General features: G+C 66.1%; 58 protein-coding genes (1 of these 58 cut by a window edge). 28 read left to right on the top strand and 30 right to left on the bottom strand.

Features of this window, described 5'->3' with window-relative positions; genetic code table 11:
- Positions 1 to 150: 150 nt before the first annotated feature.
- The 3 genes from MXB90_RS02905 to MXB90_RS02915 form a co-directional block, all read right to left on the bottom strand.
- A complete protein-coding gene (locus tag MXB90_RS02905) occupies positions 151 to 477 on the bottom strand; it encodes a hypothetical protein (protein ID WP_250040833.1) in 327 nt (108 codons plus the stop codon).
- 116 nt (positions 478 to 593) lie between these two features.
- Entirely contained in the window at positions 594 to 707 is a 114-nt protein-coding gene (locus MXB90_RS02910) for an entericidin EcnA/B family protein (protein ID WP_250040835.1), read from the bottom strand.
- Positions 704 to 2,536, bottom strand: a complete 1,833-nt coding sequence (locus MXB90_RS02915; protein ID WP_250040837.1) for an extracellular solute-binding protein — start codon at positions 2,534 to 2,536, stop codon at positions 704 to 706. The genes MXB90_RS02910 and MXB90_RS02915 overlap by 4 nt, the downstream gene beginning before the upstream one ends.
- Before the next feature lie 305 nt (positions 2,537 to 2,841).
- On the opposite strand from MXB90_RS02915, the gene MXB90_RS02920 reads away from it, so the two are divergent.
- Entirely contained in the window at positions 2,842 to 3,615 is a 774-nt protein-coding gene (locus tag MXB90_RS02920) for a 3-hydroxybutyrate dehydrogenase (protein ID WP_250040838.1), read from the top strand.
- Positions 3,616 to 3,751: 136 nt separating this feature from the next.
- Here the strand turns inward: MXB90_RS02920 and MXB90_RS02925 are convergent, their stop codons facing one another.
- The 3 genes from MXB90_RS02925 to MXB90_RS02935 form a co-directional block, all read right to left on the bottom strand.
- On the bottom strand, positions 3,752 to 4,477 hold the full coding sequence (locus MXB90_RS02925) for a DUF502 domain-containing protein (RefSeq protein ID WP_250040839.1): 726 nt from the start codon (positions 4,475 to 4,477) through the stop codon (positions 3,752 to 3,754).
- A gap of 112 nt (positions 4,478 to 4,589) precedes the next feature.
- Complete coding sequence (locus tag MXB90_RS02930) at positions 4,590 to 5,546, bottom strand: pseudouridine-5'-phosphate glycosidase (protein WP_250040840.1); 957 nt, start codon at positions 5,544 to 5,546, stop codon at positions 4,590 to 4,592.
- Positions 5,543 to 6,457 (bottom strand): PfkB family carbohydrate kinase, encoded by a 915-nt coding sequence (locus MXB90_RS02935; protein WP_250040841.1) that lies wholly within the window; start codon positions 6,455 to 6,457, stop codon positions 5,543 to 5,545. The genes MXB90_RS02930 and MXB90_RS02935 overlap by 4 nt, the downstream gene beginning before the upstream one ends.
- Before the next feature lie 254 nt (positions 6,458 to 6,711).
- On the opposite strand from MXB90_RS02935, the gene rpsB reads away from it, so the two are divergent.
- Together rpsB and tsf are read left to right on the top strand one after the other, a co-directional pair.
- Positions 6,712 to 7,482 carry a 30S ribosomal protein S2 gene (rpsB, locus tag MXB90_RS02940; RefSeq protein ID WP_250040842.1) on the top strand — a complete coding sequence of 257 codons (771 nt, stop codon included), beginning with the start codon at positions 6,712 to 6,714 and terminating at the stop codon, positions 7,480 to 7,482.
- A gap of 73 nt (positions 7,483 to 7,555) precedes the next feature.
- Positions 7,556 to 8,455, top strand: coding sequence for a translation elongation factor Ts (tsf, locus tag MXB90_RS02945; protein WP_250040843.1), 900 nt, complete (start codon positions 7,556 to 7,558; stop codon positions 8,453 to 8,455).
- A gap of 331 nt (positions 8,456 to 8,786) precedes the next feature.
- On the opposite strand, the gene MXB90_RS02950 is transcribed toward tsf, so the two are convergent.
- The 8 genes from MXB90_RS02950 to rpe form a co-directional block, all read right to left on the bottom strand.
- Positions 8,787 to 9,560 (bottom strand): helix-turn-helix transcriptional regulator, encoded by a 774-nt coding sequence (locus MXB90_RS02950; protein WP_250040845.1) that lies wholly within the window; start codon positions 9,558 to 9,560, stop codon positions 8,787 to 8,789.
- A gap of 251 nt (positions 9,561 to 9,811) precedes the next feature.
- Positions 9,812 to 11,563, bottom strand: a complete 1,752-nt coding sequence (locus tag MXB90_RS02955; protein WP_250040847.1) for a SulP family inorganic anion transporter — start codon at positions 11,561 to 11,563, stop codon at positions 9,812 to 9,814.
- A 19-nt stretch (positions 11,564 to 11,582) separates the two neighbouring features.
- Entirely contained in the window at positions 11,583 to 12,011 is a 429-nt protein-coding gene (locus tag MXB90_RS02960; RefSeq protein WP_250040849.1) for a TIGR01244 family sulfur transferase, read from the bottom strand.
- 26 nt (positions 12,012 to 12,037) lie between these two features.
- On the bottom strand, positions 12,038 to 12,901 hold the full coding sequence (locus MXB90_RS02965) for an MBL fold metallo-hydrolase (protein ID WP_250041115.1): 864 nt from the start codon (positions 12,899 to 12,901) through the stop codon (positions 12,038 to 12,040).
- Positions 12,902 to 13,001: 100 nt separating this feature from the next.
- Positions 13,002 to 13,556: a thioredoxin family protein gene (locus tag MXB90_RS02970; protein WP_250040851.1), complete on the bottom strand. Its 555-nt coding sequence runs from the start codon at positions 13,554 to 13,556 to the stop codon at positions 13,002 to 13,004.
- Positions 13,557 to 13,566: 10 nt separating this feature from the next.
- The gene (locus MXB90_RS02975) at positions 13,567 to 14,511 is read right to left on the bottom strand and encodes an MBL fold metallo-hydrolase (RefSeq protein ID WP_250040853.1); all 945 of its coding nucleotides are present in this window, start codon (positions 14,509 to 14,511) and stop codon (positions 13,567 to 13,569) included.
- Positions 14,511 to 15,434, bottom strand: a complete 924-nt coding sequence (locus MXB90_RS02980) for an MBL fold metallo-hydrolase (RefSeq protein ID WP_250040855.1) — start codon at positions 15,432 to 15,434, stop codon at positions 14,511 to 14,513. Before MXB90_RS02980 ends, MXB90_RS02975 begins: the two co-directional genes overlap by 1 nt.
- 95 nt (positions 15,435 to 15,529) lie before the next feature.
- The gene (gene rpe / locus MXB90_RS02985) at positions 15,530 to 16,219 is read right to left on the bottom strand and encodes a ribulose-phosphate 3-epimerase (protein WP_250041125.1); all 690 of its coding nucleotides are present in this window, start codon (positions 16,217 to 16,219) and stop codon (positions 15,530 to 15,532) included.
- A gap of 239 nt (positions 16,220 to 16,458) precedes the next feature.
- Between rpe and MXB90_RS02990 the strand changes: the two genes are divergently transcribed.
- Together MXB90_RS02990 and MXB90_RS02995 are read left to right on the top strand one after the other, a co-directional pair.
- A complete protein-coding gene (locus tag MXB90_RS02990) occupies positions 16,459 to 17,430 on the top strand; it encodes a quinone oxidoreductase family protein (RefSeq protein ID WP_250040857.1) in 972 nt (323 codons plus the stop codon).
- A 151-nt stretch (positions 17,431 to 17,581) separates the two neighbouring features.
- Positions 17,582 to 18,235: a phosphoribosyltransferase gene (locus tag MXB90_RS02995; RefSeq protein ID WP_250040860.1), complete on the top strand. Its 654-nt coding sequence runs from the start codon at positions 17,582 to 17,584 to the stop codon at positions 18,233 to 18,235.
- On the opposite strand, the gene MXB90_RS03000 is transcribed toward MXB90_RS02995, so the two are convergent.
- The 3 genes from MXB90_RS03000 to MXB90_RS03010 all read right to left on the bottom strand — a co-directional run bounded on the left by MXB90_RS03000 (position 18,232) and on the right by MXB90_RS03010 (position 21,758).
- Complete coding sequence (locus MXB90_RS03000) at positions 18,232 to 18,678, bottom strand: Hsp20/alpha crystallin family protein (protein ID WP_250040862.1); 447 nt, start codon at positions 18,676 to 18,678, stop codon at positions 18,232 to 18,234. The two genes, MXB90_RS02995 and MXB90_RS03000, sit on opposite strands and share 4 nt — an antisense overlap.
- 177 nt (positions 18,679 to 18,855) lie before the next feature.
- The gene (locus MXB90_RS03005) at positions 18,856 to 20,481 is read right to left on the bottom strand and encodes an alpha-D-glucose phosphate-specific phosphoglucomutase (RefSeq protein ID WP_250040865.1); all 1,626 of its coding nucleotides are present in this window, start codon (positions 20,479 to 20,481) and stop codon (positions 18,856 to 18,858) included.
- 236 nt (positions 20,482 to 20,717) lie between these two features.
- Positions 20,718 to 21,758: a sensor histidine kinase gene (locus tag MXB90_RS03010; protein ID WP_250040868.1), complete on the bottom strand. Its 1,041-nt coding sequence runs from the start codon at positions 21,756 to 21,758 to the stop codon at positions 20,718 to 20,720.
- Between the two features lie 159 nt (positions 21,759 to 21,917).
- Between MXB90_RS03010 and MXB90_RS03015 the strand changes: the two genes are divergently transcribed.
- The gene (locus tag MXB90_RS03015; protein ID WP_250040871.1) at positions 21,918 to 22,307 is read left to right on the top strand and encodes a hypothetical protein; all 390 of its coding nucleotides are present in this window, start codon (positions 21,918 to 21,920) and stop codon (positions 22,305 to 22,307) included.
- A 7-nt stretch (positions 22,308 to 22,314) separates the two neighbouring features.
- On the opposite strand, the gene MXB90_RS03020 is transcribed toward MXB90_RS03015, so the two are convergent.
- From MXB90_RS03020 to MXB90_RS03035, 4 genes are read right to left on the bottom strand one after another with little or no spacing between them, the layout of a single operon-like run.
- A complete protein-coding gene (locus tag MXB90_RS03020; RefSeq protein WP_250040873.1) occupies positions 22,315 to 22,482 on the bottom strand; it encodes a hypothetical protein in 168 nt (55 codons plus the stop codon).
- A gap of 53 nt (positions 22,483 to 22,535) precedes the next feature.
- On the bottom strand, positions 22,536 to 23,057 hold the full coding sequence (locus MXB90_RS03025; RefSeq protein WP_250040875.1) for a gamma carbonic anhydrase family protein: 522 nt from the start codon (positions 23,055 to 23,057) through the stop codon (positions 22,536 to 22,538).
- Positions 23,054 to 23,689 (bottom strand): guanylate kinase, encoded by a 636-nt coding sequence (gene gmk, locus MXB90_RS03030; protein WP_250040877.1) that lies wholly within the window; start codon positions 23,687 to 23,689, stop codon positions 23,054 to 23,056. Before gmk ends, MXB90_RS03025 begins: the two co-directional genes overlap by 4 nt.
- 4 nt (positions 23,690 to 23,693) lie before the next feature.
- Positions 23,694 to 24,575, bottom strand: coding sequence for a YicC/YloC family endoribonuclease (locus MXB90_RS03035; RefSeq protein WP_250041128.1), 882 nt, complete (start codon positions 24,573 to 24,575; stop codon positions 23,694 to 23,696).
- Positions 24,576 to 24,866: 291 nt separating this feature from the next.
- On the opposite strand from MXB90_RS03035, the gene MXB90_RS03040 reads away from it, so the two are divergent.
- Positions 24,867 to 25,544 (top strand): PAS domain-containing protein, encoded by a 678-nt coding sequence (locus tag MXB90_RS03040; protein WP_250040879.1) that lies wholly within the window; start codon positions 24,867 to 24,869, stop codon positions 25,542 to 25,544.
- A gap of 79 nt (positions 25,545 to 25,623) precedes the next feature.
- On the opposite strand, the gene MXB90_RS03045 is transcribed toward MXB90_RS03040, so the two are convergent.
- Positions 25,624 to 26,994, bottom strand: a complete 1,371-nt coding sequence (locus tag MXB90_RS03045) for a class II 3-deoxy-7-phosphoheptulonate synthase (protein WP_250040881.1) — start codon at positions 26,992 to 26,994, stop codon at positions 25,624 to 25,626.
- Positions 26,995 to 27,163: 169 nt separating this feature from the next.
- Here MXB90_RS03045 and MXB90_RS03050 point away from each other — a divergent pair, with 169 nt between their 5' ends.
- From MXB90_RS03050 to guaA, 7 genes are all read left to right on the top strand, one after another.
- Positions 27,164 to 28,234 (top strand): GlxA family transcriptional regulator, encoded by a 1,071-nt coding sequence (locus MXB90_RS03050; RefSeq protein WP_250040883.1) that lies wholly within the window; start codon positions 27,164 to 27,166, stop codon positions 28,232 to 28,234.
- A 130-nt stretch (positions 28,235 to 28,364) separates the two neighbouring features.
- Positions 28,365 to 29,549 (top strand): ABC transporter substrate-binding protein, encoded by a 1,185-nt coding sequence (locus tag MXB90_RS03055; protein WP_250040886.1) that lies wholly within the window; start codon positions 28,365 to 28,367, stop codon positions 29,547 to 29,549.
- A gap of 108 nt (positions 29,550 to 29,657) precedes the next feature.
- Positions 29,658 to 30,518, top strand: a complete 861-nt coding sequence (locus MXB90_RS03060; protein WP_250040888.1) for an ABC transporter ATP-binding protein — start codon at positions 29,658 to 29,660, stop codon at positions 30,516 to 30,518.
- 88 nt (positions 30,519 to 30,606) lie between these two features.
- Entirely contained in the window at positions 30,607 to 31,311 is a 705-nt protein-coding gene (locus tag MXB90_RS03065) for an ABC transporter ATP-binding protein (RefSeq protein ID WP_250040890.1), read from the top strand.
- 1 nt (position 31,312) lies between these two features.
- A complete protein-coding gene (locus tag MXB90_RS03070) occupies positions 31,313 to 32,320 on the top strand; it encodes a branched-chain amino acid ABC transporter permease (protein ID WP_250040892.1) in 1,008 nt (335 codons plus the stop codon).
- Entirely contained in the window at positions 32,317 to 33,648 is a 1,332-nt protein-coding gene (locus MXB90_RS03075; RefSeq protein ID WP_250040901.1) for a branched-chain amino acid ABC transporter permease, read from the top strand. The genes MXB90_RS03070 and MXB90_RS03075 overlap by 4 nt, the downstream gene beginning before the upstream one ends.
- Positions 33,649 to 33,747: 99 nt before the next feature.
- Positions 33,748 to 35,307 carry a glutamine-hydrolyzing GMP synthase gene (gene guaA / locus MXB90_RS03080; RefSeq protein WP_250040910.1) on the top strand — a complete coding sequence of 520 codons (1,560 nt, stop codon included), beginning with the start codon at positions 33,748 to 33,750 and terminating at the stop codon, positions 35,305 to 35,307.
- Positions 35,308 to 35,510: 203 nt separating this feature from the next.
- Here the strand turns inward: guaA and aroB are convergent, their stop codons facing one another.
- Positions 35,511 to 36,620, bottom strand: a complete 1,110-nt coding sequence (aroB, locus tag MXB90_RS03085) for a 3-dehydroquinate synthase (protein WP_462982205.1) — start codon at positions 36,618 to 36,620, stop codon at positions 35,511 to 35,513.
- On the bottom strand, positions 36,620 to 37,303 hold the full coding sequence (locus MXB90_RS03090) for a shikimate kinase (RefSeq protein WP_349665894.1): 684 nt from the start codon (positions 37,301 to 37,303) through the stop codon (positions 36,620 to 36,622). Before MXB90_RS03090 ends, aroB begins: the two co-directional genes overlap by 1 nt.
- 98 nt (positions 37,304 to 37,401) lie before the next feature.
- On the opposite strand from MXB90_RS03090, the gene MXB90_RS03095 reads away from it, so the two are divergent.
- Genes MXB90_RS03095 through MXB90_RS03110 form a run of 4 tightly spaced genes read left to right on the top strand, consistent with a single transcriptional unit; the run spans position 37,402 to position 41,534 of the window.
- The gene (locus tag MXB90_RS03095; RefSeq protein WP_250040914.1) at positions 37,402 to 37,539 is read left to right on the top strand and encodes a hypothetical protein; all 138 of its coding nucleotides are present in this window, start codon (positions 37,402 to 37,404) and stop codon (positions 37,537 to 37,539) included.
- A gap of 58 nt (positions 37,540 to 37,597) precedes the next feature.
- The gene (locus tag MXB90_RS03100; RefSeq protein WP_250040917.1) at positions 37,598 to 39,148 is read left to right on the top strand and encodes a hypothetical protein; all 1,551 of its coding nucleotides are present in this window, start codon (positions 37,598 to 37,600) and stop codon (positions 39,146 to 39,148) included.
- Entirely contained in the window at positions 39,145 to 40,149 is a 1,005-nt protein-coding gene (locus MXB90_RS03105) for a site-specific tyrosine recombinase XerD (RefSeq protein WP_250040920.1), read from the top strand. Before MXB90_RS03100 ends, MXB90_RS03105 begins: the two co-directional genes overlap by 4 nt.
- A 59-nt stretch (positions 40,150 to 40,208) precedes the next feature.
- Positions 40,209 to 41,534 carry an HlyC/CorC family transporter gene (locus MXB90_RS03110; protein WP_250040923.1) on the top strand — a complete coding sequence of 442 codons (1,326 nt, stop codon included), beginning with the start codon at positions 40,209 to 40,211 and terminating at the stop codon, positions 41,532 to 41,534.
- Positions 41,535 to 41,624: 90 nt separating this feature from the next.
- On the opposite strand, the gene MXB90_RS03115 is transcribed toward MXB90_RS03110, so the two are convergent.
- From MXB90_RS03115 to MXB90_RS03130, 4 genes are all read right to left on the bottom strand, one after another.
- Positions 41,625 to 43,184 carry a trimethylamine methyltransferase family protein gene (locus MXB90_RS03115; RefSeq protein WP_250040926.1) on the bottom strand — a complete coding sequence of 520 codons (1,560 nt, stop codon included), beginning with the start codon at positions 43,182 to 43,184 and terminating at the stop codon, positions 41,625 to 41,627.
- Positions 43,185 to 43,295: 111 nt separating this feature from the next.
- Entirely contained in the window at positions 43,296 to 44,420 is a 1,125-nt protein-coding gene (locus tag MXB90_RS03120; protein WP_250040928.1) for a carbohydrate ABC transporter permease, read from the bottom strand.
- On the bottom strand, positions 44,417 to 45,289 hold the full coding sequence (locus MXB90_RS03125) for a carbohydrate ABC transporter permease (RefSeq protein ID WP_250040930.1): 873 nt from the start codon (positions 45,287 to 45,289) through the stop codon (positions 44,417 to 44,419). The genes MXB90_RS03120 and MXB90_RS03125 overlap by 4 nt, the downstream gene beginning before the upstream one ends.
- A gap of 10 nt (positions 45,290 to 45,299) precedes the next feature.
- Complete coding sequence (locus tag MXB90_RS03130) at positions 45,300 to 46,649, bottom strand: ABC transporter substrate-binding protein (RefSeq protein ID WP_250040932.1); 1,350 nt, start codon at positions 46,647 to 46,649, stop codon at positions 45,300 to 45,302.
- Between the two features lie 236 nt (positions 46,650 to 46,885).
- On the opposite strand from MXB90_RS03130, the gene MXB90_RS03135 reads away from it, so the two are divergent.
- The 10 genes from MXB90_RS03135 to MXB90_RS03175 all read left to right on the top strand — a co-directional run bounded on the left by MXB90_RS03135 (position 46,886) and on the right by MXB90_RS03175 (position 52,625).
- Positions 46,886 to 47,161, top strand: a complete 276-nt coding sequence (locus MXB90_RS03135; RefSeq protein ID WP_250040934.1) for an STAS domain-containing protein — start codon at positions 46,886 to 46,888, stop codon at positions 47,159 to 47,161.
- On the top strand, positions 47,158 to 47,523 hold the full coding sequence (locus MXB90_RS03140; protein ID WP_250040940.1) for a response regulator: 366 nt from the start codon (positions 47,158 to 47,160) through the stop codon (positions 47,521 to 47,523). Before MXB90_RS03135 ends, MXB90_RS03140 begins: the two co-directional genes overlap by 4 nt.
- A gap of 10 nt (positions 47,524 to 47,533) precedes the next feature.
- The gene (locus tag MXB90_RS17785) at positions 47,534 to 48,442 is read left to right on the top strand and encodes an Hpt domain-containing protein (protein WP_349665895.1); all 909 of its coding nucleotides are present in this window, start codon (positions 47,534 to 47,536) and stop codon (positions 48,440 to 48,442) included.
- 109 nt (positions 48,443 to 48,551) lie between these two features.
- A complete protein-coding gene (locus MXB90_RS17790; protein WP_349665896.1) occupies positions 48,552 to 49,700 on the top strand; it encodes a chemotaxis protein CheA in 1,149 nt (382 codons plus the stop codon).
- Positions 49,701 to 49,705: 5 nt separating this feature from the next.
- The gene (locus MXB90_RS03150; protein ID WP_250040942.1) at positions 49,706 to 50,173 is read left to right on the top strand and encodes a chemotaxis protein CheW; all 468 of its coding nucleotides are present in this window, start codon (positions 49,706 to 49,708) and stop codon (positions 50,171 to 50,173) included.
- Positions 50,170 to 50,469, top strand: coding sequence for a hypothetical protein (locus tag MXB90_RS03155; protein WP_250040944.1), 300 nt, complete (start codon positions 50,170 to 50,172; stop codon positions 50,467 to 50,469). The genes MXB90_RS03150 and MXB90_RS03155 overlap by 4 nt, the downstream gene beginning before the upstream one ends.
- A 1-nt stretch (position 50,470) precedes the next feature.
- Positions 50,471 to 51,046, top strand: coding sequence for a CheR family methyltransferase (locus MXB90_RS03160; RefSeq protein WP_250040946.1), 576 nt, complete (start codon positions 50,471 to 50,473; stop codon positions 51,044 to 51,046).
- The gene (locus MXB90_RS03165) at positions 51,037 to 51,423 is read left to right on the top strand and encodes a response regulator (protein WP_250040949.1); all 387 of its coding nucleotides are present in this window, start codon (positions 51,037 to 51,039) and stop codon (positions 51,421 to 51,423) included. Before MXB90_RS03160 ends, MXB90_RS03165 begins: the two co-directional genes overlap by 10 nt.
- Positions 51,420 to 51,806, top strand: a complete 387-nt coding sequence (locus MXB90_RS03170) for a hypothetical protein (protein ID WP_250040951.1) — start codon at positions 51,420 to 51,422, stop codon at positions 51,804 to 51,806. The genes MXB90_RS03165 and MXB90_RS03170 overlap by 4 nt, the downstream gene beginning before the upstream one ends.
- Positions 51,807 to 52,007: 201 nt before the next feature.
- The gene (locus tag MXB90_RS03175; protein WP_250041132.1) at positions 52,008 to 52,625 is read left to right on the top strand and encodes a class I SAM-dependent methyltransferase; all 618 of its coding nucleotides are present in this window, start codon (positions 52,008 to 52,010) and stop codon (positions 52,623 to 52,625) included.
- Positions 52,626 to 52,663: 38 nt separating this feature from the next.
- On the opposite strand, the gene MXB90_RS03180 is transcribed toward MXB90_RS03175, so the two are convergent.
- Together MXB90_RS03180 and MXB90_RS03185 are read right to left on the bottom strand one after the other, a co-directional pair.
- A complete protein-coding gene (locus tag MXB90_RS03180; RefSeq protein ID WP_250040953.1) occupies positions 52,664 to 54,274 on the bottom strand; it encodes an FMN-binding glutamate synthase family protein in 1,611 nt (536 codons plus the stop codon).
- A gap of 75 nt (positions 54,275 to 54,349) precedes the next feature.
- Positions 54,350 to 54,895 carry the 3' portion of a beta-keto acid cleavage family enzyme gene (locus tag MXB90_RS03185; protein WP_250040955.1) on the bottom strand. Its footprint extends 228 nt past the window's final position, so the window shows 546 of its 774 coding nt (coding positions 229-774); the start codon falls outside the window, past its right edge; it ends in the stop codon at positions 54,350 to 54,352.

Genomic DNA, 54,895 nt, shown 5'->3' on the forward strand with positions numbered 1-54,895 from the left:
GTGCGGTTGCAAGCCTCGCCCGATCATCCCGCGGCACGGGGCCTGCGCCCCCATGCCCCTTCGGCTTTGCGAAAATATCCCGGGGGGTGAGGGCGCAAGCCCGAGGGGGGCAGCGCCCCCCTGGCCCCGCCTCTGGGCTAGACCGCGGCCTCAGCCCCGGTCGCGATCGTCGCCAAAGCGCGAATCGTCGTCATATTCATCTTCACCCTCGCCGACGAATTTCGCCGACAGCCGGATCGAATGGTCATCATGGCGCGGGTCCATCACCACATCCGAAGGCAGCTCGCCCGCCAGCCATTCGCGGATCTCTTCGCGCGCATCGGCGGGCTCCTGGCCGTTCAGCTCGGCGATATAGGCGATGAAGGCGCGCTGGTCGCCGTCGATCCCGTCCAGATCGTTTTCATCGGCTTCGGGCCAGCGATCCATGATCGCCTCGTAGAAGGCAGGCCAGTTTTCCTGGACGTGATGCCATTTCATCGGGGTCCTCCGCTTGCGGGCCGTGATGGCCTGGGGGCGGTCAGATGTCGCCGCCCCCAGGCCCTTGATTGCCATTCAGTTTGCGCCCCTGTGGCGCGCGTGCAAGCAAAATCGGATCAGAACCAGCTCTGGACCGACCGCGCCCCCGACGAGACGTCTTCCGCCACGCCCGCAACCGTGTTGCAGCCCGCAAGAACGGCGATCATCGCGACAAGAAACAGTTTCTTCATTGCTCGGCCTCATACCACCAGACATCGGGCTGAAAGCCCGGCCAATCCCCGTATAGCGGAAGCGTTTGCGGGAAGTGAAGTTCACGAATATGTGCGATGCGCGACACGCGCGAATACCAGCCCGGGATGACATAGCGCCCCGCGGTCAGGATCCGGTCCAGCGCGCGTGTGGCGGCGGTGAATTCCGCCGGATCGTCGGTTTCCAGCATGATCCGGATCATCGCCTCGGCGGCCGGCACGTTCATGCCCATCCAGTTGCGGCTGCCCGGTTCGGTCACGCCGCGCGCCCCCCAATAGAGCATCTGTTCATTGCCCGGCGACAGCGACAGCGCGCGGGTATACCAGGCCATGTCGAAATCATAGCTGCCGGTGCGCGCCTGATACTGGGCGTCGTCCACCGTGGTCACGGTCGGGAAGATGCCCAGCCGTTTCAGCGCCTCGACATAGATGTCGACGACCGATTGCACCTCGGCCGCGCCCTGCATCAGCAGAATGTCAAAGCGAAAGGGCCGGCCCGCCGCATCGGCCAGCACGCCATCGGCCCCGACCGACCATCCCGCCTCTTCCAGCAGCCGCATCGCCTTGCGCGCATTGGCGCGGTTCAGTTCCGACCCGTCGGACAGGGGCAACGAATAGCCCTCGATCACGCCGGGGATCAGCTCGGCCGCATAGGGTTCCAGCAGCTGCGCCACGCGGCCCTCGGCGGGGCCGGGGCGCATCCCCAGCGCAGAATTTGAAAAATAGGACGTGATGCGCGGGTCCGATCCGTCGTTCAGCGTGGCGTTGATGAATTCGAAGTTGAAGGCCAGCGTCAGCGCCTCACGTACGCGCCAATCGGCAAAGACCGCGCGGCGGGTGTTGAACACCAGCCCCGCGATCCCCGAGGGGCGCTGATGCGGGATTTCCGATTTCAGCACGCGTCCTTGCGTCACCGCCGGAAAGCCATAATCGCGCGCCCATTTCGCGGCGTTGGTTTCGCGCCAGGTGTCGATTTCACCGCCCTTGAAGGCCTCGAACACGACGCCGCCATCGCCGAAATAATCCCAGCGCAGTTCGTCGAAATTGTGCTGGCCGCGGTTGAAGGGCAGATCACGGCCCCACCAGTCAGGGTTGCGGCGCAGGCTGATGTATTTGCCCATCTCGACCCGGTCGATGATGTAGGGGCCAGACCCCACCGGAACCTCTTGCGTCGCATTGGCGAAATCCTTGCCCTGCCATTGCGCCTTTTTCAGCACCGGGCGCATGCCCATCAGCAGGGCCAGTTCGCGGTCGGGTTCGGCAAAGGTGAAACGCACCGAGCGTGGCCCGGTCTGTTCGACCGAGGCGATCTTGCCCCAGGCGTTCTGATAGCGGGGGTGACCTTGGGTGCCCAGGGTCTGATAGCTCCAGATCACATCCTCGACGGTGACGGGGCTGCCATCGGAAAAGCGCGCGCCCTCGCGCAGGGTGAATTCCACCCAGGACCGCGCCGGGTCGGTGGCCACGCTTTCTGCCAGCAGGCCGTAAAGGGTGAAGGGTTCGTCCTGGCTGCGACCCATCAGCGATTCGGTGACATAGGCGGAAATGCCCGTCGCGGCGCGCCCGGTCAGCACCCAGGGGTTGAGCGAATCGAAGCTGCCCGATTCGCCCATCCGGATTCGCCCGCCCTTGGGCGCCTCGGGGTTGACATAGGGCAGATGCGCGAAATCAGGGGGCAGTGCCGGCGCGCCATACATCGCAATGCCATGCGCGGGGGCGGCGGTGGGCTCGGCGGTCGCGGGCAGGCCAAGAAACACAGGGCCAAATGCCAGCGCCGCCAGCCTGAGGCCGCGGAAAAACACCCTTCGCATCATCGCAACAATCCCCGGTTTGTCTGTATTTTCAGGCGTCAAGCTAACGGGACCGGGGGGGATGCGCAAACTTTTCCCTTGGAGCGGCGCGAACATGGGCGTATACAGGACGCACTGCTCGATAGGTTTCTTGCCTGTATGAAACCTGCCTCATGACTTAACGCCCGCCTTGCGCGGGCGTTTTTTTATGCCCCTATTTTGGCGCCCCATTTTCCGGCGCCCCATTTTCTGGCGCAGGGGGGCGGGGCATGGACGCGGGCGCGCGAACGGCTATTGTCGGGCCATTCCGTCACGAGGAGGATGACATGACGCTGAAGGGCAAGACCGCCATCATCACCGGGTCCAATTCCGGGATCGGGCTGGGCATCGCGCGCGAACTGGCGCGCGCAGGTGCGGATGTGGTGCTGAATTCCTTCACCGACCGCCCCGAGGATCACGCCCTGGCGCAGGCGCTGGGGGCCGAATTCGGCGTGGCCGCGCGCTACATCCGGGCCGACATGTCCAAGGGGGCGGACTGCCGCGCGCTGATCGAGGCGGCGGGGGGCTGCGACATTCTGGTGAACAATGCCGGCATCCAGCATGTCGCGCCGCTGGACCAGTTCCCGGTGGACAAATGGGATGCGGTGATCGCGATCAACCTGACCTCGGCCTTCCACACGACGGCGGCGGCGCTGCCGGGGATGCGCGCGCGCGGCTGGGGGCGGATCATCAATGTCGCCTCGGCCCATGGGCTGACGGCCTCGCCCTACAAGGCGGCCTATGTCGCGGCCAAGCACGGCATCGTGGGGCTGACCAAGACCGTGGCGCTGGAAACCGCGCGCGAGCCGATCACCGCCAATGCGATCTGCCCGGGCTATGTGCTGACGCCGCTGGTCGAGGCGCAGATCCCCGACCAGATGAAGACCCACGGCATGGGCCGCGATGAGGTGATCGAAAAGGTGATGCTGGATCGCCAGCCGTCCAAGCAATTCGCGACCGTGGAACAGCTGGGCGGGACAGCGGTGTTTCTGTGTTCGCCCGCCGCCGATCAGATCACCGGCACGACGATTTCGGTCGACGGGGGCTGGACCGCGCTGTGACGCGCTCGCGCGGCTGACACCGGGTGACACCGGGCAGGTCAGGGGTGGCCGATGGGGCAAGGGGGGCGCTGCCCCCCTTGGCGCGTGCCGCGCCTTACCCCCCGGGATATTTTCGCAAAGCCGAAGGGGGCGGGGGTCAGCCCCGGGGTTCAGGCCGCGGGACTGTGGTCTTGGGCGTGGGGGGCTTGGCAGTCGGGTAGACCAGACCGGCCGAGATGATCAGCTTGGCGGCGTCCTCGATGCTCATGTCCAGATAGGTGACCTGTGAGCGCGGCACGAACAGCAAAAAGCCCGAGGTCGGGTTTGGCGTGGTCGGCAGAAAGACCGAGATCAGCGGATCATCCTCTGGGGCTTGGCGCGCGATTTCGCCCTTGGCGGTGGACGAGACGAAGGCGATTGCCTTCAACCCGGGGCGGGGATAGTCGATGACGCAGGCGCGGTCGAATTTCGATTCCGACTGGCTGAGGACGGTTTCCGCGATCTGCTTGAGGCCGTTGTAGATCGAGCGCACCACTGGCATCCGGTCGACGATGCTTTCGCCCCAGCGGATCAACGAGCGGCCGATCAGCCCCTTGGCCGTCCAGCCGATGAAGATGGTGAAGATCAGGAAGATGATCACGCCGATGCCGCGCAGGTCGATGCCGATATATTGCCCGGGCTGCCAGCGTTCGGGGATCAGCGGTAGAACCCAGCCGTCGATCCAGCCCGTCACCGTCCAGATCAGCCAGAGCGTCAGGCCGATGGGCGCGATCACCACCAGCCCGGTCAGGAATGAGCTGCGCAGCCCGTGAAACAGCCCGCGCCGGCGCGGGCGGTGGCCGGGTGGCGGGGGGGCAGATGCGTGGGGGTCGTCTTCGGTCATCTGGCGGCACTCCGGCACGGGCCCGCGGGACGGGGCCCGTTCAATCTAGGGGGCCGGGGTCTGTTCTGCAACGGATCGCGGGGCCGGGCGGGGCAGGATTTTCCGCCCCCGATCAGGGCTTTGGCGCGTTTGCCTGCGCGGCCGCCAATTCCCGCGCGATGCCGGCGGCCAGGCGGGCATTGTTCAGAACCAGTGCGATATTGGCCTGAAGCGAGCGACCGGCGGTCAGTTCGAAGATGCGTTGCAGCAGGAAGGGGGTGACCGCCTTGGCGGCGATGCCCTGGGCCTCGGCCTCGGCCAGGGCGGTTTCAATCACCGGGGTGATTTCGGCGCGCGCGATCTCGGCCTCGGGGGGGATCGGGTTGGCGACCAGCTGGCCGCCGGGCAGGCCAAGGGCCGCGCGCATGCGGTGGGCGGCGGCGATTTCGGCGGGGGTGTCGGCGCGCAGCGGCGCGCGCAGGCCCGACTCGCGCGACCAGAAGGCGGGAAAGTCGTTCTGGCCATAGGCGATGACCGGCACACCGTTGGTTTCCAGCACCTCGAGCGTCTTGGGCAGATCCAGGATCGCCTTGGCGCCCGCGGCGACCACCGTCACCGCAGTCTGCGCCAGTTCCGACAGGTCGGCCGAGATGTCGAAGCTGGTGTCCGCGCCGCGATGCACGCCGCCGATGCCCCCGGTGGCAAAGACCTCGATCCCCGCCAGTTGCGCGCAGATCATCGTCGCGGCCACCGTCGTCGCCCCCGTGCTGCCCGCGGCAAGGCAGACCGCCAGATCGGCGCGCGACAGTTTCATCACATCGGTGGCGCGGGCCAGGCGGTCCAGTTCCGCATCCGTCAGGCCGATGTGGATGCGACCGCCCATCACCGCGATGGTGGCCGGCACGGCACCGGCCGCGCGCAATTCAGCCTCGACCCGGCGGGCGGTTTCAAGGTTCTGCGGATAGGGCATGCCGTGGGTGATGATGGTGGATTCCAGCGCCACGACCGGGGCGCCGGCGTCTAGGGCGGCGCGCACCTCGGGCGAGAAGGTCAGCGGGGCCGTGTGGGCGCGGGGGGCGGTCTGGGTCATGGGGCGATCTCTCCGGATACATAGCGGGTTGCGGCGTGAACCGCGCGTTCAAGGGCCTCGGCGCGCGCGGCGCCCTGACGTTCGGCCACAAGATGGGCGGCCATGAAGGTGTCGCCCGCGCCGGTGACGCGGGCCACGGGAACGGGGGGCGGGGCATGGGTCAGCACGGGTGCGGCACCGTCATGGGCGGCGCCATCGGCCACAAGGCGCGCCCCGTCGGTCACCAGAACACGCCGCGCGCCCTGCGCCAGAAGGCCCTGGGCGGCCTCGGCCGCCGAGGTAAAGGGGCGCTGGGCCAAAATGCGCGCCTCGGCCAGGTTGATGTAGAAGGTGGCATTGGGCTGGGCCAGCAGCGGCAAAAGCCGCGCCACCTTGCCGGGGCTGGCCGGAACGATGCGCAGATCGGCCGCGCTGAACAGCGGCGATTGCGCAATCTGCGCCAGAAGCGGGCCGGTCAGGTTGCCATCCAGCGCCACCGGCCCGGTCCAGGGCGCGCTCGCGCGGCCCAGCGGGCCATCGGACATGGGCGCCAGGATGCGCGCGCCGGCCTGTTCCAACGAATGGGCATCGGCCACGGCGGCGATCAGGCCGTTCGTGCCCTCGATCGCCATGTAGCGGTCGGTCGGCAGATCGGCGGTGCGGCAGACATGGCGGCAATCGATCCCCAGCCCGACCGCGGCGCGGATCAGCTCATCGCCCTCGGCATCATGGCCGATCGCGGTCAGCAGGGCAGGGCGCAGGCCAAAGCGCGCCAGCGTCATCGCGATGTTCAGCGCAACGCCCCCCGGCAGGCGGGTGATCCGCCCGCCCACATCCTCGCCACATTGCATGGGCACCGGCGCGCGGCCGATGATGTCCCACAGGGCCGATCCGATGCACAGGATGTCAGGTTGCGATATCTGCGATGTCATGGGCTTTTGGTGCCCGCTTCGCGCGCGCCGCGCAAGCCCGCAAATCGTCACGGGGCAAAACCGCCGCGCCGCATGGGACCGGGGCTTGCGGCAGGGGGGCTTGCGGCAGGAGGGGCTTGCGTCGGGGGGCAAAGCGGGCTAAAGGGCGCGCACTTCACAGGCGGGGCCGGGCCTATCGGGGGAGACATCCCCGACAGGTCCACCGGTTGGGCGCAAGCCCTGAAAGCCCCGCTCAGGCGCAAACCGGAAAGGAAATGGATATGGCGCTTCCCGAATTCTCCATGCGTCAGCTGCTGGAAGCTGGCGTTCACTACGGTCACCAGACCCAGCGCTGGAACCCGCGGATGGCCGAATACATCTATGGCGACCGCAACGGCATCCACATCGTCGACCTGACCCAGACCGTCCCGATGCTGGACCAGGCGCTGAAGGTCGTGCGCGACACCGTGGCCAAGGGCGGGCGCGTGCTGTTCGTCGGCACCAAGCGTCAGGCGCAGAAGGCCGTGGCCGAAGCCGCCGAAAAATCGGCGCAATATTACATGAACCACCGCTGGCTGGGTGGCACGCTGACCAACTGGAAAACCGTGTCGCAGTCGATCTCGCGTCTGAAGCAGATCGACGAGGCGATGGCCTCGGGCGCGGAAGGCCTGACCAAGAAAGAGCGTCTGGGCATGGAACGCGAACAGGCCAAGCTGCAGGCCAGCCTGGGCGGCATCCGCGACATGGGCGGCCTGCCGGACCTGCTGTTCGTGATCGACGTGAACAAGGAAGACCTGGCGATCAACGAAGCCAACAAGCTGGGCATCCCGGTTGTGGCCGTGGTTGACACCAACTGCTCGCCCAAGGGCATTGACTATGTGATCCCGGGCAACGATGACGCCTCGCGCGCGATCGCGCTGTATTGCGATCTGGTGTCGCGCGCTGCGCTGGACGGCATGACCGCACAGATGGGCGCCGCCGGCGTCGACCTGGGCGCGCTGACCGAAGCGCCGGTCGAGGCAGCCGTGGAAGACGCCGAGGCCTGAGCCCGCGTCATCGAAACGATACCGGGCGGGGTTATCCCCGCCCGAAACCCTTTCAAATTCGAGGAGAGCCGACATGGCGATCACCGCCCAGATGGTGAAGGAACTGCGCGAATCCACCGGCGCAGGCATGATGGACGCGAAGAAAGCACTGACCGAAACCAATGGCGACATGGAAGCCGCCGTTGACTGGCTGCGCACCAAGGGTCTGGCCAAGGCCGCCAAGAAGGCTGACCGCGTTGCGGCCGAGGGCCTGGTGGGCGTGGCCGTGGCCGGCGGCAAGGGCGTCGCGGTCGAGGTGAACTCGGAAACCGACTTCGTCGGCAAGAACGCCGATTTCCAGGGCCTGGTCCGTGGCATCACCGAAGCCGCCCTGGGCGTTTCCGACCTGGAAGGCCTGAAGGCCGCGCCGCTGGCGGGCAAGACGGTGGAAACCGCGCTGACCGACGCCATCGCCACGATCGGCGAAAACATGACGCTGCGCCGCATGGCCGCCGTGGAAGGCGATACCGTTGCCTCCTACATCCACACCGCTGCGGCGGATGGCTTGGGCCGCATCGGCGTGCTGGTCGCGCTGAAGGGCGCCGACAATGGCATCGGCAAGCAGATCGCGATGCACATCGCCGCGACCTCGCCGCTGGCGCTGTCGGAAGCGTCGCTTGACCCGGCCGTGGTGGAACGCGAACTGCAGGTCCAGACCCAGAAGGCGCTGGAAGAAAACGCGGCCTCGGCCAAGCCGAAGCCCGAAGCGGTGATCCAGAACAACATCATCCCGGGCCGGATGAAGAAGTTCCTGGAAGAAGTGACGCTGCTGAACCAGAAATTCGTGCTGAACCCCGACGTCACCGTGGCCGAGGCCGCCAAGGATGCGGGCGTCGAGGTTGTCGCCTATGTGCGCATGGCCGTGGGCGAAGGCATCGAGAAGAAGGAAGAGGATTTCGCCGCCGAAGTGGCGAAGACCCTCCAGGGCGCCTGATCACCTCTGGTCCCCTGCGATCTTCAGCGCCGCCCCCTTGGGGCGGCGCTTTGCATTTCGTGCGCCGGCACTGTGGCCTGAACCGGGTGGTGGCAGATGTGCAAAGCCCCGAAAAACAAGGTCCTGCCAGCCGAAAATGCGACTGACAGGACCAGATCCGGTTTCCCGGAAGAACCATTCGTCTGCCCCTACAATACTGGGGCATCGCAAACGGCCCAGCGTTCCTGGCAAACGCCACCACTCACGGAACATGATTTAAAAAACCATTAATATCGCGCCAAAGAAAGTCGGGAATTCCCGACTTTTTCATGAAGATATGGCAACAATACGGTCACTGCGGCAGGGATAGGGTGGTCCCGTTGGACGACAGGAATATCTGATTCTGCATCGAGGCCTTCAGCACAGCCTGCGCCGTGGTGTCGACATCCAGCGCCTCACGCGCCAGGCGCAGGTGCTTTTCGACCGTGGCGGCGGTCAGGCCCATGATCGTGGCGATATCGGCTGTGGTCTTGCCCTCGGCCACCCATTCCAGAACCTCGCGCTGGCGCGGGGTCAGGGCACGGCGCGCGGTAGCATAGGGCATCGAACAGATGCGCAGATGGGCGATATTGTTCAACACCATGATTTCGCGGCCATGGCGGTCCCAGATCCGGTCAACCTCGGCCTGGGTGATCCCGCGGGCGGCGCAAAGCCCGATTGCGCCCTTGGCGCGCACCGTGACATCGGGGAAGGAAATCGAATAGCCGGCGCGGACATCGAAGCGCAGGTTGAATTCCAGCACCCGGCGTTCGGTCTGGGTCAGCTGGCCGGACAGAACCTGCGCCTCGACCCTGCTCCAGGAACAGGCGCCTTCGTTCTGCGCGGCCCATTTGACCATGGGTGCGTGGTTGTAAAGGCCGTCGCCAACGAACCCTTCCAGATAGGCATGGTCGTGGTTTGACAGGATCAGCGTGTCTTCCAGATTGCCCAAGCCTTGCGACGTGCGAAAGCGGGTGAAGCCATAAAGCAGGCGGTCAAAGCCGAATTCGGCCATCCGGTCGCAATGCAGCGACCAAATTTCCTGAATGGTCCGGGCCGACAGCAGCTTTTCCAGATAATCGATCATCACCACCCCTGTCATCCAATGCGGGCCAGCCTAGTCCGATCGGATTACCCATCCTTTAATTTTGGCGGGGGAACCCGGCTTTTTCAAGGTCAGGGGGCGGCTTTCGTCCGAAAGGAATGGCGATTATGTGACAACACCCGCCGGGGGCGTGGCGCCTGGCTGCGGCGTCGTTGAGTATTTCAGCCAAGAAGAAACGCCAAGCTGGTGTTCTTCTTGGCTGAAATACTCAAATCCCCCGGCCGGCCAAAAGGTTAGCGCGTGGTGTCCTGGCGCGACGCTGACAGGGTCTGATGGGTGATTTCGGGGGCGAGGGCGGCCAGCGCGTCGAATTGTGTCAGGAAGATGCGGCCCGTCAGATGGGTGATCAGGTCGGACCGAGTCAGGCGGTCCATCACGGGGCCCTTCACCTCGGACAGGTGCAGCGCGACGCCGGCATCCTTCAGGTGCTGGTTCATCGCCTCCAGCGCCTCAAGGGCCGAGGAATCGATGAAGTTGATCGCCGGGCAGTTCAGCACGACATGGCGGATCGCGGGCTCGGCGGCGACGCGGCCATAGAGCATGTCTTCCAGAAAGCGCGCATTGGGGAAATACAGGCTTTCGTCCACCCGGATCGACAGCACCTGCGGCACGGTGACGACGCGGTGGCGACGGATGTTGCGGAAATGCTCGGTCCCCGGGACCTGGCCAAGGATCGCGTAATGTGGGCGTGAGGTGCGCCACAGATGCATGGCGATCGACAGGATGACGCCGGCGCCGATGCCGCTTTCGACGCCGGCGCCCAGCGTCACCAGGATCGTGGCCAGCATCGCCATCCCATCCCCGCGCGAATAGGCCAGCGTGCGCCGGATCGCGGGCAGATCGACCAGCGTCAGCACGGCGACGATGATGGTCGCGGCCAGCGTGGCCTGCGGCAGATGGAAAAGCGCGGGCGTCAGCGTCAGCGTGGCCAGCGCCATGCCGATCGCGGTGAAGGCGCCTGCTGCGGGCGTCTCGGCCCCGGCGTCGAAGTTGACGACTGAGCGCGCAAAGCCCCCCGTGACCGGAAATCCGCCCGACAGGGCCGAGCCGATATTGGCGCCGCCAAGCGCGATCAGTTCCTGATCGGGGTCGATGCGCTGGCGCCGCTTGGCGGCCAACGTCTGCGCGACCGAGATCGATTCCACATAGCCCACCACGCTGAGCAAGAGCGCCGGCATCGCCAGATCGGCCCAAAGCCCAAGGTCCAGCGGCGGCAGCGCAGGCACCGGCAGGCCAGCGGGCACCTGGCCCACGATGCGCACGCCGTAATCGGACAGGCCCAGCCCCCAGCTGAGCAGGATCGTGACCGCCACCGCCAAAACGGGTGCGGTGCGCGCGCCCAGCCGTGCCAGGCCCGGGCGCAGGCCGCGCGCCAGAAGAAGCGGCTGCAAGCCCTTGCGCGACCAGAACAAAAAGGCCGCGGCCAGGGTGCCGATCACCAGCGTTGGCAGGTTCAGCGTTGCGATGTTTTCGACCAGGCCCGACACGATTTCGGGCAGCGTCTTGCCGTTCGCCTCGATCCCGGTCAGGTGCTTGATCTGGCTGGCGGCAATCAGGATGCCCGAGGCGGTGATGAAGCCCGAGATCACCGGGTGGCTGAGGAACGCCGAGATGAAGCCCAGCCGCAGAACCCCCATCGCCAGCAGCATCAGCCCCGACAGGAAGGCCAGTGCGATCGCCGCGCCCAGGTATTCGGGCGTGCCGCGGGCCGCGATCTCGCCCACGGCGGCGGCGGTCATCAAGCTGGCGACGGCGACCGGCCCCACCGCCAATGTGCGCGATGTGCCAAGAAGCGTGTAGGCGATCAGCGGCGCGATCGAGGCGTAAAGCCCGACCTCGGCCGGCAGACCCGCCAGCAGCGCATAGGCCAGCGACTGCGGGATCAGCATGATCGTGACGATCACGGCGGCGACCAGATCGGCCTCCAGCGCGGTGCGGGAATAGCTGCGCCCCCAGGTGAGAATCGGGAAATATCGTTTGATCATGGGGGCTTGATGGGTGTTTTTAACGGGTCTCTGCACGCGATTCCAGCAGCGGCACCAGTGCCGTGTGGTCATAGCCCGCCGCCTGTGCCGCGCGCAGGATATCGGGCAGCGCCATGCGCCCGGCCTGCATCAGGGCCCACAGATGCGAGGACCGCGTTCCCGACCGGCAATAGGCCAGAACCGGGCCATCGACATCCTGCATCACGGATTCAAAGGCCTCGACCAGATCGGGGGTCAGTTGGCCGGGGTAATAGGGCAGGTGGTGATAGGCCAGCCCGGCGGCCTCGGCGGCGACCGCCATGGCATCGCTGTCCAACGCATCCTCGATTTCCTCATCGGGGCGGTTGTTGATGATCGTGCGAAATCCCAGCGCCGCCAGCGTCGGCACGTCTTCGGGGGTGATCTGCGGCGCCACCGCAAATTCCGGCGTAATCTGCCGCAAATCCATGTCTTTCTCCCTGCCTGGGCAGTCTGTCACAGCCCGTTGACGGGCACCTTGAGGTAGGTCTTGCCGTCATCCTCGGGCGGCGGCATCTGACCTGCGCGCATGTTGACCTGCAGCGAGGGGATGATCAAGCGGGGCATCGCAAGGGTGGCGTCGCGTTCGGTGCGCATGCGGACGAAATCGTCCTTGGTCTTGCCGCCACCGATGTGGATGTTGTGGGCCTTTTCCTCGGCCACGGTGGTTTCCCAGGCGTATTCGTCGCGCCCGGGCGCCTTGTAGTCATGGGCGACGAAGATGCGGGTGTCATCGGGCAAGGCCAGGATCTTCTGGATCGAGTTATACAGCGCCTCGGCCGACCCGCCGGGGAAATCGCACCGCGCGGTGCCGAAATCGGGCATGAACAGCGTGTCGCCGACAAAGGCCGCATCCCCGATGACATAGGTTAGGCAGGCGGGCGTGTGGCCCGGCGTGTGCAGCACATGGCCCTGCAGCGCGCCGATGCGGAAGGTATCGCCTTCCTGGAACAGTTTGTCGAACTGTGACCCGTCGCGCTGAAATTCGGTGCCTTCGTTGAAGATCTTGCCGAAGGTGTCCTGCACAACCTTGATCCGGTCGCCGATGCCGATCTTGCCGCCAAGCCGTTCCTGAATATAGGGCGCGGCGGACAGGTGGTCGGCATGGACATGGGTTTCCAGGATCCAGTCCACTGTCAGACCCTGATCGCGCACCCAGGCGATCACCGCATCGGCCGATTTCGTGTCGGTCCGGCCCGAGGCATAGTCGAAATCCAGCACCGAATCCACGATGGCACAGGCGGTGCTTTCGGGGTCCTTCACCACGAAGGTGACGGTGAAGGTGGCTTCGTCGAAAAAGGCTTTGACCTCGGGTTTCAGCATCCGGTCCTCCTGACGGGCGGCGGGCCGCCACACATTTAAACTTGTGAATATGATAGGGGCTCAGCAGCCCCGCGACAAGGGGGGCGGTCAGCCAGGATCATGCCGCCTTCCACTTGATCGAACAGCCCATCGAGGGGATCTGATCGGCCGGTCCCCGGCCGGTTTCGGCGATCTGGCGCATCGCCTGATAGAGATCGCGGCGGGCATCAAGGGGCCCGGGCTGCCGGCCCGAGGCATCCAGCCGCCCGCGATATTGCAGCGCAAGATCGGCGTTGAAGCCAAAGAAATCCGGCGTGCAGATCGCCCCGTAAGCCTTTGCTACGGCTTGACTTTCATCATGCAGATAGGGAAAGGGCAGGGCGCGGTCACGGGCCAGATCCACCATCCGGTCAAAGCTGTCCTCGGGGTAGGCGGTGGCATCGTTGGAACAGATCGCTGCCACGCCGATGCCCAAGTCGGCCAGATCGCGCGCATCGCGGATGATCCGGTCCAGCACCGATTGCACATAGGGGCAATGGTTGCAGATGAAGATGATCAGCGTGCCGCGCGGACCGGCGATCTGATCCAGCGACCAGTCGCGCCCGTCGGTGCCGGGCAGGGTGAAGCCCGGCGCCTTCCAGCCGAAATCGCATACCGGGGGGCTGACGGCCATGAACGCTCCTTTATTCGAATTCCATCTCGGCAAAGACGACACCGGCGTTCTTGGTCGCCAATTCCTCGAACGTGTCAAGATGGGCATAGGGCGTCTGGTCGACGTAATAGGCGCCTGCCAGATCGCCGCCCTCATCCATATGCTGGGCGATCTTTTCGCGCAGATAGACCAGATAGTCGCGGGTGTAGCGCGTCACCTGGGCCAGGTTGGTGGGGTGGCCGTGACCGGGGATCACATAGGTCGGGGCCAGTGGCGCGAAGGCGTTTTCCCAGGTGTCGATCCAGCAGGAGGTGCAGGTGCCCTCAAAGATTGGCGGCATGCGTTCTTGAAAGGCGATGTCGCCGGCAATCATCATCGACTGTCTGGGCAGCCAGACCTGGGTGTCGCCGGGGCTGTGAGCGGGGCCCAGGTGCAGCACCTCGATGGTGAAATCGCCCATCTCGACCACATGGCGATCGGTGAAGGTTTCGGTCGGGCCCATCGGATCGGTGCCTTCGGCATTTTCACGCGCATAGTTTTTCAGCGACGCCAGATCGGTGCCGTTTTCATGGGCGAATTCGGCCGCTGCGTCGACATGGGCCAGCACCGGCACGCCCTGCGCGATCCAGTAGTTGTTGCCCAGCATCGCATGGCCCTGACCGTTTTCATTGATCACCAGCTTCACCGGCTGGTCGGTCACGGCGCGAATCTCGGCATGCAGCGCCTCGGCCAGCTTGTAGGAGGCGCCGGAATTCACCACCACCACGCCATCGCCCGTCACGATGAAGGACAGGTTGTTGTTATGGCCCGCGTTTTCATAGGTCGGCGGGGCGGTGGCCCCGATCGCGGAAAACACGCCGGGGATCACCTCATAGGGTTTGGAATACAGGACCGATTGCGGGTATTGATCCGGGATGTCTTCGGACGCCATCGCAGGAACGGCCAGCAACAGGCTGGCAAGAATGGAATATTTCATCACGCCCCCTCGGCCACGAAGCGATAGGCATCGCCTGCGCGTTCAACCCGGCCCAAGCCGCCGTCCGGCAGGTGGAACCCCACGATCCGCATCTGTTCGGCCGCCAGCTGGTCCAGCAGCTTGACCCGGGTGGCAATGCCCATATCCGGGTCCTGGTCCGAGCCGGACATCCAGTCGGGCCGCGCAAAGGCCAGGTGGTGGTTGCCGATACAGTCGCCCAGCACCATGCAGGCATCCGACCCGTTGCGGATTTCATAGGCCATGTGTCCGGGGGTGTGGCCAAAGGTGGCGCGCGCGGCAACACCGGGGATGATTTCTTCGCCATCGCCGAAGGTTACGATGCGATCTTCCAGCACCGACAAGCGCCGCTGCGCGCCCACGGCAAAGCTTTGACGTTCCGTGCCGATCGTGTCCACGGTGGCCGGATCCATCCAGTAATCCCATTCCGCCTTGCCGATCATGAAGGTGGCATCGGCAAAGATCGGTTCGTCGAATTCGTCCAGCAGCCCCCAAAGATGATCGGGATGGGCATGGGTGAAGACGACATGGGTGATCTCTTGGGCGGTGACGCCAAGCGCGTCCATAGCCTCGGCCAGCTTGCCGGCGGTGGGCATGAAATCATGGCCCGAACCCACGTCGAACAGCACCGTATTGGTGCCATCGCGCAGCAGCGTGACGTTGCAGGGCGGCTCGACCGCATCCCCCGAAAGGCCGAATTCGGCCATCACCGCGCCCGCGCCTTCGTGATCGGTGACAAAGCTCATCGGCAGGACCAAATTGCCGTCTGACAGCGTGTCGATGCGCGCAGACCCCAGCGACAGCGTGGTCGCCGCCCAGCTGCGCCGCGGCATCAGCGGCGCGAACAGCCCCGCTGCCAGCCCGGCGGTGCCCGCGCGCAAGATGGTGCGTCTGGAAATTGTCATGGCCTGTCCTCCCGTCAGGTATTCACGGATGCGAATATGACGGACAGATTGTCGCAGGGCAAGGCCTGTTCGGTCGGCGCCTCAGCCGTGGCCGGTCAGCGCGCGGCCTCGGCCGCGGCGCGGATCGCGCGGATGTTGGCGCCGTAGGGGGCCGGATCGCTGACCGAGCCGCCCTTGAACACCGCCGATCCCGCGACCAGAACATCGGCGCCCGCCGCCGCCACCAGTGGCGCGGTTTCGGGCGTGACGCCGCCGTCGATTTCAATATGGATCGGGCGCTCGCCGATCAGCGCGCGCAGGCGGCGCACCTTGTCGACCTGGCTTTCGATGAATTTCTGCCCGCCGAAGCCGGGGTTGACCGTCATCACACAGACCAGATCCAGCATGTCGAGCAGGTTTTCTACCCCATCCAGCCCGGTGCCGGGGTTGATCGCCAGCCCCGCCTTGGCACCGGCGCCGCGGATCGCCTGCAGCGTGCGGTGGATATGGGGGCCGGCCTCGATATGCGCGGTGATCACATCGGCACCCGCCTTGGCGAAAGCCTCGATATAGGGGTCGACGGGGGCGATCATCAGATGCACGTCCATCACGCCCTTGATATGCGGCCGGATCGCGGCGCAGGTGGCGGGACCGAAGGTGATGTTCGGCACGAAATGACCATCCATCACATCGACATGGACCCAATCGGCGCCCTGCGCCTCGATCGCCTGGCATTCGGCGCCGAAATTGGCGAAATCGGCCGACAGGATCGACGGGGCGATCTTGATGCGGCGATCAAAGGTCATCGGGGCGCGGGTCATGGCGGGCTCCTGTAGCGGGGGGGCGGGATGGGGTTGCGCCCCCTTAGCGCAGAACGGACCGTGCCGTCCAGCGCGGCAATGCTTGACCGGCGCGGGTTGGCTTGTCATCCTTGGCCCGAAGGCGGCCGGTCTGTTCCGCGCGGGGCAGGGGGCAACGCCATGAAGTCGTCGTCTTTTCAAGGTGTTGCAAAACCTTCCTGACCCCCTGCACAAGGTTGCCCCAGATGCCCTATGCCATTGCCATCGAGACACCCGGCCCCGCGACTGGCTTTCGCCGCGTCGCGATCGACATGCCCGCGCCCGGCCCGGGCGAAATCCTGATCCGCCAGACGGCGGTGGGGCTGAACTTCATCGACGTCTATTTCCGCACCGGGGCCTATCCCTGGCCGGTGGCGCGCGATCTGATCACCGGGTCCGAGGGGGCCGGCGTGATCGAGGCGGTGGGCGACGGCGTCAGCCTGCGCCCAGGAATGCGCGTGGCCTATACGACCCCGAATGGCGCCTATGCCAGCCACCGGGTGCTGGCTGCCGCCCAGGCGGTCGTCTTGCCCGACACGATCAGTGATGAAACGGCCGCGGCGGTAATGCTGAAGGGCCTGACGGCACATTACCTTTTGCATCATTCCTATCCCGTAAAGCCCGGTGATTGCGTGCTTTTTCATGCAGCGGCCGGCGGTGTCGGGCTGATTGCGGGCCAATGGCTGCGGGCGCTTGGGGCGCGTGCGATCGGAACTGCGGGCGGGCCCGCGAAATGCGCGCTGGCCGCGGCGCATGGCTATGATGCGGTGATCGACTATCGCAGCGCCGATTTCGTGGCCGAGGTGCAGCGGCTGACCGATGGCGCGGGTGTCGCGGCGGTCTATGACTCGGTCGGTGCGGATACGGTGATGCGTTCGCTGGATGTGCTGGAACGGTTCGGGACGCTGGTCTGCTTTGGCCAATCGTCAGGCCCGGCGCAGGATTTCCGCATCGGTGATCTGGCACGCGGATCGCTGCGGCTGACGCGGCCGACCTTGTTCCATCACACGGTGCGCCCGGGCTGGCTTCAGCAGGCGGCCGACGATCTGTTTGGCATGATCGCATCCGGCAAGATCCGGGTTGAGATTGGGCAGCGCTTCGCGCTGGATGATGTCGCAAAGGCCCATGAGGCGCTGGAGGGACGGCAGACCACCGGAAGCACGGTTCTGGTGCCGTAATGGCGCCGTTGGATCGAGTTTGCTTACATAACGCAGATTACAAGATTAGTGGATAGCCGCAACCGACGGACCCATGCGGTCCCTCATTTGCTGGATGACATCCAGACCCAGACCGCAAGACGTGCCTTGCCGTAACCCCCAGAGACCGCCCATGGATGAACGCTTTTCCGATCGCGCCGCCGCTGGTCAGGCCCTGGCACGCCGTCTGGCGCATTTGCGCGGCACCGGCGCGCTGGTTCTGGCGCTGCCGCGCGGTGGCGTTCCGGTCGCGGCCGAGGTCGCCCGCGCGCTGGATCTGCCGCTGGACATCATCCTGGTGCGCAAGGTCGGCCTGCCGGGTCAGCGCGAACTGGCCCTGGCCGCGATTGCCGGGCCCGATGGCCAGACGCTGGTGGTGAATCGCGATGTCGCGCGCCTGTCCGATATCAGCCCCGCGCGGATTGAGGAGCTGGCCGCGCCCGAACGGGCCGAGCTGCGCCGCCGCCATGATCTGTGGATCGGGTCGCGTGCTGTGCCGGACCCCAAAGGCCGCCATGTGATCCTGGTCGATGACGGCATCGCCACCGGGGCCACCACCCGGGCTGCGATCCAGGCGGTCCGGGCGCAAGGGGCCGCGCGGATCACGCTGGCGGTGCCGGTTGCGCCGGCCGACACAGTGGCCGATCTGGCCTCGCAGGTCGATGAATTGATCTGCCTTGTGACGCCCGCGCCCTTCTGGGCGGTGGGCGCGCATTACGATCATTTCGATCAGGTCAGCGATGATGAGGTGCGCCGCACGCTGGATGACCTGCGCGCCCGTCCCTAGCTGCCGGCAATGTCCACCTTGCGCTCTTTCTGGCGCGATGCGGTTGTTTTCGGCAGGGTCACCGTCAGCACGCCCTTGTCGAAACGGGCGCTGACCTTGTCGGCATCGACGCCGGCAGGCAGACGGAACGACCGCTGGAAGGCGCCATAGCTGCGTTCGCGCAGATGGATGTTTTCATCGTCCTTGACGGTTTCCGCGCTTTTTTCGCCGCGGATCGTCATCATCCCGTCGGATAGCTTCACCTCGATATCCTCGCGCGACATGCCGGGCAATTCGGCCTGAAGCTCATAGGCTCCGTCGCGTTCGACCAGATCGACCGCAGGCATCGGCACAGTGGCCCCGGCAAACAGCCCGCGCGGCGCATCGACCGCGCCGGACCGATGCGGAAAGCGGAAATCGGGCCAGTCGAAATCCTGCATCATGCGGTCGAACTGCTGGCGCATGGCTGCGAACGGGTCCCAATGCGTGGCCTGCGCGGGGGCGTCTTTTGTGACCTCGACTTAGGATTTCTGTGGCATGATCCGTCTCCGTGACGGTCAACGCCCGCCAGCGACCCGGCGCGCCAGGGTCTTGCTAGCGGAAACTGCCCCGGTTTGCGTTGATCGCCGTCAACGCAAGGGTCAGGTGATCACATCCGGCCCCGCCCGTCCGCTGCGCGCGCAGATGCCGACCAGCGTTTCCACCGCGCGGATGATCGGGGCCAGCGCCGCCTGCGGATCGTCGTGCAACCCTTCGGGCCCGGGCACATAGCGTTCCAGATAGACCCGCAGCGTTGCGCCCTCGGTCCCGGTGCCCGACAGGCGCAGCACGATACGGATGTCCCCGTCCAGGAAAATCCGCACCCCCTGCCCCGGCGAAACTGATCCATCCACCGGATCTGTATAACAAAAATCATCCGCCGCCGTCACCCGCAGCCCCTCGATGCGCTGGCCCGGCAGATCCGCCAGCCGGTCACGCAGATCGACCATCATCGCCTGCGCCAGATCCAGCGGCAGCGCCTCATAATCGTGGCGCGAATAATAATTCCGCCCGAACCGCGCCCAGTGATCGGCCAGAATCTCGGCCACGCCCTGGCCGCGCGCGGCGATGATGTTCAGCCACATCAGCACCGCCCAAAGCCCGTCCTTTTCGCGCACATGATCGGCCCCGGTGCCAAAGGATTCCTCGCCGCACAGCGACACCCGGCCCGCATCCATCAGATTGCCAAAGAATTTCCAGCCGGTGGGCGTCTCATGGCATTCGATCCCCAGCGCGGCGGCCACCCGGTCCACCGCCGCCGATGTCGGCATTGATCGCGCCACCCCCTTCAGCCCGCCCACATGGGCCGGCACCAGATGCGCATTGGCCGCCAGCACCGCCAGCGAATCCGACGGGCTGACATAACAGCCCGGCCCCAGGATCATGTTGCGATCCCCGTCCCCGTCCGAGGCCGCGCCGAAATCGGGCGCCTGCGGCCCCATCATCTCATCCATCAGCTCATGTGCCCAGGTCGGGTTCGGGTCGGGATGCATCCCGCCGAAATCCGGCAGGGGATTTTCATGCACCACCGAGCCCTTCGCAGCCCCCAGCCGGTTTTCGAAAATCTCCACCGCATAGGGCCCGGTGATCGCGCACATGCTGTCCATACGAATCGTGAAACCTTCATGAAAAAGCCCGCGCAACGCCTTGAAGTCAAAAAGGCTTTCCATCAGATCGGCATAGGCCAGAACGGGGTCCGTCACCTCGACCGTCATCGCCCCCAGATGGCTTTCGCCCGGCACCGACAGGTTCACATCGGGCGCATCCAGCAGGCGGTATTCGCGGATCACCTGGCTGGCGGCAAAGATCGCCGTCGTCACCGCCTCGGGGGCGGGGCCGCCATTGGCGATGTTGTATTTCACCCCGAAATCGCCCTCGATCCCGCCGGGATTATGGCTGGCCGACAGGATGATCCCGCCATTCGCCCCACGCTTGCGGATCAGATGCGAGGCCGCCGGCGTCGACAGCCACGCGCCCTGCCCCACGATCACCCGCGCCGCGCCATTGGCCGCCGCCATCTTCACGATCACCTGCGCCGCCCGGTCGCCAAATTCCCGGCCATCACCGCCCAGAACAAAGGTCTTCCCCGCAGCCCCCCCGATCGCATCGAAGATGGATTGCACGAAATTCTCCAGATACCCCGGCTGCATGAACACGGCCGTCTTCTTGCGCAACCCCGAGGTGCCCGGCTGCTGTCCCGCGATGGGCGTTGTGGCGTGAACCGTCATCATCTCTCCTGTCGGGCGCCTGGCCCGGTTCTGCTATGCCCCCGGCCTCCGACTCGCCGGTCTGATCACCGCCCGTTGTGCCGCCCCGCACGGGGCAAAGTCCATCCCCAGGCCCCCGGCCTGGCTTCTTCCTGGCCGAAATACTCTCGGGGGGTGAATTGGCGCAAAGCGCCAAGAGGGGGGCGGACAGCCCCCCTTCCCGGCCCCTTTGCCCGGCCCCATTTCCCGCGCCCCGCTCAGGACAGCGGCAGGATCACGCTGAACCGGCTGCCCTTGCCCTTTTCGCTCTCGATCTTCAGCCGGCCGCGGTGGCGCGACACGATATGCTTGACGATGGCCAGCCCCAGCCCGGTGCCACCCTGCGCGCGCGATCGATGCGTGTCCACCCGATAGAACCGTTCGGTCAAGCGCGGCAGGTGCAGCGCCTCGATGCCTTCGCCACGGTCGCTTACCACGATCTTCAGCGCCGGACCGCGCAGGACCGGCTCATGCGGCAGCGCCTCTGCCTCAATGCACACCTCGCCGCCCGTGCCGCCATATTTCACCGCATTTTCAACCAGATTGACGAACAACTGGGTCAGCTGGTCGGCATCGCCCGGCAGCGTCGGCGCCCCGTCCAGCCCTTCGGCGATCAGCGCCACACCCTCGGCCTCGGCGCGCGGGCGCAGGGTCTGGATCACATTGCGCAGCACGCCCGCAATATCCACCGACGCGGTCGGGCGGCGGCGTTCCTCGGCCTCGACCCGGCTTAACGACAGAAGATCCCCCACCAGGCGATTCATCCGCCCGGCTTCCCGTTCCATGATCGCCAGAAAGCGGTCGCGCGCCACCGGATCATCCTTGGCCGCGCCCCGCAATGTTTCCACAAAGCCCATCAGCGCGGTCAGCGGCGTGCGCAATTCATGGCTGACATTGGCCACGAAATCGCGCCGCATCGCCTCGGCCTCCTCCAGCGCGGTGATGTCGTCGAAGGCCAGGATCGCGCCGCCGGGCAGCACGGTCGCGGGCGCAGGCGCCACGCTGACCAGCAGGATGGTTTCGGGCGCGGGCCCGGTCACGACCCGGACCCGGTCGCGCCGACCCTCGCGCAAGGCGGCCTCCAGCGCGCGCCCCAGCGCGGGTTGGCGCAGCACCGTGACCAGCGCGCGCCCCGCCAGCCCCGCGCCAAAGGCCGCCTGGGCCGCGGCATTGGCCTGCGCGATCCGTTCCTCGGCATCGACCAGAAGCACCGCCATCGGCACCTCATGCAGCACCGCCGTCACCGCTTCCTGCACCATAATTCCCCCTGTCCCGGCCACCCGGCCGTTTCCATCGTCCCCGTCAGATTCGCCCTTGAGCCGGCTGGGCGCTATCGTTAAACTAAAACGTGTAAATGGTGTAACGTATTCAGTTTCCGAGAGAAGTCCCGTATCAGTCCAGTTTGTTCAAGGTGGTGCATGACCCGGCGTCCCGATTCACATGCCGTTACGTCAGCCCATCGGGATGAAACCCCCTCGCGCGACCGTCGCCGTATCCTGGTGGTCGAAACCAGCCAGGTCCCACCTCTTGCCCTGCAGGGCGTGTCGGGCGCGGTGGTGACGATCATCAAATTCCCCGATCTTGACGGCGCCCTTCTGGCGCGGCTTCAACCCGATATTGTGGTCGCCCCGCTGATCGGGGATCGTTTCGACATCCTGGATCTGGCGGGGGAACTGGACCGACTGGGCTATCGTGGCGCGCTGCGCGCGGTGACGCGGCCCTTGCCCAAGGCTGAGCTTGTGCGCCACGAAATCGCCGCGCAATGTCCGCGGATCGATTTTGCGCTGATCGAACTGCCGCTGGTCTGACCCCCGATCAGGGCAGAAACAACCGCCGGAACACCCAGCCCGACAGCAGCGTCAGCCCCGCGCCGGGAAAGACCCAGCCGGTGGCAAAGGCATAGGCCGCGCCCGCCAGCGGCACCGCAACCACCAAAAGCCGCATCGGCAGCGGGCGCAACAGGGGATGTTGTGGGTCGATCATGCTCTGGCCTTTCCTGATCTGCCCTGTGGAACGGCAGGGCCCGCGCGGCGATCTTATCCGATGACGCGCAGCCCCGCACGATAGCGCGCCGCATTGTCGCGGTAATGCTGCGCCGAGGCCAGAAGCCGGGCCACCGCCGCCTCGTCCAGTTGTCGCACCACCTTGCCGGGCGCGCCCATCACCAGGCTGAAATCGGGGATTTCCTTGCCCTCGGTGATCAGCGCGCCCGCGCCGATCAGGCAACCCCGACCGATCTTCGCACCGTTCAGCACCGTCGCCCCCATCCCGATCAGCGACCCTTCACCGATGATGCAGCCATGCAGCATCGCCTTGTGGCCAATCGTGCAATGCGCGCCGATCACCAGCGGATAGCCCATGTCGGTGTGGCAGACGACGTTTTCCTGGACGTTCGCGCCGCGGCCGACGCGGATTTCCTCATTGTCGCCGCGCAACGTCGCACCGAACCAGACCGAGGCCTCATCCTCCAGCACCACCTTGCCGATCAGGTTGGCATCGGGGGCGACCCATGCGCCCTGCCCCAGCACCGGGGCCACACCGTCCAGTTCATAGATCATCGCGCTTCAAACTCCTTGTTCAGACCGCGCACGAAATCGTTCAGCCCCGGCTGACGGTCGCGGCGCATCCGCTCAGCCATCAGGATGGTTTTCAGCTGCGCCTCGGCTTCGTCCAGATCACGGTTCACCAGAACGTAATCATATTCCGCCCAATGGCTGATTTCCGCCTGCGACTTGGCCATCCGGCCCGCGATCACCTCGGCGCTGTCCTGGGCGCGGGTTTGCAGGCGGCTTTCCAGTTCCGCGATTGAGGGCGGCAGGATGAAGATTGACACCACATCCTTGCCAAGCGACGAATTGCGGATCTGCTGGCCGCCCTGCCAGTCGATGTCAAACAGCGTATCGCGCCCCTCGGCCATTGCGGCCTCGACCGGGGCCTTGGGCGTGCCGTAGAAATTGCCGAAAACCTCGGCATGTTCCAGCATTTCGCCCGCGGCCACCATCGCCTCAAAATCGGTGCGGCTGCGGAAGAAATATTCGCGCCCGTCCTGTTCGCCGTCGCGCGGGGCGCGCGTCGTGGCCGAGACCGAGAATTTCAGCGACGGGTCCCAAGCCATCAGGCGCTTTGCCAGCGTCGATTTGCCTGCGCCCGAGGGCGAGGACAGGATGATCAGAAGGCCCCGGCGTTTCATCGGCTTACTCCACGTTCTGGATCTGCTCGCGCATCTGGTCGATCACATGTTTAAGGTCAAGCCCGATCGCGGTCAGCCGCGCCGAGCCGGACTTGGAACACAGCGTATTTGCCTCGCGCACGAATTCCTGGGTCAGGAAATCGAACTTGCGGCCCACGGGGGCGGCATCGCGCAACAGCGCGCGCGCCGCGGTGACATGGGCGCGCAGCCGGTCCAGTTCCTCGGCCACGTCGGCCTTGACCGCCAGCAGCGCCAGTTCCTGCGCCACCCGCGCCGGATCGGCGCCGGGCGCGCTGTCCAGAACGCGGGACAGGTTGGCCTGCAGCTGGGCGGCCACCTCGGGGCGGCGGGCCTCGGCGGCATCAGCGGCCGCTTCGGTCAGCGCCGCGATCCGGTCGATCTGGCCCGCGATCACCGCGCCGATTTCGCGCCCCTCGGCGGCGCGCATCGCGGCGAAATCGGCCAGAAGCAGGTCAAGATCGGCCAGAAGTGCCGCCAGCAACGGGGCGGTATCGCCCAGATCCGCGCCACCCTGTTCGGTCACGCCCCGCAGCGCCAGGATATCCGCGGCACTGGCGGGATGGATCACCAGCCCCTGCCGGCGCGCCTCGGCCTCGACCTGCGTCAAGGCCGCCAGCGCGCCCGCCAGCCCCGCCGGGTTGATCCGCAGCGCCTCGGCCCCCTCGGCCCGGGTCAGCTTCAGCCCCAGCGTGACATTACCCCGCGCCGCAACCCGCGCCACCGCCGCGCGCACCGCAGGTTCCAGCCCGTCAATCCCGTCGGGCAGACGCAGCCGCAGGTCCAACCCCTTGCCATTGACCGACCGGATTTCCCAGGCCCAGTCATGCCCCGCCCCCGACCCGCTGCGCGCGGCAAAGCCGGTCATCGACACGGTGGCCAGCAGGGCGTCGGTTCGGGACAGCTCGGTTCGGGGGGCTTCGGGATGCTTAACCATTTAAGACTTTAGTTCTCCCTGCGGCGGAAAAATGGCGTATTAATACTTCAGTAAGCATTTCCCCCCCGCGGTCAACCGCCAGCGCGGTCATCGCCCGGGGGATCGCGGGTCCGATGGCCCGCGGCCATTATCTTGTAGGGGCCGCGCGCGCGGGTCGTGCGGGGCAAAAGGAACAGGTAGAACATGTTTGGGCGGGATGATCCCTCGGGGAAGGTGGTCGCCATGACGCAGCAAGGGTCTGGCACGGCACGGCGCACGGTCGCGGAACTGCGCGCCTATTGGGAGGCGCTGCGCCGCGGGCGGCTGGTGCCCGCGCGGACGGATGTGAACCCGCGCGGGATCGAACGGTCGCTGGAATATGCCTTCATTCTGGAACGCGTGGCGCCGGGGATGGCGCGGTTCCGGCTGTCGGGGATGCATCTGACCGACCTGATGGGGATGGAGGTGCGCGGCATGCCGCTGGGCGCGCTGTTCGTGCCTGCGGGGCGCCAAAGGCTGGCCGATGCGCTGGAAACCGTGTTCCAGGGCCCGGCGGTGGCCGAACTGGCGCTGGCCGCGGAAACCGGGATCGGCAAGCCACCGCTGGCGGCGCGGATGCTGCTGTTGCCACTGAAATCCGATCTGGGTGATGTCACCCGCGCGCTGGGCTGCCTTGTGGCCGAGGGCGAGATCGGCCGCCGCCCGCGCCGCTTTGAGGTGACCGGGGCCGAGGTGACGCAACTGTTAAGCGACATCCCGCAATTTGCCCCGGCGGATCGCGCGCCCCGCGCGCCGGTCGCGGGCTTTGCAGACCCGCCCGCCACCTTCACCCCGCCCGCGCCTGCAGCGCCGATGCCAGACCCCGCCCTGACCCCTGAAGAACGGCGCGCGCTGCTGCGCGTGGTTCGCGCAGAGGATTAGGAACCCGCGACAAGGCCATATAAAACCACAAAAACCGCGCCACTGGCGCGGTTTTCTTTGGCAAGATATTGGCCCCGGATCAGAGCGCGGCGGCCTTTTGCGTCTGCCGACGGTCCTGCAATTCCTCGGCCACCAGGAAGGCCAGTTCCAGCGATTGCGAGGCGTTCAGCCGCGGGTCGCAGGCGGTGTGATAGCGATCCGAAAGATCCTCATCCGACACGGCGCGCACGCCGCCGGTGCATTCGGTCACATCCTTGCCGGTCATCTCGAAATGCACACCGCCGGGGATCGTGCCTTCCGCCTTGTGGATGGCAAAGAATTCCCGCACCTCGCGCAGGACCGAATCGAAGGGCCGCGTCTTGTAGCCCGAGGCCGCCTTGATCGTGTTGCCATGCATCGGATCGCAGGTCCAGACGACATTGGCGCCCTCTTCCTGAACGGTGCGGATCAGCCGCGGCAGGTTGTCGCCCACCTTGCCCGCGCCGAAGCGCGCGATCAGCGTCAGCCGGCCGGGCTCGTTTTCCGGGTTCAGCTTGGCCATCAGCACCTTCAGATCCTCGGTTGTGGTCGAGGGCCCGCATTTCAGCCCGATCGGGTTTTGCACGCCGCGGCAGAATTCCACATGCGCGCCATCGGGTTGGCGGGTGCGGTCGCCGATCCAGATCATGTGCCCCGACCCCGCCACCGGCAGGCCGCTGGTCGAATCAATCCGGCACAAGGCCTCTTCATATTCCAGCAACAACGCCTCATGGCTGGTGTAGAAATCCACCGTCGCCAACGAATGCGCCGTGGTCGAGGTGACGCCCGCCGCGGTCATGAAATCCATCGCATCGGCGATGCGATTGGCGATTTCGCGGTAGCGCTCGGCCTCATCTTCCTCGGTGAAGCCCGCGATCCAGCTTTGCACGCGGTGGATGTCGGCATAGCCGCCGGTGGAAAAGGCGCGCAGCAGGTTCAGGCTGGCCGCGGCCTGGGTATAGGCCTGCAACATCCGCGACGGATCGGGCTGGCGCGCGGCCATCGTGGGTTCGAACCCGTTGATGATGTCGCCGCGGTAGCTGGGGTATTCGACGCCGTCGATCATCTCGGTCGGCGCTGATCGGGGCTTGGCGAACTGGCCGGCCATGCGGCCCACCTTGATCACCGGCAGCTTGGCGCCCCAGGTCAGCACCACCGCCATCTGCAAGATCACCTTGAAGGTGTCGCGGATGTTGTCGGCCGAGAATTCGGAAAAGCTTTCGGCACAATCGCCGCCCTGCAGCAGGAAGGCGCGGCCTTCGGCGACCTTCGCCAGATCGGCCTTCAGCCGGCGCGCCTCGCCCGCAAAGACCAGCGGCGGCATCTTGGACAACGTCGTCTCAACCGCGCGCAGCGCCGCCGGGTCGGGATAATCAGGCATCTGCACCCGCGGTTTCGCGCGCCAGTCCGATTTCGTCCATCCCTTGCCCATCTTCGCCTCCGGGTCACGTGTCACTTGCCGCGCTTATACCGCCCGGGCCCCCGAGAACAAACCCCCAATCGCGCGAACGACTTGCACATCGTTGCGCCGCGCCAAGGCATCTTGCGGGGGCGCGGCGCGCGTGATTTGCTGGCAAGATACGACATGCAAAGGGTCGCTTATGCACAAGCCGTCCGCCCCTGCCCCTGCCGCCCCTGCCGCGAAACCGCGCCGCTACATTTTTCTGCTTTTGGATAATTTCACCCTGATCTCTTTCGCCGGCGCGATCGAGCCGCTGCGGCTTGCCAACCGGGTGTCGGGGCGCACCCTGTACGACTGGCGGCTGGCGGGTGAAAACGGGCGCGAGGCGCGCTGTTCCAACGGCACCGTGCTGCGGCTGGACATGGGCCTGGACGAGGTCGGGCGCGATGACACGGTGCTGGTCTGCGGCGGCGTTGACGTGGCCGAGGCCACGACCCGCCCGATCCTGAACTGGCTGCGGCGCGAGGCGCGGCGCGGCGCGGGGCTGGGGGGGCTGTGCACCGGGGCCTGGGCCTTGGCGCGCGCGGGCCTGCTGGAGGGCAAGCGCGCCACCATCCACTGGGAAAATCAGGACAGTTTTCAAGAGGAATTCCAGGATCTGACCCTGACCAAATCGGTGTTTGTCATTGATGGCAACCGGATGAGCAGTTCCGGCGGCATGTCCTCGATCGACCTGATGCTGAAGCTGATCGCGCGCGATCATGGCGAGGGGCTGGCCAATACGGTGGCCGATCAGCTGATCTACACCTCGATCCGCACCGATCAGGACAGCCAGCGTCTGTCGATCCCCACCCGCATCGGCGTGCGCCACCCCAAGCTTGCCCAGGTGATCGGCCGGATGGAGGCCAATATCGAGGATCCGATCAGCCCCGCCCGCCTGGCCGATGCGGTGGGCATGTCCACCCGTCAGCTGGAACGGCTGTTTCGCCGCTATCTGAACCGCAGCCCCAAACGCTATTACATGGAATTGCGCCTGCAAAAGGCGCGCAACCTGCTGATGCAAACGGAAATGAGCGTGATCAACGTGGCGCTGGCCTGCGGCTTTGCCAGCCCGTCGCATTTTTCCAAATGCTACCGCGCGCATTATGCCACCACCCCCTATCGCGAACGCGGCACGTCGGGCGCGGGCGGTGCGGTGGCGGATGATCCGGGGCGCGCGTATCCGGGCGAAGACGCGGCGATGGACGCCGACGGGCACCCCCTTCCCTAGGGTCACGCGCAAAAAGCCCGCGACCTGCGGCGCCTGGACCGCGCAAACCGGCGCCATGGGGGATTTTCTTTTCAACAAGGCCACACTAACTTGCGTGGTCAGGATAATGATCCAATATGGGAGTGAACGAATGAAAAAGCTTCTTCTGGCCACCGCCGCCACCGCGCTGGTCGCAGGCGCCGCGCAAGCCGAGGATGTCAAGCTGGGCGTTCTGCTGGGCTTCACCGGACCGCTGGAATCGATGTCGCCCTCGATGGCCGCGGGCGCCGAAATGGCGATGAAGGAAGTCACGGATTCGGGCAAGTTCATGGGCGGCTCTGCCGTCGTTCCGGTGCGCGGTGACACCACCTGCATCGACGCCGCCGCCGCCACCGCCACCGCCGAACGCCTGATCACCGCCGATGGCGTGAAGGGCATCGTGGGGGGCATGTGCTCGGGCGAAACCACCGCTTCGCTGCAAAACGTCGCCATGCCCAACGGCATCGTGATGATCTCGCCCTCGGCCACCTCGCCGGCGCTGTCGACGATCGAAGACAACGGCCTGTTCTTCCGCACCTCGCCCTCGGACGCGCGTCAGGGCGTCGTGATGACCGAAATCATCATGGAACACGGCATCAAGGAAGTCGCCGTCACCTATACCAACAACGACTATGGCAAGGGTCTGGCCGACAGCTTCCAGGCGGCGTTCGAAGCCGCGGGCGGCAAGGTCACGATCAACGCCGCCCATGACGACGGCAAGGCCGATTACGCCGCCGAAGTCGGCGCGCTGGCCTCGGCCGGGGGCCAGGCGCTGGTGATCGCGGGCTATGTCGACCAGGGCGGTTCGGGCATCCTGCGCGGCGCGCTTGATTCGGGCGCGTTCGAAACCTTCGTCTTCCCCGACGGCATGGTCGGCGGCGCGCTGGAAACCAACTTTGGCGCCGAGCTGACCGGCTCGTTCGGTCAGATCCCGTCGTCGGAAGGCGAAGGCAAGGACAAGTTCCTGGAACTGGCCACCGCCGCGGGCTTTGACGGCACCGGCGTCTATTCCGCCGAGGCCTATGACGCCGCCGCCCTGATCATGCTGGCGATGGCTTCGGCCGGGTCCACCGATGCCGCGGCCTACAAGGAAAAGATCATGGATGTGGCCAACGCCCCGGGCGAGCCGATCCTGCCGGGTGAACTGGGCAAGGCGCTGGAGCTGATCGCCGCGGGCACCGACGTGGATTATGTCGGCGCCACCTCGGTTGAGCTGATCGGCTCGGGCGAAAGCGCCGGCACCTTCCGCGAGATCGAGTTCAAGGACGGCAAGATCGAAACCGTCCGCTACCGTTAAGGCGCGGACCGAAGACTTGGGCAGCCCGGATCAATCCGGGCTGTTCCCATTAAATAACAGGCCAGTAAAGGCCGTTCTTCATGAAAATCATGAAGTCAGGGGATGAAGATGATCCGGGTTGAGAACCTGCACAAGCATTTCGGCGGCTTTCGCGCCGTGGACGGGGCGTCGCTGGAAATTGCGACCGGCTCGATCACGGGGCTGATCGGCCCCAACGGCGCGGGCAAGTCCACGCTGTTCAACGTGATCGCCGGGGTGCACAAGCCGACCTCGGGGCGTGTGATCATGGATGGCGAGGACATCACCGGCCTTGCCCCGCATGAGCTGTTTCACAAGGGCCTGCTGCGCACCTTCCAGATCGCGCATGAATTTCCCACGATGAGCGTGCGGGAAAACCTGATGATGGTGCCCGGCGCGCAATCGGGAGAAACGCTGTGGAACGCGCTGTTCGCCCGCGGCCGGATCGCGCAGGAAGAAGCCGCGCTTCTGAAAAAAGCCGACGAGGTGCTTGATTTTCTGACGATTTCGCATCTGAAGGATGAAAAGGCGGGCAATCTGTCGGGCGGGCAGAAGAAGTTGCTGGAACTGGGCCGGACGATGATGGTCGAGGCCAAGATTGTCTTTCTGGATGAGGTCGGCGCGGGCGTGAACCGCACCCTGCTGAACACGATCGGCGATGCGATCGTGCGGCTGAACAAGGAACGCGGCTATACCTTCTGCGTGATCGAACATGACATGGATTTCATCGGCCGGCTTTGCGACCCGGTGATCGTCATGGCCGAGGGCAAGGTGCTGGCCGAAGGCTCGGCCGAAAGCATCATGCAGAACGAGGCGGTGATCGAGGCCTATCTGGGCACGGGGCTGAAGAACAAGGTCAAGGCCGAGATCGGGCTGGAAACCGCGCGCCACGAAAGCCACGGCGCGCAGCCCGGCCTTGGCGACGAGGCGGGCCGGGGGATCGGCGCATGACCGGCCGCGCGCATTTGGGCGCAGGTTGCGTCATGAGTATTTTTTCCAAGAAGAAGCAGCAGGTTGCGGCGCTTCGTGGGGGTGTTGCATGAGCTTTCTTCTGGCAGAAGGGATGACCGGCGGCTATGGCGCGGCCGATATCCTGCATGGTTGTACGCTGAAGGTTGAAAAGGGCCAGATCGCGGTGATCGTGGGGCCCAATGGCGCCGGCAAGTCGACCGCAATGAAGGCGGTGTTCGGCATGCTGAAGCTGCGTGCCGGCCATGTGATCCTGGATGGCGAGGATATCACCGCGCTGACGCCGCAGGCGCGGGTGGCCAAGGGCATGGGCTTTGTCCCGCAGGTCAACAACGTCTTCCCCACCATGTCGGTCGAGGAAAACCTGGAAATGGGCGCCTTTTTGCGGCGCGACGATTTCCGCGACACGATGGAGCAGGTCTACGACCTGTTCCCGATCCTGAAGCAAAAGCGCCGTCAGAACGCGGGCGAGCTGTCGGGCGGGCAGCGCCAGCAGGTCGCGGTGGGCCGCGCGCTGATGACCCGGCCCAAGCTGTTGATGCTGGATGAGCCGACGGCGGGTGTCTCGCCGATCGTGATGGATGAACTGTTCGACCGCATCATCGAGGTGGCGCGCACCGGGATTTCCATTCTGATGGTGGAACAGAACGCCCGGCAGGCGCTGGAAATCGCCGATATGGGCTATGTCCTGGTGCAGGGCGCGAACCGCTATACCGACACCGGGGCCGCGCTGATGGCCGACCCCGAGGTCCGCCGCACCTTCCTGGGGGGCTGAGATGGATATTCTGAACGCGCTGGTCGCACTTTTGAATTTCGTGGTGATCCCCGCGACCGCCTATGGCGCGCAGTTGGCGCTGGGGGCGCTGGGGGTGACGCTGATCTATGGCATCTTGCGGTTTTCCAACTTTGCCCATGGCGACACGATGGCCTTTGGCACGGCGATGACCATTCTGGTGACCTGGGCGCTGCAGGCGGCGGGCATCACGCTGGGCCCCTTGCCCACGGCGCTGCTGGCGCTGCCCTTCGCGATTGCGCTGACGGCGGGGCTGGTGCTGGCGACCGACCGGGTGGTCTATGACTATTACCGTCGGGTCCGGGCGGCGCCGGTGATCCTGGTGATGGTGTCGGTCGGGGTGATGTTCGTGATGAACGGCCTGACCCGCTTTGTCATCGGCGTGGATGAGATCAACTTTGCCGATGGCGCGCGCTTCGTGATTTCCGCGCGCGGGTTCCGCGAGGCGACGGGCCTGGCCGAGCCGCTGACGCTGCGCAGTTCGCAGCTGATCACGCTGATCACCGCGGCGCTGGTGGTCTGGGCGCTGTTCTGGTTCCTGGGCCGCACCCGCACCGGCAAGTCGATGCGCGCCTTCTCGGACAATGAGGATCTGGCGCTGTTGTCGGGGATCAACCCGAATCGCGTGGTCGCCGTCACCTGGATCATCGCGGCGGCGCTGGCGACCACCGCCGGCACGTTGTACGGGCTGGATAAATCCTTCAAGGCCTTCAACTATTTTCAGCTGCTGCTGCCGATCTTCGCGGCGGCCGTGGTGGGCGGTCTGGGCAGCCCGGTGGGTGCCATCGCCGGCGGCTTCGTCATCGCCTTTTCCGAGGTGGGCGTGACCTATGCCTGGAAGAAGGTGGCGGGCTATCTGATCCCTGCCTGGCAGCCCGAGGGGTTGCTGCAGCTTCTGTCTACTGAATACAAATTCGCCGTCAGCTTCGCGATCCTGATCATCGTGCTGCTGTTCAAGCCGACGGGTCTGTTCAAGGGGAAAGCGGTATGAGCCTTCGTCAACCCGACGCCGCCGCGGGCGGCCGCCTGCGCGCGCCACTGCTGTTTGCCGCCATGGCAGCCCTGGTCGCGATCGAGGCCGCCACGGGCGGCTGGAACACCGCGCTGGGCATCGTCAACATGGGCCTGATCTCGGCCGTGCTGGCACTGGGCGTCAACATGCAATGGGGCTATGCGGGCCTGTTCAACACCGGCATCGTGGGCTTTCTGGCGCTGGGCGGTCTGGCCCCGGTGCTGATCGCGATGCCGCCGACGCCTGGCGCCTTTGCCGGCGGCGGGCCTGGCATCGCGCTGGCCGCGCTGGTTGCGCTGGCCAGTGTTATCGCCGCCATCGCCGTCAATCGCCGCCTGCGCGGCCGGCCGCGCGCGATCGCGATCATCGCGATCCTGGTCGCGGGCTTCTTCGCCTATCGGGCGCTTTTTGATCGCGCCGTGGCGGTAATCCAGGCCATCAATCCCTCAGCCCAGGGCAATCTGGGCGGGCTCGGCCTGCCGGTGCTGCTGGCCTGGCCGGTGGGGGCCCTGTTTGCCGCAGGCGCCGCCTGGATCATCGGCAAGACCGCGCTGGGCCTGCGCTCGGACTATCTGGCGATTGCCACGCTGGGCATCGGCGAGATCATCGTGGCCGTCCTGCGCAATGAGGAATGGCTGTCCCGCGGCGTGATGAACGTGAACGGCATCCCCCGACCCTGGCCCGTCCCCTATGAGGTGCAGCTTCAGGCCGACCCCGCCTTCGTCAGCCGCATGGCGGGCCTGGGCGTCGATCCGGTCACCGGCTCCACCATCATGGTCAAGCTGCTTTATACCGGGCTGTTCCTGGTCGTGCTGCTGGCGCTGATCTGGGCCGCGCAGATGGCGCTGAAATCGCCCTGGGGTCGGATGATGCGCGCGATCCGCGACAATGAAATCGCCGCCGCCGCCATGGGCAAGGATGTCACCCGCCGCCACCTGCAGATCTTCGTGATCGGCTCGGCCGTCTGCGGGCTGGCGGGCGCGATGATGATCACGTTGGATGGCCAGATGACGCCGGGCAGCTACAACCCGCTGCGCTACACCTTCCTGATCTGGGTGATGGTGATCGTGGGCGGATCGGGCAACAACTGGGGCTCGGTTCTGGGCGGCATGCTGATCTGGTATCTGTGGATCAAGGCCGAGGCCTGGGGCCCGGTGCTGATGTCCTTCCTCACCGCGGGCATGGCCGAAGGTGCGCTGAAATCGCACCTGCTCGATTCGGCGGCGCATATGCGGCTTTTCACCATGGGGCTGATCCTGCTTCTGGTGCTGCGCTTCGCGCCGCGCGGGCTTCTGCCCGAAAAATGACCCTCGGGCTTCTTCTTGGCTGAAATACTCCGGGGGGTCCGGGGGGCAGCGCCCCCCCGGCCTCTTGCATTAAACCCAAGCCCCGCCTATTCCCCCCACATGACACAGCACCAGCGCCTCCTCATCATCGACTTCGGCTCCCAGGTCACGCAGCTGATTGCGCGGCGCCTGCGCGAATTGAACGTCTATTGCGAAATCCATCCCTTCCAGAAGGTGACGGAACAGACGATCCGCGACATGGCTCCGCGGGCCGTGATCCTGTCGGGCGGCCCCGCCTCGGTGACCGAGGACGGCAGCCCCCGCGCGCCGCAGGCGCTGTTTGACATGGGCCTGCCGATCTTCGGCATCTGCTATGGCCAGCAGGTGATGATGACCCAGCTGGGCGGCCGCGTCGAATCCGGCCACCATGCCGAATTCGGCCGCGCCTATGTCACCCCGGCCGAGGGGCATCGCACCGACGGCATCTTTGCGGGCCTGTTCGAAACCGGCCGCGAGGAAGTGTGGATGAGCCACGGCGACCGGGTCACTGCACTGGCCCCGGGTTTCGAGGTGATCGGCACCTCGCCCAACGCGCCCTATGCCATGATCGCGGACGAGGCGCGCCGCTTCTACGCCGTGCAATTCCACCCCGAGGTGCACCACACCCCGAACGGCCGCCGCATGCTGGAAAACTTCCTGCGCATCGCGGGCTTCACCGGCGACTGGACCATGGCCTCCTACCGCGACGACGCGATTGCCAAGATCCGCGCACAGGTCGGTGACAAGCGGGTGATCTGCGGCCTGTCGGGCGGGGTCGACAGCTCCGTCGCCGCCGTCCTGATCCATGAGGCGATCGGCGATCAGCTCACCTGCGTCTTCGTCGACCACGGCCTGCTGCGTCAGGGCGAGGCGGAAGAGGTCGTCACCATGTTCCGCGACAATTACAACATTCCGCTGATCCATGCGGATGAAAGCGAATTGTTCCTGAGTGAACTGGACGGCGTTTCCGACCCGGAAACCAAGCGCAAGACCATCGGCCGTCTGTTCATCGACGTCTTCCAAAAATATGCCAATCAGATCGACGGCGCAGAATTCCTGGCGCAAGGCACACTCTACCCCGATGTGATCGAATCGGTCAGCTTTTCGGGCGGGCCCTCGGTCACGATCAAGTCGCACCACAACGTCGGCGGCCTGCCGGAAAAGATGGGCCTGAAACTGGTCGAACCGCTGCGCGAGCTGTTCAAGGACGAGGTCCGCGCCCTTGGCCGCGAACTCGGCCTGCCCGACAGCTTCATCGGCCGCCATCCCTTCCCCGGTCCCGGCCTCGCGATCCGCTGCCCCGGCGAGATCACCCGCGAAAAGCTGGACATCCTGCGCAAGGCCGATGCGGTCTATATTGACCAGATCCGCAAGCACGGTCTTTACGACGACATCTGGCAAGCCTTCGTCGCGATCCTGCCGGTCAAGACCGTGGGCGTGATGGGCGACGGCCGCACCTACGACTATGCCTGCGCGCTGCGCGCGGTCACCTCGGTTGATGGGATGACGGCGGATTATTACCCCTTCACCCATGAATTCCTGGGCGAAACCGCAACCCGCATCATCAACGAGGTCAAGGGCATCAACCGCGTGACCTACGACATCACCTCAAAGCCGCCAGGCACGATTGAATGGGAGTGATCCCGGCCTCGGCCTAAGTCCCGTCCTTCGATCAAACCCGGGCTTTTTGATGAAATGCGTCGGGTGGGGGCTCTGCCCCCGCTCGCTGACGCGAGCCCCCCCGAGGTATTTTTCGCAAGATGGAAGCGGCAGGGCGCCGTTCGTTTCATCTTGCCACAAATACCTTGGGGTGAATTGGCGCCAGCCAAGAGGGGCAAAGCCCCTTAGCCCCGCCCCGCCAGCGCGTCATTCAGCAGGGTTTTCAGCACATCGCGCGGCACATCCGATGTCACAAACGCCGCGCCGATGCCGCGGGCGAGGATGAAGCGCATCTTGCCGTCCAGCACCTTCTTGTCCTGCGCCATCAGGGCGATCAGCGCCTCGGCATCGGGAAGATCGCCGGGGATGTCGGCCAGATCGACCTTCATGCCCATCTGCGCCAGATGTGCGCGCACGCGGCTGGGGGCTTCCTGCGAACACAGGCCCAGGCGCTGCGACAGTTCAAACGCCAGCACGCAGCCGATCGCCACGCCCTCGCCATGCAGCAGCCGGTCGGAATAGCCGGTCGCGGATTCCAGCGCGTGGCAGAAGGTGTGGCCAAGGTTCAAAAGCGCGCGGTCGCCCTCTTCGGTTTCGTCACGCTCGACGATCTCGGCCTTCATCTGCACCGAGCGCGTGACCGCATGCAGCCGCGCCGCCTTGTCGCCTGCGGCCAGCCGGGGACCGTTCGCCTCGAGCCAGTCGAAGAAGGCCGCATCGCCCAGCAGGCCGTATTTCACCACCTCGCCATAGCCTGACAGGAAATCCCGCCGCGGCAGGCTGTCCAGCAGGTCGATATCCGCCAGCACCAAGCTGGGCTGGTGAAACGCGCCGATCAGGTTCTTGCCGTGGGGGGAATTGATGCCGGTCTTGCCGCCGACCGAGCTGTCGACCTGGGCCAGCAACGTTGTGGGGATCTGCACGAAGCGCACGCCGCGGCGCAGGACGGCCGCGGCAAAGCCCACCAGATCGCCGATCACGCCGCCGCCGAAGGCAATCACGACATCCTTGCGCTCGACCTTTTGTTCCAGAAGCCATTCGACGGTGCGGGAAAATTCGGGCCAGCCCTTGGTCGCCTCGCCCGCGGGCAGCGACAGGCTGACCATCTCGATATCACCAAGGCCTGCGCGCAGCGCCTCAAGGTGCAGCGGGCCGACGGTTTCATCAGTCACCACCGCCACGCGCGGGCGGCGCAGCAGCGGCGCGATTTCCGCGCCCGCGCGCGCCAGAAGCCCGGTGCCGATGCGCACCTCATAGGATCGTTCGCCCAGGTTCACCGCCACCGTTTCGCGCATCATTCCCCCTTTGTCGCAAAGGCCCCGGGCTGCGCGCGCAGCGCGGCGATGACCTTGTGCGCCATATCCTCGATCGACAGGCCGGGCTGTGCCTCGACCACCACCTGCGCCAGCGCATAGACCGGTTCGCGGTCCGCCAGAAGCCGCGCGAGCGTGCCCTTTGGGTCAGACGTGCGCAACAGCGGCCGGGTGTTCTTGTGCCGGACCCGGTTCCACAGCAGGTCCAGGTCGGCCTTCAGCCAGACCGACACCCCCCGTTCGGCGATGGCGGCGCGGTTGCGTTCGGCCATGAAGGCCCCGCCCCCGGTCGAAACCACCGCCGGGACCCCCGCCAGCAGCCGCGCCAGCACCTCTGATTCGCGGTCGCGGAAGAACGGTTCCCCGTCGCGGGCAAAGATTTCGCTGACCGACATCTGCGCGGCGCGTTCGATTTCCTCATCGCTGTCCAGGAAGGGCACGCCCAGAAGGCGCGCCAGCGCCGTGCCGACCGCGGTCTTGCCAGAGCCCATCATCCCCACAAGCACCACCGGCCGTGTCAGGCGCAGCCCGCCATCTTGCGCAAAGTCCGGTCCCCTCGGCCCCGATCCCGCCTGCGATCCTGACTGCGCCACGCGCCCGCCCCCTGCCTTGCCCTGCGCGGTCCCCCGCTGATGGGCGGGCGCTTGCGCAATCGTGATTTTCATCGCCCTGAATGGCGTGATCTTCCGCGAAATGCCATATATAATCGCACCACTTCGGCACGGAACAGGCCGCGTCACAAGCGGCCGGAAAGAAAGAACTCATGGGGCGCATCTTCAAGGCTATCGTGATCCTGGTCCTTCTCGCGGCGCTTGGCGTCGTGGGCTATGCCTATCTGGGGGACATGTCGCCCGAACGGCAGGAACAAAGGCTTGAGGTGGATCTGAATGGGGCGGGCTGATCCCGGCCCGCACCGATCCCCCGGCCGGGCCGCCACCGCGCGCGGGCGACGGGGCTTGGTGCTTGCCCTGGCAGGCTGCCTTCAAGGCCTGCCCGTTCTGGCGCAGGACAGCGCGCCGATGTCGGCAATCGACTGGCTGTCGCGATCGGTCCTGACGCCCGCCGCCGCGCCCCAGATCCGGGGCGGTTACGCCGTGGCCCTGCCCGAGCCGCCCACCAGCAGCGGCGCCGCGATCGATCCGGTTCTGGTCACGCCGCTGGATCGGGCCGGGCTGAACGGGCTGGGGCTGTTGCCTGCCGCGCGCACCGGGCTGCCGCGCGACCTGTGGGGGCAGACGCCCGAGCCGGTTCTGGCGCAAAAACTGGCGCTGGACCGGGTCGAGACGCTGCCCGCGATCCAGGCGTTTTTGCTGATGCTGCTGGTGGCCGAATTCGACCCGCCCCGCATCCCCGACCCCGAGGCGCGCGATCTGCTGTTTCTGGCCCGCATCGACCGGCTTCTGGCCCTGGGCGCGCTGGAACCGGCGCTGGCGATGCTGGACCTGGCCGGCGCGCGCAGCCCCGAGGTGTTCCGCCGTCGCTTCGATGTGGAACTGTTGCTGGGCCATGAGGATCGCGCCTGCGCGATCATGGGCACGGCGGCGGGCATCGCGCCGTCGTTCCCCGCGCGGATCTTTTGCCTGGCGCGGCGCGGCGACTGGAACGCGGCGGCGCTGTCGCTGGGCACCGGGCGCAGCCTTGGCCATATCGACGCGGAGATGTCGGCGCTGCTGGAACGCTTCCTGGACCCCGAACTGGCCGAGGAAGAGGGCGACCTGCCGCCGCCGGCCCACCCCTCGCCGCTGGTCTTTCGCATGATGGAGGCGATCGGCCAGCCGATGCCCACCACGTCCCTGCCGGTCGCCTTTTCGCAGGCCGATCTGCGCGCCAATACCGGCTGGAAGGCGCGGATCGAGGCGGGTGAGCGGCTGGCGCGGATGGGGGTGCTGGACCCCAACCAGTTGCTGGGGCTTTACACCGAACGTCAGGCCGCGGCCTCGGGCGGGGTCTGGGCGCGGGTGGCGGCGGTTGCGCGGCTGGATCAGGCGGTCGCGGCGGGCGATCCCGATGCGGTGGCCGCCGCCCTGCCCGCGGCGCATGCGGCGATGGCCGCGCAGGGGCTGACCCCGGTTCTGTCGGCGCTTTACGCGCGCCCCCTGGCCTCGCTGGAACTTGAGGGGGCGGCGGGCGCGCTGGCCTTCCGGCTGGGCCTGCTAAGCGAGGATTACGAAACCCTGGCCCGGATGCGCGCCCCCGCCGATCCGGCCGAGGCGTTTCTGATCGCTTTGGCCGAGGGCCGCACCGCGCAGATGGATGCCGCCGACGCCTTGGGCCAGACCTTGAAAGAGGTCTTTGACGCCCCCGTCACCGCGGCGCCCGATCCCTATCGCGCGATCCTGCCCGACCGGCTGGGCGAGGCGCTTCTGGCGGCGATCGACGACATCACCGAAGGCGCGCGCGGCGATTACCGCCGCCTTGGCGCGGGGCTGCGGATGCTGCGCTTTGCGGGGTTGGAAACGCTGGCCCGGCGCAGCGCGCTGGAACTGATGGTGCTGGGGGCGCGCGGATGACCGCCGATGCAGCCCCCGATCCCGCGCCCGACCGGCCCCTTGGCGCCGATGACCGGCGCTGGATCGCCACCTTTCTGGAAGCCCAGGCCGCCGAGGCGGGGGCTGCGCGCAACACCATCCTGGCCTATGGCCGCGATCTGGCCGATGCGGCGGGCTGGCTGGCCCATCGCGGCCATGATTTCGCCCGCGCCGGGCGGGATGAGATCGAGGCCTATCTGATTTCCTGCGAGGCGCAGGGCCTGTCGCGGGCGACGCGGGCGCGCCGGCTGGCCTCGATCCGCCAGCTTTACCGTTTTGCCTATGAGGAAGGCTGGCGCGCCGACAATCCCGCGATCCGCATCACCGGGCCGGGCCGGGACAAGCGGCTGCCCAAGACGCTTGGCATCGATGAGGTCGAGGCGCTGCTGGCCGCGGCGCGCGATCAAGGCCGCAACCCGGCCGAACAAGCCCGCAACCGTTGCCTGATGGAACTGCTGTATGCCACCGGGATGCGGGTGTCGGAACTGGTTACCCTGCCGGTGGCCGCGGCGCGCGGCGATCCGCGGGTGCTGCTGATCCGGGGCAAGGGGTCGAAGGAACGCATCGTGCCGCTGTCGCCGCCCGCGCGCGCGGCGCTGGCCGACTGGCTTGGCCTGCGCGACGCCGCCGAGGAGGCGGCACGGCTGCGCCACAGGCAGGCGCCGTCGCGCTTTTTGTTCCCGTCATCGGGACGCGACGGGCATCTGACGCGGCAGGGGTTTCACGCGCTGTTGAAGGATATCGCGGTGGCCGCCGGGATTTCGCCCGCGCGGGTGACGCCGCATGTGCTGCGCCATGCCTTCGCCACCCATCTGCTGCAAGGCGGGGCGGATCTGCGCGCGATCCAGATGTTGCTGGGCCATGCCGATCTGTCGACCACGGAGATCTACACCCATGTCCTGGACGAACGGCTGAAGGATCTGGTGCTGACCCACCACCCGCTGGCCCGTGACCCCGAGGCCCCGCCCCAAGCCGGACGCTGATCGTCGGATTGAACAGCGCCCTTGAACAGGGCGCATCGGCAGCACATAACCTTTTCATCATGGATACAGACCCTTCCGTCATGCTGGACACCACCTTCTGGTTCACCGCGGCCGCCATTCTGGGCCTGCTGCTGATGTCGGCCTTCTTTTCGGGATCGGAAACCGCGCTGACGGCGGCCAGCCGGGCCAAGCTGCGCGCGCGCGCCGACAAGGGCGATGCGGGCGCGGATGCCGCGCTGCGCGTGACCGAGGACAGCGAGCGGCTGATCGGCGCGATCCTGTTGGGCAATAACGTCGTCAATATCCTGTCGGCCTCATTGGCGACGGCGCTGCTGACGCGGCTGTTCGGGGATTCGGGCGTAGCGTTGGCAACGCTGGGGATGACGGCGCTGGTGCTGATCTTTGCCGAAGTGCTGCCCAAGACCTATGCGATCACCCTGCCCGAAACGGTGGCCGCGCGCGTGGCCCGGCCGATCCGGGTGCTGACCAAGGTGCTGGCGCCGGTGGTGTCGGTGGTGCGCGCCATCGTTCGCGGGCTATTGTGGGGCTTTGGTGTGCGCACCGATGCCAACCAGCACATGTTTTCCATCCATGAAGAGATTGCGGGTGCCCTGGCGATCGGCACATCCGAGGGGACGGTGCAGAAAGAGGACCGCGACCGCCTGCTGGGCGCGCTGGATCTGGGCAACCGCACGGTTGAGGAGATCATGCGCCATCGCAGCCAGATCGAGATGATCGATGCCGATGACAGCCCCGATGCGATCCTGGCGGCGGTTCTGGCCTCGCCGCATACGCGGCTGCCACTGTTCCGGGGCGAGCGCGAGAATGTGGTGGGCGTGATCCTGGCCAAGGATCTTTTGCGCGCGGTGGAACGCATCCTGCGCGGGGGCGATGGCACGTTGCAAGCGATCGGCGACATGGATGTGATGAAGGTGGCGATGAAGCCCTATTTCATCCCCGAAACCACGCCGCTGGACGAACAGATGCGCGAATTCCTGAAGCGGCGGACGCATTTCGCGCTGGTCGTGGATGAATATGGCGATCTGAAGGGGCTGTTGACGCTGGAAGACATCCTTGAGGAAATCGTGGGCGAGATCACCGACGAATTCGACCCCAAGGGCGAACGCCAGCTGCGCTCGACCGAAAGCGGCGAATATATCGTGGATGGCGCGATGACGATCCGCGACATGAACCGCGAAACCGACTGGGCCCTGCCCGATGATGAGGCCAACACGATCGCGGGCCTGGTCATCCATGAGGCGCAGACCATCCCGACCGAGGGCCAGGTCTTTGCCTTCCACGGCTTCCGCTTTGAGGTGGTGGCGCGCAAGGACAACCGTCTGACGCGGCTGAAGATCAAGCCGCTTGCGCCGAAGGTGGACTAGGGGCGGCAAGGCCGGGGGCTTCGCGCCCCCGGACCCCCGCGGGATATTTGGACAAAGCCGAAGGCAACGGGGCGTTCAGACCCCGGGCCGTCAGAGGAAGGCATCGGGCACGGCGGCCTTCTTGCGCGCGACGTAATCATCCAGCGCCTCGGCCACGGCGGGGTCAAGCGCGGGGGGCTGATAATCGCCCAGCATCTTTTCGACCCGTTTGCGGGCAAGGGCCACGGTGTCGCGCGCGCCCTCTTCCTCCCATGTCTCAAAGGGTTTGTAATCCAGCAGGTCGGTTTTCCAGAAGGCGGATTTGAAATTGGCCTGAGTATGGGCGCAGCCCAGGAAATGCCCGCCCGGACCTACCTCGCGCAGCGCCTCCATCGCCTGACCATTGGCCGACAGGTCGATGCCCTCGGCCAGACGGTGCAGGATGCCCAGTTGATCGGCATCCATCACGTATTTTTCGTAGGATGAGACCAGCCCCCCTTCCAGCCAGCCGCAGGCATGCAGCATGAAATTCACGCCTGACAAAAGCCCGATGTTCAGGCTGTTGGCGCTTTCATAGGCGGCCTGGGCATCGGGCAGTTTCGACCCGCAGAACGCCCCCGCGCTGCGGTAGGGCAGCCCCAGGCGGCGGGCCAGCTGGCCTGCGCCCAGCGTGATCTGGGCGGCCTCGGGTGTGCCGAAGGTGGGGGCGCCGGAATTCATGTCGATCGAGGTGACGAAGGCGCCGAAGATCACCGGAGCGCCGGGGCGGATCAGCTGCGCATAGGCGACGCCGGCCAGAACCTCGGCCAGAACCTGGGTCAGCGTGCCGGCCACCGTCACCGGGGCCATCGCGCCGCCGACGATGAAGGGCGAGATGATGCAGGCCTGGCCTGCGCGGGCATAGACCTCTAGCGCGCCCATCATCACCGAATCGAAGGTCAGCGGGCTGTTAATGTTGATCAGCGAGGTCATCACCGTGTTCTGATCGACGAAATCAGCCCCGAAGAGGAGTCTCGACATCTCGACCGAATCCGCGGCGCGCGCCGGTTCGGTGACCGATCCCATGTAGGGCTTGTCCGACAGCGTCATATGGGCGTGCAGCATGTCCAGATGGCGCTTGTTCACCGCGACATCGGTCGGTTCGCAGACCGTGCCGCCGGAATGGTGCAGCCATTTCGACATCTGCCCCAGCTTCACGAAATTGCGGAAATCCGCGATCGTGGCATAGCGCCGGCCGCTGTTCAGATCGCGGATGAAGGGCGGGCCGTAAACCGGCGCCAGAACAAGGCTTTTGCCGCCGATCACCACATTGCGGTCGGGGTTGCGGGCGTGCTGGGTAAAGCTGCGCGGGGCGGTGGCGCAAAGCGCACGCGCAAGGCCGCGGGGGATGCGCACACGTTCGCCCGTGACCTCGGCCCCGGCGGCGCGCCACAGATCCAGCGCTGCGGGGTTTTCAACGAAGTTCACGCCGATCTCTGCCAGGACGGTTTCGGCATTGGCCTCGATGATGGCCAGGGCTTCATCGTTCAGAATGTCCAGGTTGGGGATGTTGCGTTCGATGTAGCGGACGAATTCCACCCGCACCGCGGTGCGTTCGGCCCGGCGTGCCGCGCCGCCCCCGCTGCGCGCGCGCCGCCCGGCGCCGGTCTCGGTCGTGCCTGTTGTGTCCATCGCGCGCTCCTCCGGCTGTTCATGGTCCGGTTGTAGCGCGCGGCTGGCCCACGCCACGGCCGGATTGCGACCTTCGCGGTAAGGAAGCGACCGCGTGCGATGCCGGGGCCGTCAGCACCGGGGCTCTGCCCCCGCCGCCAGCGCGCGGCGCAGCGGGCGCTGCAGCGTCGCGAAGACCGCGACGGGCACCGCCAATGATACCAGCGCCGCGGCCGCCAGAATGTGCCATTCGCCCCCCCGCGCGCCCATCAGCGCCCGCAGATGCCCGCTCAGCACTTGCTGACCCGGCGTGTTGCCCAGAAAGACGGTGGCGACCAGCAGATCGTTCCAGACCCACAGGAATTGCAGCGCGGCAAAGCCCGCGACCGCAGGCAGGCAGAGCGGCAGAACGATGCCCCACAGGATGCGCAATTCCGACGCGCCATCCAGCCGCGCCGCATCCAGAATGTCACGCGGCACCGCGGCCATGGCCGATCGCAGCACGAAGATCGCCAGCGGCAGGCCAAAGCCGGTATGGGCCAGCCAGACCGACCCATAGCCCTTGCCCAGCCCCAGGGCATTGTGCAGCGACAAAAGCGGGATCAGCGCCAGTTGCGGCGGCACGACCATCAGCCCGATGATTGCGGCCAGCACCAGCCCGCGCCCCGCAAAGCGCATCCCCGCAAGCGCATGGGCGGCAAAGGCCGCAATCAGGATCGGCAGCGCCGTGGCCGGGATCGCCACCGCCAGCGTATTGGCAAGCGCGCGGCCCAGCCCCTCGGCCCCGGTCACGCGGGTAAGGTTGTCCAGCGTCAGGCGGGGCGGCGTGGCAGTGGTGACAAAGATCCGCTGGCCACGCGGATCGGTGAACGGCCCGGGCGCGGTCAGCCGATAGCGGCCCTCGGCATCCACCGTCAGGGCCCGCCCGCCGGACAGCGCGACACTGTCCCCCGGCGCATGGGCCTGGGGCGCGCGTGCGGTCAGACCCCAGGCCTGCAGCCGCGCGCGGGGGGACAGAAGCCCGCCTTCGATCACGAAGCCCGTATCCCCAGGGCCCTGCACCCCGGCCCCGGCGGTGCGCAGGGCGGTGGTCGTCTGTGTGGCAAAGGGCGCGCGCCACCAGCCCGAGGCGGCGATCTGGTCCGCCGGGCGCAGCGCCGTCACCACCAGCCCCAGCACCGGCACCAGCCACAGCACCGCCATCAGCGAAACCGTAACCGCCGCCGCCCGTGCCGGAATGCGTCGCCCCCGGTTCATCGGCGCGCCCTTGCCGACCAAAGATTGCGCAGCATCAGCGGCAGCACCAGCGCCATCAGGACCACCGCCACTGCCGATCCGCGCCCGTAATCGGGCACCCCGCGGAACAGCCAGTCATGCACCTGCGTGGCCAGAACCTGTGTGCCCCATTGCCCGTTCGTCATCACATGGACGATGTCAAAGACCTTCAGCACCATGATGGTGATCGCGGTCCAGACCACCGCCAGCGCGCCCCGGATCTGCGGCAGCCGGATCTGCCAGAACAGCCGCCAGGGGCCGGCGCCGTCCAGATGGGCGGCCTCGATGATCTGGGGCGGGATGGCGCGCAGCGCGGCATGCAGGATCACCATGGCAAAGCCGGTCTGCGCCCAGATCAGCACCGCCATCAGCAAAAGGCTGTTCCAGACCGGCAGTGACAGCCAGGCCAGCGGCTCGGCCCCCAGCCAGACCCGCAGCGCATTCAGAAGGCCCACCTGCATCTGGTCCCCGCCGCGATAGTCATAGACGAATTTCCAGATCACCGCCGCCCCGGTGAAGGAAATCGCGGTGGGCAAAAAGATCGCCGCGCGCGCCAGCCCCCCCCAGCGCAAGCCATCCGACAGATGCGCCGCCATCAGCCCCAGAGCGGTGGTCAGCGCGGGCACCACCACAAGCCACAGCGCCGTATTGGCCAGCGCCCGCACAAAGCCCGGATCCGCCCAAAGCCAGGCGTAATGCGCAAGCCCCACCCAGGCGGCATCGTCCCCCTGATGCAGGCTGCGCCAGATCGTCCCGGCAACCGGCCAGCCGCCATACACGATCAGGAACACCGCCGCCGGCGCCAGGAACAGCCAGGGCCGCAGCCAGGCCAAGCGTGACCAGATGCCCACGCGCCCGGCCCTAATCCAGGCTGTCCCAGACGCGCTGGATCTGGCCCGCGACCGCAGCCGCGTCCTTGCCGCCGACGTAATCGATCATGCCGGTCCAGAACGCCCCCGTCCCGATCGCGCCGGGCATCAGATCCGACCCGTCAAAGCGAAAGACCGTGGCACTTTGCAGGATCTTGGCCATCTTGCGCAGCGCCGGATCGCCGTAAAGGTCGGGGTTGACCCCCTTGTGCGGGGTCAGGAACCCCTGCTGCGCCATCCATATCTCATGCGCGAGGGGGCTTTGCAGAAAGCCCAGAAAGGCGCGGCCCGCCGGGGCATCGGACATCAGCGCAAACAACGTGCCCGAGCCCAGAACCGGCTGATCGGCGCGGCCAGCAGGCGCGGGGAAATAGAAGAAATCGACATCCTGCCCGATCTCGACCCCGTCGGGAAAGAAAGCGGGGATGAAGCTGGCCTGGCGGTGCAGGTAGCAGTGCGGCGGGGCGGTGAACAGGCCGTGGGGGCTGTCGCGGAAATCGGTCGCGGCGACCGCGACGGGGCCGCCCGTCACAAAGGCCGGTGTGCGGGCAAACCAGCCGAACCCCTCGATCGCGGCGATGACCTTCGGGTCGTCAAAGCGCAGCGCATGGCCGACCCAGGCGTCATAGACCGACACCGGGTAAAGCCGCAGCATCAGATCCTCGACCCAGTCGGTCGCGGGCCAGCCCGTCGCCCCGCCAGACCCCAGGCCGATGCACCAGGGTGTCGCGCCATCCGCCGCCAGCGCGCGCGTCAGATCCTGCAGCGCCTCGAACGTGTCGGGGGGCGCATATCCGGCCTCGGCCAGGTTTTCGGGCACATACCAGACAAGCGATTTCAGATCGGCCCGGTAGGGCAAGGCATAAAGCCGCCCGATGCCATCGGGGCCGGGATAGCTTGCCAGATCGACCCAGCTTTCGCCCGCCGCATAGGTTTCGGCCAGCCAATCCGCCATCGCCGGCGGCAGGGGGCGCAGATGACCCCGCCGCGCCAGATCCGCCGCCAGACCGGGCTGGGGAAAGATCGCGATATCGGGCGGGCTGCCGGCCTCGGTATCAATGACGATCTGCTGTTCGAAGGAATCCGAGCCCGCATAGACCACCTCGGCCCCGGTGGCGGCCCGGAAATAGGCCACGACGCTTTCGAAAGCCGCCTTGTCCGGGCCGAGCCAGGGGCCCTGGATCGTCAGCTGCTGGCCCGACAGATCGGTTTGCGCAAGCGCGCGATAGGACGCCCAGTCAAAGCGCGGATCTTCCCCGGGTGTGAAAACAAGATCCTGTGCAACCATAGGCTGTGCAGCACAGGCACAGACCAGCGCGGCAATTCCTGCGACTCGAACCATCAGAACCCCTTGAAATCTTACCCCGGACGGAACACCGCGCGCCGGCAGCAAAACGTTTACCAAAAAGTACAGCCTGTCAATCACGCCGCACCAGGCACGAGCCTTGGCGACAGGGCCGCGAAAAATCCGGCGCCGTCAAACCTATCTTAACCGCTGGGGTCGTAAGGGTCGTGCATCCTTGAAGGAAAGGGGCACAAGGTGCGCAACGACCGGATGACAAAGAAGATGGGGGCCCGATGACCCAGTTGGCCCTTGCCTCCCGGCTTGACCTGTCCGCCGTTCAACCGCTGGCCACGGCTTTGCGCGAACGCAGCGGCGCGGATCTGGTGATCGACGCCAGCGACGTCAGCCATCTGGGCGCGCTGGGGCTGCAGGTGTTGGGCGCTGCCGCCATCAGCTGGCGCGCCGCTGGCCATCGCCTGCAGATCGCGCCGCGCTCCGACGCCTTCGATGCCGCGCTGCAGACCTTCGGCATCCCCCTGTCCGCCCTCGAATCGGAGCCCGTTCCATGACCCTGACCGTCCTGGCCGTCGATGACAGCCGCACCATCCGCGACATGCTGCGCCTGACCCTGACCGGGGCCGGGTTTTCCCTGCATCTGGCCGAAGACGGCATCCACGGGCTGGAGGTGCTTGCCGGGATCGCCCCGGATGTCATCATCTCGGACATCAACATGCCACGCCTGGACGGGTTCGGATTCATCGAGGCGGTGCGCAGCCAGGACCGCCACCGCGCGACCCCGATTCTGGTGCTGACCACCGAATCCGCGCCCGAACTGAAGGCGCGCGCCCGCGCGGCGGGCGCTACCGGCTGGATCGTGAAGCCCTTTGATCCACCCAAGCTGGTCAAGGCGCTGCAGATGGTCGCGGGCTGAGGAGGCGGCGATGGCACTGGACCCGATGGCAGAAATCCGCGCCTCGTTCTTCGTCGAATGCGAGGAATTGCTGGAAAGCCTGCAAGACGCGCTGTCGGCGATCGACGATGGCCAGCACGATGGCGAAACGATCAACGTGGTCTTTCGGGCCGTGCATTCGATCAAGGGCGGCGCGGGGGCCTTTGGCCTGGATGCGCTGGTCGAATTCGCCCACCGCTATGAAACGGTTCTGGATGAATTGCGCGCCGGCCGCCTAGATGTGACGCCCGAGGCGGTGAAGCTGTTCTTCCAGGCCGCCGACCTGCTGCATGATGAGGTGCGCGCCGCCCGCGACGATGCGCCCCCGCCCGCGGACGCCGAAGCCTGCCTGCTTGCGCTGGAAGCGCTGATCGGTGGCGCCCCCGCCGTCGAAGCGGTTGAAGAGATTTCCGATTTTCAGCCGATGACGCTGGCGTTCGATCTTGACTTGGATCTGCCCGGCACCCCACCCGCGCCACAGGGCTGGCGCATCGCCTTCCGCCCGCGCGCGGAACTCTACGCCTCGGGCAATGAACCGCTGCACCTTCTGCGCACGCTTTGCGCGCTGGGCGAGGCGACGGTGGACTGCGCGTTGGAGGCGCTTCCCCCCCTTAAGGATCTGACCCCCGAGGCCGCGCATCTGGCCTGGGTCGTCACCTTGGCCGGTGACATTCCCGAAACCGACATCCATGAGGTGTTCGATTTCGTCGAGGATCTGGCCGAAATCGACATCGCGCCGATCGCGCCCGCGGACCTGGACGCGCCGCTGCCTGCCCTTTCGGGCCCAGACCTGGCCCCCGCGGCGCCAGACCCGGCACCATCGTTCACGCCCGACCCGACTGCGGGCATCGCATCGGACATCTCCGCTTCCGCCCCCGGCCACCACCCCGCCCCCCGCTGATGCGGCGTCCCGCCGTGGCAACGCGGCTGGACCGGGAACCCCGGCTGCAGAGCCGCCCTCGGCCACGGTCCGGGTCGATCTGGACCGGATCGACCGGCTGGGCAATCTTGTGGGCGAGCTGGTCATCAACCAGGCCATGCTGGCCCAGACCGTCGCCGAAGCCGGCCTGCCACCGAATTCCCCGGTGATGACCGGGCTGGAAGCCTTCATGATGCTGACGCGCGACATCCAGGACAGCGTGATGATGATCCGCGCCCAGCCGGTGAAGCCGCTGTTTCAGCGCATGGCCCGGATCGTGCGCGAGGCCTCCTCGGCAATCGGCAAAGAGGTGCGCCTGAAGACCGAGGGCGAGAATACCGAGGTCGACAAGACCGTCATCGAACGGCTTGCCGACCCCCTGACGCACATGATCCGCAATGCCGTCGACCACGGCCTCGAAACGCCAGAGGTCCGCGCGGCCGCCGGCAAACCCACCGAGGGGCTTGTCACGCTGAGCGCGCAGCACCGGTCCGGCCGGGTTCTGATCGAACTTTCCGATGATGGCGCCGGGATCAACCGCCCGAAGGTGCGCGAGATCGCCATCGAACGCGGGCTGATCCCCGCCGATGCGGTCCTGAGCGACTCCGATATCGACAACCTTTTGTTCCTGCCGGGGTTTTCCACCGCCAAGGAAGTCTCGGCGCTGTCAGGCCGGGGGGTTGGCATGGATGTGGTGCGCTCGGCGATCCAGGCTCTGGGCGGGCGGGTGTCGATACATTCCGAACCGGGCAAGGGCACACGCTTCTCGATCTCATTACCCCTGACGCTTGCGGTACTGGATGGCATGGTCGTGTCGGTTGCGGGCGAAACGCTGGTGGTTCCGCTGTCCGCGATCCTGGAAACCGCCTCGCTGGCAAGCGGCGACATCCGCGCGCTTGGTCCAGAGACCAACGTCATTCACCTGCGCGACGCCTTCATGCCGCTATACGACATCGGCGCCGAACTTGGCTACAGGACGCCGCAAGCCAGTTATGAGGGTGGGATCGTGCTGCTCACTGCGTTGGAAGATGGCTCACGCGCCGCGCTGGTGGTCGATTCGATCATGGAACAGCGCCAGGTCGTCATCAAGGGCCTGCAGCAGAGCTTCGGACATATTCAAGGCGTCGCTGCCGCCACAATCCTCGGCGATGGCCAGATCGCGCTGATCCTCGACCCGGCCGATCTGGTCAGCAATGCCAGCGGCCGCACCCGCATTCCCGACACCGCACTCGCAGGATGACCAAGATGAGCACGGAAAACACCACGAAATCCTCCGGAGAACTTGAGCTTCTCTCCTTCCGGCTGGGTGAGCAGGAATACAGTGTCGACATCATGTCGGTGCGCGAAATCCGCGGCTGGACCCGCGCCACGCCCCTGCCCCACACCCCGCCCCATGTGCGCGGTGTGATCAACCTGCGCGGCACCGTTCTGCCGGTGGTGGATCTTTCCGTCCGCCTCGGCATGGCGCCTGTCGAAGGCGCCGCGCGCAATGTCATCATCGTGGTTCAGGTGGGCGCCAAATCCGTGGGGCTTCTGGTTGACGCCGTTTCCGACATCCTCGCGCTGCCGCGCAGCGACCTGCAGCCCCCGCCCGATTTTTCCGCCGATGCCGGCGCAAGTTTCATCGAGGCCCTGACCATCATCGACGGGCGGATGATCCGGGTGCTCGACCTTGGCTCCGTGCTTCCTGACGAAACATCAGAGGCCGCATGACACAGTCGGTCCCCCTTCTCAATGCCCCAACCCCGTCCGAAGCTGATGTCGCCCGGATCGCGGCGATCCTGCATCAAGCTGCAGGTATTGTGATCGCGCCCGGCAAGCGCTCGATGGTGCAGTCGCGCCTGGCCAAGCGCCTTCGCGCGCTGGGTTTGGCAGATTTCGAAAGCTATCTGGCACTGGTCACCTCGGACCAAGGCGCCGAAGAACGACGCAAGATGGTTTCTGCCCTGACCACGAACGTCACGCATTTTTTTTCGCGAGGCGCATCATTTCGAAACCCTCCGCAATGAGGTGCTGCCCCCCCTGTTGCAACGCGCCCGCGCGCGGCAACGGGTCCGGCTGTGGTCGGCGGGCTGTTCAAGTGGGCAAGAAGCCTATTCCATCGCGATGACGATTGCCGATCTGGCCGGGCAGGACCTGGACCGGCTGGATCTGAAGATCCTTGCCACGGATATCGATGGCGAGATGGTCGCACGCGGAACCGCCGCGCTCTATGACGCCGCATCCATCGAAGGTATCCCCGACGCAATGCGCCAACGCTTTCTGACACCCGAAGGGGGCGCTTACCGGGTCAAGCCGCCCCTCAGGGCAATGGTCAGTTTCCGGGAACTCAATCTGCACGACCGCTGGCCGATGAAGGGACGCTTTGATGTCATCTTCTGCCGCAACGTCGTGATCTATTTCGACGCGCCGACGCAGGAAAAACTGTGGGCACGGTTCGAATCGGCGCTCACCCCAGGTGGATGGCTTTTCGTGGGCCATTCGGAACGTGTGCCGCTACGCGCAAACGGCGCGCTGCGCACCGCCGGAATCACGACCTACAGACGGGGCGAAACCCCGCAGAACGGAGACCCGACATGGCATTGAGAGATCAGCTTCGCATCATGGTGGTGGATGACATGTCCACCAGCCGGGGACTGATAACGCAGGCATTGGATGCCATGGGCATCCGGCAGGTCGGATATGCGACCGACGGTCCAAGCGCCCTTGAGGTGCTGCGCAAGACGCCTGTGCATCTTGTGATTTCAGATTACAACATGCCCGGGATGGATGGGTTGCAATTGCTGCACGCGTTGCGAACGGATGCGCGGACAAAGGGGCTTGGCTTCATCCTGATCACCGGGCGGGCCGACAAGGAGATCATCGATACCGGTCGTCGCCTCGGTATGAACAACTTTCTGAAAAAACCCTTCACCCCCCAGGATCTGCGCAGTTGCATCGAAGCTGTCGTGGGCCGGCTATGAGGGGCTGTGTCCAGTCCGCACCTGATGTACGGCGGGTCAGCCTGTCGCAGCTGACCGCGCGCATCGCGGCTGAGCTTGAGCGGCTGGCGCAGATCACGGCCGATGTGCAGGTGGCGCTGTCGATGTGCCACCTGGAACTGGCCGCCCCACTGGGCCCCGAGGTCATCCGCGGGTTGCAGCGTATTGATCGGGTCACGCAAGAGCTTGAGGACCTGAGCCGCCTTTTGGGCGGGATGTCCGACGGCATACCAGCCCTGGCCGAACTTTGCGCGGAGCCTTTGTTTTCAAGGCTGAGACTGCATGAACTGGCGCTTGCGCTCGACCCGGCCAAACCGATCCACCCTGACGTCGCGCGCGACGATGGCGCAGTGGAATGGCTTTGATCCCGTCGCGTCAACACCCCCTGGCGTGACCGCCATGCCGTGACGCGCCGCGGGCGGATGGTGCCCGGGCGGCGCGGGCAGGTCTGACATGCGAAACCTTGCCGGTGGCGCGCCGTGATCTGGCGGGGGCGCCACAATCGCCTTGCGCCATGCAGTATCGCTCGCTACCACCTTTGGGTAGAGGTGACGCAAGGTAAGTATATGGATCTGGCCGCCATTCAGAAAAGCTATGCCCGCTGGGCGCCCGTCTATGACGGGACCTTTGGTCCGCTGACCAATCCGGGGCGCAAACGGGCGGTGACCTATCTGAACGCCCGTGGCGGCACCGTGCTGGAGGTTGGCGTGGGCACCGGGCTCGCCTTGCCGCTATATGGGCCGCAGATGCGGGTGACCGGGGTCGATTACAGCACGGACATGCTGGACAAGGCGCGCGCCAAGGTGGCCGATCATGGCCTGTCGCAGGTTGTTGCCCTGCACCGGATGGACGCGCGTGCGCTTGAATTCCCCGATGACAGCTTTGACAGCGTCGCAGCCATGCATGTGTTGTCCGTCGTCCCGGAACCCGAACGGGTGCTGGCCGAGATGGCGCGGGTCTGCAAGCCGGGGGGCAAGATCGTGATCACAAATCACTTCGCGCAGGACAAGGGGCTTTGGGGCGTGATCACGCGTGCCTTTGCGCCGCTGGCCAACCTGCTGGGGTGGCATTCGGATTTCAAGCGCGACCGGGTGCTAAGCACGCCGGGCCTGCGGCTGTGCCAAAGCGCCGTATTGCCGCCGCTGGGGATGATGACCTTTCTGGTTCTGGAAAAGACCGCCTGATCGGGCCGGGGTGCCCGCCCCAGCCAGACGCAACGCGGTCACACGCCATCGTCGAAGGGTTCGAAACTTTCGGCCCGCGACCGGCGCCAGCGCATCAGATAGCCAAAGCGCGTGTCATCCTCTCGCAGCAGAAATCCTTCGGGCATGTAGGGATAGACCTCTTCGCCGGTCACCATGTCGCGGTCGTTCTCGCGCATCAGCAGGTGATGCGGCAGAAAGCCACCGGGATGGGTCAGGCCCGCGGCGGCCGTCATTTCGGCCAGCGCCTTGAGCGTGTTGCGGTGAAAATTCACCACCCGTTCGGCCTTGTCAGGCACGACCAGCGCGCGCTGGCGCAGCCGGTCCTGGGTCGCCACGCCCGTCGGGCAGCGGTTGGTGTGGCAGGACTGCGCCTGGATGCAGCCGATCGCGAACATGAAGCCGCGCGCGGAATTGGCCCAGTCCGCGCCAAGCGCCAGCGCGCGGGCAATGTCGAAGGCGTGGATCAGCTTGCCTGAAGCGCCGATTTTCACCCGGTCGCGCAGGCCCACGCCGCGCAGCGTGTTATGCGCGAAGGTCAGCCCCTCGACCAGCGGCATGCCCATGTGATTGGCGAATTCCAGCGGCGCGGCGCCGGTTCCGCCCTCTTTCCCGTCGACCACGATAAAATCGGGCGTGATGCCGGTTTCCAGCATCGCGCGCACGATGCACATGAATTCGCGCCGGTGCCCGATGCACAGCTTGAACCCCACGGGTTTGCCCTGGGACAGCTCGCGCAGCTGGCCGATGAAGCGCATCATCTCGATCGGCGTTTCGAAGGCGCTGTGGGCGGGCGGCGAAATGCAATCCACCCCCATCGGCACGCCCCGCGCCTCGGCGATCTCGGGTGAGATCTTTGAGGCGGGCAGCATCCCGCCATGGCCCGGCTTGGCGCCCTGCGACAGTTTCACCTCAATCATCTTCACCTGCGGATCGGCGGCCAGTTCGGCGAATTTCACCGGATCAAAGCGCCCCTCGGCGGTGCGGCAACCGAAATAGCCGGAGCCCAGTTCATAGATCAGATCGCCGCCTTCGCGGTGATAGCGGCTGATCCCGCCCTCGCCCGTGTCATGGGCAAATCGGCCCATCTTCGCGCCGCGGTTCAGCGCCATGATCGCATTGGCCGACAGGGCGCCAAAGCTCATGGCCGAGATGTTGTAGATCGAGGCATCATAGGGTTGGCGACAATCGGGACCGCCGATACGCACGCGGAAATCGGTGTTTTCGATATGCTTGGGACGGATCGAATGGGTCAGCCATTGATAGCCGCCGTCATAGACGCGCATGCGCGTGCCGAAGGGGCGTTTATCCTCGACGTTCTTGGCACGCTGATAGACGATGGACCGGGCGTCACGGGAAAAGGGTTCCTCATCCTGGTCACTTTCGATCAGATATTGCCGGATTTCCGGGCGGATCCCTTCGAACAGAAAGCGGAAATGCCCCAGCAGCGGGTAGTTGCGCAAGATCGCGTGGCGCGGCTGGATCATGTCATTCAGGCCCAGCAGAAACAGCGCGCCGAAGATCGCCAGCGGCAGCGCAAACCAGCCCGATTGCGCAAGCCCCGCCACGCAGGCCAGCGCCAGCACCAGCACAAGCGCCAGCGGCGCATATCGCAACGTCGAGATTGCCATCCCTGATCCTTCCGCCAAGGGCCCTGCCCGCAGGCATAGGGCCGCAAGATGTAGTTTCGGTAAACCGCAGACGCCTCAGCCCGCCGCCACCAGCTGCGCGCGAAAATCGCGCACCCGATCGGCATTGGATCGCGCAACCGTGCCATCGGCATTGACCCGGTTGTTTTCAAACCCGATCCGCACCTTGCCGCCTTCTGCCACCGCGCGCAGAAGGCAGGCCGTTTCGGGCGGGCCAAAGGCGCAGACGGCCCAGTCGGGCGCCGCCCCCAGCGCGCGCAAGGCCGCCAGCGGCGCATCCAGTTCCCCCGGGTCGGCCAGCTGCCCCGTCGCATAGCGGCCCAGCACCAAGAGCACCGCCAGCCCTTCGCCCGCGATCACGCCCGCGGCCAGCATCTGGCCCAGACGGGCCACATCATCGGCATCATAGAGGATATGCTGCACCTCAACCCCCGCCTCGCGGCAAAAGGCGAAGAAGCGCGCGGTTTCGGCCTGGTCCGGCTCGGCCAGGATTTCACGCAGCGCGATCGACACGGCGCGCGGGCGCAGATCGCGCACCAATGCGCGCTGTTCGGCGGGGGAATAGCGGCCCACGGCCTCGGTCGTGACCTGCGCGTAAAGGCC

This window comes from Phaeovulum molybdatiresistens (genome assembly GCF_023544865.1).
GTDB lineage: Bacteria > Pseudomonadota > Alphaproteobacteria > Rhodobacterales > Rhodobacteraceae > Pontitalea.

Coding starts and splice junctions, on each gene's coding strand:
- MXB90_RS03175 (WP_250041132.1), top strand. CDS start 52,008: ATGGATCTGGCCGCCATTCAGAAAAGCTATGCCCGCTGGGCGCCCGTC.
- guaA (WP_250040910.1), top strand. CDS start 33,748: ATGACACAGCACCAGCGCCTCCTCATCATCGACTTCGGCTCCCAGGTC.
- MXB90_RS03155 (WP_250040944.1), top strand. CDS start 50,170: ATGACACAGTCGGTCCCCCTTCTCAATGCCCCAACCCCGTCCGAAGCT.
- MXB90_RS03025 (WP_250040875.1), bottom strand. CDS start 23,057: ATGATCTATGAACTGGACGGTGTGGCCCCGGTGCTGGGGCAGGGCGCA.
- MXB90_RS03130 (WP_250040932.1), bottom strand. CDS start 46,649: ATGGTTCGAGTCGCAGGAATTGCCGCGCTGGTCTGTGCCTGTGCTGCA.
- MXB90_RS03095 (WP_250040914.1), top strand. CDS start 37,402: ATGGGGCGCATCTTCAAGGCTATCGTGATCCTGGTCCTTCTCGCGGCG.
- MXB90_RS03065 (WP_250040890.1), top strand. CDS start 30,607: ATGAGCTTTCTTCTGGCAGAAGGGATGACCGGCGGCTATGGCGCGGCC.
- MXB90_RS02980 (WP_250040855.1), bottom strand. CDS start 15,434: ATGACAATTTCCAGACGCACCATCTTGCGCGCGGGCACCGCCGGGCTG.
- MXB90_RS02930 (WP_250040840.1), bottom strand. CDS start 5,546: ATGACCCAGACCGCCCCCCGCGCCCACACGGCCCCGCTGACCTTCTCG.
- MXB90_RS02975 (WP_250040853.1), bottom strand. CDS start 14,511: ATGAAATATTCCATTCTTGCCAGCCTGTTGCTGGCCGTTCCTGCGATG.
- aroB (WP_462982205.1), bottom strand. CDS start 36,620: ATGCGCGAAACGGTGGCGGTGAACCTGGGCGAACGATCCTATGAGGTG.
- MXB90_RS02990 (WP_250040857.1), top strand. CDS start 16,459: ATGCCCTATGCCATTGCCATCGAGACACCCGGCCCCGCGACTGGCTTT.
- MXB90_RS03015 (WP_250040871.1), top strand. CDS start 21,918: ATGACCCGGCGTCCCGATTCACATGCCGTTACGTCAGCCCATCGGGAT.
- MXB90_RS02910 (WP_250040835.1), bottom strand. CDS start 707: ATGAAGAAACTGTTTCTTGTCGCGATGATCGCCGTTCTTGCGGGCTGC.
- MXB90_RS02935 (WP_250040841.1), bottom strand. CDS start 6,457: ATGACATCGCAGATATCGCAACCTGACATCCTGTGCATCGGATCGGCC.
- MXB90_RS03170 (WP_250040951.1), top strand. CDS start 51,420: ATGAGGGGCTGTGTCCAGTCCGCACCTGATGTACGGCGGGTCAGCCTG.
- MXB90_RS03120 (WP_250040928.1), bottom strand. CDS start 44,420: ATGAACCGGGGGCGACGCATTCCGGCACGGGCGGCGGCGGTTACGGTT.
- MXB90_RS03090 (WP_349665894.1), bottom strand. CDS start 37,303: ATGAAAATCACGATTGCGCAAGCGCCCGCCCATCAGCGGGGGACCGCG.
- MXB90_RS02995 (WP_250040860.1), top strand. CDS start 17,582: ATGGATGAACGCTTTTCCGATCGCGCCGCCGCTGGTCAGGCCCTGGCA.
- MXB90_RS03110 (WP_250040923.1), top strand. CDS start 40,209: ATGGATACAGACCCTTCCGTCATGCTGGACACCACCTTCTGGTTCACC.
- MXB90_RS03010 (WP_250040868.1), bottom strand. CDS start 21,758: ATGGTGCAGGAAGCGGTGACGGCGGTGCTGCATGAGGTGCCGATGGCG.
- MXB90_RS03035 (WP_250041128.1), bottom strand. CDS start 24,575: ATGACCGGCTTTGCCGCGCGCAGCGGGTCGGGGGCGGGGCATGACTGG.
- MXB90_RS03165 (WP_250040949.1), top strand. CDS start 51,037: ATGGCATTGAGAGATCAGCTTCGCATCATGGTGGTGGATGACATGTCC.
- MXB90_RS02925 (WP_250040839.1), bottom strand. CDS start 4,477: ATGACCGAAGACGACCCCCACGCATCTGCCCCCCCGCCACCCGGCCAC.
- MXB90_RS03000 (WP_250040862.1), bottom strand. CDS start 18,678: ATGCGCCAGCAGTTCGACCGCATGATGCAGGATTTCGACTGGCCCGAT.
- gmk (WP_250040877.1), bottom strand. CDS start 23,689: ATGAAACGCCGGGGCCTTCTGATCATCCTGTCCTCGCCCTCGGGCGCA.
- MXB90_RS03020 (WP_250040873.1), bottom strand. CDS start 22,482: ATGATCGACCCACAACATCCCCTGTTGCGCCCGCTGCCGATGCGGCTT.
- MXB90_RS03075 (WP_250040901.1), top strand. CDS start 32,317: ATGAGCCTTCGTCAACCCGACGCCGCCGCGGGCGGCCGCCTGCGCGCG.
- rpsB (WP_250040842.1), top strand. CDS start 6,712: ATGGATATGGCGCTTCCCGAATTCTCCATGCGTCAGCTGCTGGAAGCT.
- MXB90_RS03135 (WP_250040934.1), top strand. CDS start 46,886: ATGACCCAGTTGGCCCTTGCCTCCCGGCTTGACCTGTCCGCCGTTCAA.
- MXB90_RS03150 (WP_250040942.1), top strand. CDS start 49,706: ATGAGCACGGAAAACACCACGAAATCCTCCGGAGAACTTGAGCTTCTC.
- MXB90_RS03005 (WP_250040865.1), bottom strand. CDS start 20,481: ATGACGGTTCACGCCACAACGCCCATCGCGGGACAGCAGCCGGGCACC.
- MXB90_RS03060 (WP_250040888.1), top strand. CDS start 29,658: ATGATCCGGGTTGAGAACCTGCACAAGCATTTCGGCGGCTTTCGCGCC.
- MXB90_RS03105 (WP_250040920.1), top strand. CDS start 39,145: ATGACCGCCGATGCAGCCCCCGATCCCGCGCCCGACCGGCCCCTTGGC.
- MXB90_RS03040 (WP_250040879.1), top strand. CDS start 24,867: ATGACGCAGCAAGGGTCTGGCACGGCACGGCGCACGGTCGCGGAACTG.
- MXB90_RS03140 (WP_250040940.1), top strand. CDS start 47,158: ATGACCCTGACCGTCCTGGCCGTCGATGACAGCCGCACCATCCGCGAC.
- MXB90_RS02960 (WP_250040849.1), bottom strand. CDS start 12,011: ATGGATTTGCGGCAGATTACGCCGGAATTTGCGGTGGCGCCGCAGATC.
- MXB90_RS03045 (WP_250040881.1), bottom strand. CDS start 26,994: ATGGGCAAGGGATGGACGAAATCGGACTGGCGCGCGAAACCGCGGGTG.
- MXB90_RS02950 (WP_250040845.1), bottom strand. CDS start 9,560: ATGATCGATTATCTGGAAAAGCTGCTGTCGGCCCGGACCATTCAGGAA.
- MXB90_RS03050 (WP_250040883.1), top strand. CDS start 27,164: ATGCACAAGCCGTCCGCCCCTGCCCCTGCCGCCCCTGCCGCGAAACCG.
- MXB90_RS03055 (WP_250040886.1), top strand. CDS start 28,365: ATGAAAAAGCTTCTTCTGGCCACCGCCGCCACCGCGCTGGTCGCAGGC.
- MXB90_RS02920 (WP_250040838.1), top strand. CDS start 2,842: ATGACGCTGAAGGGCAAGACCGCCATCATCACCGGGTCCAATTCCGGG.
- MXB90_RS02955 (WP_250040847.1), bottom strand. CDS start 11,563: ATGATCAAACGATATTTCCCGATTCTCACCTGGGGGCGCAGCTATTCC.
- MXB90_RS03180 (WP_250040953.1), bottom strand. CDS start 54,274: ATGGCAATCTCGACGTTGCGATATGCGCCGCTGGCGCTTGTGCTGGTG.
- MXB90_RS02970 (WP_250040851.1), bottom strand. CDS start 13,556: ATGGCCGTCAGCCCCCCGGTATGCGATTTCGGCTGGAAGGCGCCGGGC.
- tsf (WP_250040843.1), top strand. CDS start 7,556: ATGGCGATCACCGCCCAGATGGTGAAGGAACTGCGCGAATCCACCGGC.
- rpe (WP_250041125.1), bottom strand. CDS start 16,219: ATGACCTTTGATCGCCGCATCAAGATCGCCCCGTCGATCCTGTCGGCC.
- MXB90_RS02915 (WP_250040837.1), bottom strand. CDS start 2,536: ATGCGAAGGGTGTTTTTCCGCGGCCTCAGGCTGGCGGCGCTGGCATTT.
- MXB90_RS02905 (WP_250040833.1), bottom strand. CDS start 477: ATGAAATGGCATCACGTCCAGGAAAACTGGCCTGCCTTCTACGAGGCG.
- MXB90_RS03115 (WP_250040926.1), bottom strand. CDS start 43,184: ATGGACACAACAGGCACGACCGAGACCGGCGCCGGGCGGCGCGCGCGC.
- MXB90_RS03070 (WP_250040892.1), top strand. CDS start 31,313: ATGGATATTCTGAACGCGCTGGTCGCACTTTTGAATTTCGTGGTGATC.
- MXB90_RS17785 (WP_349665895.1), top strand. CDS start 47,534: ATGGCACTGGACCCGATGGCAGAAATCCGCGCCTCGTTCTTCGTCGAA.